A 54,300-nucleotide genomic window follows, 5' to 3' on the forward strand; every position below is an offset into this window, starting at 1 on the left:
ATCCAGGGTGATCAGCGAGACCTGCTGGTGCCCCTTTTGAAGGAAAAAGGTTGGACGGTGAAACGGTCCGGTGGCTGACATTGTATACCCACATGTATACTATGTAGCGTTCTGAACTTGTTCAACCGGAGAAAATGGATGCACGTACTGGTGCTGGGTGCAGGTGTTGTTGGTGTTACAAGCGCATGGTTCCTGAGGCAGCAGGGATATGACGTGACGGTAGTGGACCGGCAAAATCAGGCAGGCACCGAAACCAGTTATGCCAACGGCGGCCAGATATCGGTATCCCACGCCGAGCCCTGGGCCAATCCTTCTGCCCCCTTGAAGCTACTTAAATGGCTGGTCCGGTCCGATGCACCGCTGCTTTTTCGTCCCCGCCTGGACCCGGTCCAGTGGCGCTGGGCGATGGCTTTCCTGAAGCAGTGCACGGCTTCCCGGGCGGCTTACAACCTTCGGCAGATCGTGAATCTGGGGATCTACAGCCGCGCTCATTTACAAGCGTTGCGCCAGGATATCGGCATTGAATACGACCACCTCGAGAGAGGCATCCTGCATTTCTACACCAATCCTGAGGAGTTCGAATCGGCCCTGAGGCCAGCCCGCATGATGCGAGAACTGGGGTGTGATCGACAGGTGATTGACACCAACAAGGCCGTCGAACTGGAACCCGCCCTGGCTCCAGTTAAAGAACGGATTGCCGGCGCCACGTACACCGCGGAAGATGAATCCGGTGATGCCCGTCGATTCACTCAGTCCCTGGCGAAAAAGGCTGAGGAAGCCGGTGTGGAGTTCCTCTACAACAGCGAGATCCTGGGGTTCGAAAACACCCAGGATCGTGTTCTCGGAGTCAATGTTATACGTGAAGGTCGCCACCAGATCCTTCGTGCCGACAACTACGTGCTGTGCCTGGGTAGCTTCAGCGCTATCCTGGCTCGAAAACTGGGCCTGACTCTGAACATTTACCCAGCGAAAGGCTACTCCATTACGGTGCCGGTGAAGAGTGAGGCCGCTGCCTTCAACGTCAGCCTTACCGACGATGAATACAAGCTGGTGTACTCAAGACTGGGCGACCGCATACGGGTCGCAGGCACCGCGGAACTGAGCGGCTACAACCGGGCACTGAACCTGACCCGCTGCCGAACGATCGTCCGGCGCACCGCAGAGTTGATGCCCGATGCGGGGCACTGGGAAAGGGCCGAGTTCTGGGCCGGATTGCGCCCGGCGACCCCCTCCAATGTGCCCTACATCGGAAAGAGCCACTTCGGCAACCTCTACCTGAACACCGGCCACGGCACGTTGGGGTGGACACATTCCTGTGGTTCCGGGGCCGCTTTGGCGGACATTGTGGCTGGTCGCACCCCCGATGTGGATTTTGCGTTTACCGGGCTTTAGTGTTCCTGCAACTGATCCCGAATCAGTTTCTTGTTGATCTTGCCAACGCTGGTTTTCGGTATGTCGTCGACGAAATCAATCTGGTTCGGAATGGCCCACTTATTGATCTCACCGGAATCCACGAACTGCTTCAGGTGGTTCTGGATATCGTCCAATGACGCTTCCTCTCCCGGCTTCAGGGTAACCAGTGCGTGGGGCCGTTCGCCCCATTTCTCGTCGGGCACACCCACCACCGCTGCACCGGCGACGGCTGGATGCTGACTGATCAGGTTTTCCAGATCCAGGGAGGACAGCCATTCACCGCCGGTTTTGATGACATCTTTGATGCGGTCCTTGATCAACAGTGTGTTGTCTGTTTCCAGGCTTGCCACATCCCCCGTGTGCAGCCAGCCACCTTGCCAGAGCTCCTCGCCTTTCTCCGGCTCCTTGAAGTAACTCTGGGTCAGCCACGGTGCCCGGGCAACCACTTCGCCCTTGGCCTCGCCGTCGTGGGGGACCGGTTCGCCCTCCGGATTCACGATTTCCAGTTCCACCATGGGCACGGCAATACCGGTCTTGATGCGCTTGGAGGTCTGCTGCTCCAGGGGCAGTTCCAGATCCTCTGCTGTCAGGTGAGTGGTGCTGAGAAGCGGGCAGGTTTCCGACATGCCGTACCCCGTGTACATGGATACGCCCAGCTTCGCCCCGGCGTCACATAGGCCGCGCGTAAGGGCGCTGCCACCGATCAGTACGTGCCAGTTGCTGAGGTCGGCCGTCTTGATGGATTCGGTTGCCATCATCATCTGCATGACCGTCGGCACACAGTGGGAGAAGGTCACCTTGTGCTCCTTGAGGAGGTCGACCAGCAGTTCCGGTTCATAGCGTCCGGGGTAGACCTGTTTTATGCCCAACATGGTGGCCGCGTAGGGCACGCCCCAGGCGTGTACGTGGAACATGGGGGTCACGGGCATGTAAACGGACGAGGACCTCAGTAGCGGCATCTCATCATACGCAGACAAAGAGCCGGTCATGGCCAGCGTATGGAGAACGAGCTGGCGGTGACTGAAGAAAACACCCTTTGGATTCCCGGTGGTGCCGGTGGTGTAGAAGGTGGTGGCAACGCTGTTTTCGTCGAAGTCCGGGAAGTCGAACGTTGTACCGGCCTTGGCAAGCAGTTGTTCGTATTCGCCGAGTGATGGCAGTGATGTGGTTTTCGCTTGTGCCTCGTCACTCAGTTGGATGTAGTGTTTGACTGTTTTGATCTCGTCCTTCACACCTTCCAGGATGGGCAGGAAGTCATCGTGGACCATCACCAGGTCGTCTTCTGCATGGTTCATGGTGTAGACGATCTGCTCGGGCGACAGGCGTACGTTCACCGTATGCAGCACGGCGCCAATCATCGGGATGGCAAAGAAGCATTCCAGGTACCGGGGCGTATCCCAGTCCATCACAGCAACGGTATCGCCCGGTTTGACACCCGCGTCGGTGAGGGCGTTGGCCAGTCGGTTGATACGTTCAACCAGGTCGGTATAGGTGTACTTGCTGCGGTTGGCGTAAACGATTTCCTGTTCGGGAGAGTACCGGGGGCCGGAAAGAAGCAGTTGTTTGATCAGCAGTGGGTATTGGTGAGCGTTGTCTGCCGGCTTCAGGATGCGGGTCTGTGCCATGGTTCGGTGCCTCTCTCAATTGTTTAATTTATAACGAGAAGAGGGGTAAATCTGACACAGTTTCTGGCTTACGGAAACCTTTAGGCGAGAAAAAAGCGCAGATCCGGTGCAGCGGGATTCAAATGGCCCGCTGGTCCCGGTCTGCGCTCTCGATGGGGTGTTCGCGAGAGGTTATTCGCGAGAAACTATTCGTAAGTGCAGAGGTAGGCCGTGTCGATGTCAGTCCGGGCCTTGAAGCTGGCCTGTCCCGCCACTTCAAAAAACTCGCCGGAACCGTAGGTCATCCATTCTTCCATGCCAGGCAGGAGAACGGTCAATACGCCACTGATCACCGTCATGGTTTCTTTCTTGCTGGTACCAAACTCATACTCGCCCGGGCTGATCACCCCCACGGTAGCCGGAAGACTGGAGGTCTGGAAGGCGATGGATTTGGCCTTGCCGTCGAAATACTCGTTAACTTTCAGCATGGGATACGCTCCTCAAAATTGTGGGAGCCTACTATACGGGAATTTTGTGCAACTCCAATGACAAATTTGCCGTTACTGGTCCCAGGTATTTCCACGTGTGTTGTCGGTTGTGGATACGCCGATATGCATCGCCGCCTTTGCCAGAATGTTGGCGCTCACTGGAGCGGTCAGGAAAAGGAACACGGTGATGAGCACTTCGGCAATGCCTATACCTTCTCCTTTGCTGCTGAAGTAGATGACTGAGCCCAACACAATGGCGCCTACGCCCACGGTGGTGGCCTTCGTTGGGCCATGCAGGCGTGTGTAGAAGTCAGGTAGTCGAGCCAGGCCAATGGCGCCGACCAGGGTGAAAAAACCACCGACGATCAGTAACAGTGCAATGGCGTATTCGGCAATGGGACTCATAACGGGGAACCTCTGGTCACAGGATGCTTGCCTTGTAGGTTATTCAATCACGCTGCCGCGCTTCAGGTATTTGGCCATCGCCACGGTACCGACGAAGCCCATCACGGCGATCAGCAATGCGGCTTCAAGATACAGGCGTGTACCCAGCGTTATTCCGAGCAGGACAATCAGCGCGATAGCATTGATGTACAGGGTGTCCAGAGCCAGTACCCGATCCGGTGCATCTGGCCCTTTGATCAGTCGATAGACATTCAGTATCGCCGCCAGGACAACCATGGCAATGGTGACGTACAGCGCGATGGTAATCATTGAAACATCTCCTTCAGGCGTGCCTCGTAGCGGGTGCGGATCGCGTTGATCACCTCGTCGTCGCTCTCGGCGTCAAGAGCATGGATTAGCAGCAATGTTCTGTCGTCACTGACATCGGCGCTGACGGTTCCCGGTGTCAGGGAAATGGTGCTGGCCAGCATGGAAATGGCCAGGGGGTGCGTCAACTCCAGGGGATAGGAGACTAGTATCGGTTTGGGTTCGCGGCCGCTGAGTATCAGGCGGGCGACGGAAACGCTGGACACCAGGATATCGTAGAGGACAAGGACCAGATACGGCGGCAGCTTCCAGGGACGCGCGAAGAAGGGAGGGTCCGGCCAGAAGCCGCGGGTCAATTGTGGAATCATCCAGGCCAGGACCAGCCCCATGACAACACTGGCGCCAGAAACGCCGTCACTCAGGAACTGCCAGACGGTAAACAGGATGAGGCTGAGGTATGGCTGTGGAAAGCTCAGGCGGTCAAGCATTACTTTTCCTCCCCAACCATGGGTTTGCTCAGGATTTCTGTGTAGGCACTGGTGTCATGGAGCTGTGCCGCCGTATCTTCGGCGTAGCGGCTGATTGGCCCTGCCAGGATGACCATCACGATACTCAAAGAAATCAACGCGCTTGCCGATACAGACAGGGATGGTGTCAGCTTTTGAGGTTCTTCAATATGACCTTCCACGTTGCGCCAGAACACGATACTGCCTGCGCGGCTGTAGGCGATCAGCGTGAAAAAGCTGCCAATCAGCAACACGCTCCAAAGCCAGGCAACATCCGACTCGGTCACTGCCGACTTGAGAATCAGCAACTTGGCAAAAAATCCACTGAGGGGCGGCAGGCCCACGGCAGCCACCGCCCCCATCAGGAATAGCACACTCAGGAAGGTGCGGTTGGCGATCCGTGGCGCAGTGACAATTTTGTCCTGGGCGCTGCCACGTTGGCCATCAACGAGATCGGCCACCAGGAACAGGCCACCGGCCACCCAGGTGGTGTTGAGCAGGTAGAATAATGCAGCGGATGTGCCGGCCACCGTGCCAAACGAAATGGCGGCAAGCAGCGTCCCGACTGAGATAATCACCTGCCAGGCAATCAGTTTCCTCAGGCTCGCGGCACCCAGGGCCCCGATGACCCCCATGGTCAGAGTGATCAGCGCCAATGGGAAGAGCCAGTCCATACCCAGGCCCGACAGCTCACCTGCCTGGTTGCCAAAGATCAGGGTGAAGACGCGGATAATGGCGTAGATACCCACCTTGGTCATGACCGCAAACAAGGCTGCGACCGGCGCTGTGGCGTTGGAATAGGCGCCGGGTAACCAGAAGCAGAGCGGCAGGATGGCGGCTTTCAGGCCAAAAACCACCAGCAACATCATGCCGCCGGCTTTCACCAGGGGAAGGTTCTCTTCGGCCACCTGCGGAATCTTGACCGCCAGATCTGCCATGTTGAGTGTTCCCGTTACGCTGTAAATCATGCCAACGGCGATCAGGAAGACGGCAGAGCCCGCGAGATTCAGAACCACATAATGCAGGCCAGGAACGGTTCGGCTGGTGCCTTCGCCATGCATCAGCAAGCCATAGGAGGCAATCAGCAGAACCTCGAACGCAACGAAGAGATTGAACAGATCACCCGTGAGGAAGGCGATGTTCAGGCCAAGTAGCTGAAAAAGGAACAGCCCGTGGAACTGACGGCTGCTCTCGTCGGTACCACCGATGGCATAAATGTGACAAAACAGCGCCAGCACCGCGGTCATGACGAGCATCAGAGCCGCGAGCCGGTCCAGCACCAAAACGATACCGAATGGTGGTTGCCAGTTACCAAAGGCATAGAGGCGATAACTACCGTCGTCGGCGAGAACAAGAAGGACGATCGCAGCAACGAGCATCAGCACCGTGGTGGCAATGGCGAGCGTCCGCCTCAAGGCGATGGGCGCGTATCCCATAAAAGCCTGCAATATGCCGCCGATCAGCGGAATCAGTATGGGAGCAGTCAGCCAGTGGTTCATGTGTTGGCGCCCTCCTGCTCCTGCTTTTGCACAGTGCTGTCCTGTTCTGGAACGCGGCCGTTGACATGGTCGTCGTTGTTGTCGGCAAGGCTGCGCAACGACAGAACAACGACGAAGGCGGTCATGGCGAAACCGATCACAATGGCGGTCAGCACCAGTGCCTGGGGCAGGGGGTCGGAATAGGTTTCCGCGCTGCCGATGATGGGCTGGCCACCGGTCGCCAGTCGTCCCGACGAGAACAGGAACAGGTTAACGCCATAAGACAACATGGTCAGGCCCACCACAACGGGAAAGGTGCGGGCTCTGAGCATCAGGTAAACCCCGGAGGCAGTCAAAGCCCCGATGACCACCGCGAATGCAAGCTCCATTATGAGCCCTCCTTATAGTTGGTACTCTTGATGGCCGAATGGGGCGACAGGCGACCAACGCTGGTCAGTGCCAGCAGTGTGGCGCCGATGACGGTCAGATAGACGCCGAGATCGAAGATCAGCGCCGAGGCGACCTCGAACTTTCCAACCACAGGCCAGTAAACGTAGTCGAACGTGGATGTGAGGAACGGATAGCCGAATGCGAAACTGCCAGCCCCGGCGATCAGTGCAAACAGCAGCCCCAGGCCGATGACGTTGTGGTAGCGGATTGAAATACGGCCCTGGGTCCAGGACATCCCGCTGGCAATGTATTGCAGGATCAACGCCACCGCAGTGATCAATCCGGCGATAAAGCCGCCACCCGGCATGTTGTGGCCGCGCAGGAATATATAGGCGGAGATCATCAGGGCCAATGGCAGCATCGGCCTGGCAATCTGCTGCAGCATCATCGGGTACGCATCCCGCGTCCAGGGATGGCCCTGGCCGTCACCCGGAGGCGGGGTCAGGTCGACATTGCGCAGCATTGCGTAAATGCCCAGTGCCGCAATGCCCAGAACCGTGATCTCACCGAGGGTATCGAAGCCACGGAAGTCCACAAGAATGACGTTGACCACGTTGGTGCCACCGCCGCCGGGTTTGCTGTTCTCGAGGAAAAACTCCGAAATGGACGTAAACGGCTGTGTCAGCATGGCCAGAGTAATGAGTGTCATACCGATACCAGCCGCGCCAGCGATCAGAATATCCCTGATGCGGCGGCCTTTCGGCGTCTCGATTGGCGTCCAGGACGGCATGTAGTACAGCGCCAGCATCAGCAGGACAATCGTTACCACTTCAACCGACAACTGCGTCATCGCCAGATCCGGAGCTGAGAAGCGGGCAAAGCCGAGGGCAACAAGAAGCCCGACGACGCTGAGCAAAACCAGCGCAAAGAACCGGTCACGATGCACTGCCGCCGTACCCAGGGCCGCAACCACCAGGATGGCAACACCGATAAGCGTGGGCCAGTCCACCGGGCTGAGCCCATTGCTGCCAATGGCAATCCCCAGGTCCCAGAGCGGGAGCACGGCAACCGCAATCACACTGACGATCAGCAACATGGCGTAGCGCTGCAGTGAGCCGTTCTCGATGTAGGCAGTAACGGTATGGGCAGTGTCCGAAATTCGGCTAACGATGGCCTCGAAGACCGCTTTTTCATCAATTTCCTTGAAACGGGCGTGGAAATCGAAAAACCGCTGGCGCTGGGTATACATCAACAGGCCCCCGAAGAAGGCCACGAAACTCATCAGCAGCGGCAGGTTAAAGCCGTGAACAACCGTCAGGTGATACTCGGGAACGTCGCCACCCAGAGTGGCAGACGCTGCAGCATAGAGCAGTGGGCCGACGGAGAACGCCGGGAACATGCCAACCATCAGGCAGGCGAAGACCAGGATCTCAACCGGTATCTTCATGTACCTTGGCGGCTCATGGGGCGGAAAGATAGGCAGGTTGACGGGCCGACCGTTGAAAAACACGTCGTGGATGAACCGCGCCGAGTAGGCAACGGCAAATATGCCGGCCAGTGTTGCAATAAGCGGAGGCAGATAGGCCCATAGGCCGGGAAGATTCAGTTCCAGGGCTTCGGCGAAGAACATCTCCTTGCTCAGGAAACCATTGAGCAGCGGCACACCCGCCATCGACGCTGCTGCCACCATGGCCAGCGTGGCGGTATGAGGCATGTAGCGCCAGAGGCCATTGATCCTGCGCATGTCCCGGGTGCCGGTCTCATGGTCAATAATGCCGGCGGCCATAAACAGGGACGCCTTGAATATTGCGTGGTTGATCACGTGAAAGACCGCGGCGACGGCAGCCAGCTGGGTCCCCATACCGAACAGCAGGGTGATCAGGCCAAGATGACTGACCGTTGAATGAGCCAGGAGGCCTTTCAGATCATGCTTGAACATGGCGACATAGGCGCCAATCAGCAGCGTGGCCATGCCGGTAAAGCTCACCATGTAGAACCACTGTTCGGTGCCGGCGAGGGCCGGGTAAAGCCGGGCCATCAGGAAAATGCCGGCTTTCACCATGGTGGCTGAATGCAGATAGGCCGAAACAGGTGTCGGCGCCTGCATGGCGTGGGGTAGCCAGAAGTGGAACGGGAACTGTGCGGACTTGGTGAACGCGCCCAGCAGTACCAGCGTCAGTGCCACCGGGTACATGCTGTGGTTCTTGATCAGATCCCCGGCGGCGAGAACGTCCTCCAGCTCATAGCTGCCCACGATGTTGCCAATCAGCAGAATGCCTGCCAGCAGTGCCAGGCCGCCACCGCCGGTAACGGCCAGCGCCATCCTTGCCCCGCGGCGGGCGTCTTTCTTGTGAGTCCAGAAGCTGATTAACAGGAACGATGTCAGGCTGGTCAACTCCCAGAAAACCATCATCAGCAACAGGTTGCTCGACAACACGATACCAAGCATGGAGCCTTTGAAGCACAGCAGAAGCGCGTAGAACTTACCGACGTTCTCGTGGGGCTTCAGGTAGTAGCGGGCGTACAGGATGATCAATAGCCCGATAATCAGGATCAGCAGGGTAAAAAGCAGCGATAGGCCGTCCAGGCGAAAGCTGAAAGACAGCCCGATGGCTGGCAGCCACTCGGTGGTGTGCTGCACGATGCCGCCGTCGGCCAGAATTGCCCAATGGGGGTATAGTGCCGCCAATCCAATGATGGCAGGGACACAGGAAATGACAGCAATTGCCGTGCGTCCGCCCTGGGCGAACAGCGGAGCCGCCAGGGCTCCCAGAAACGGCAGTAAAACGACCAGCGGTAGCGACATCGCAACCTCTTGTTGGCTTTCTTCTTTATGGATGGAGAAGCAAATGTTGCCTGAGTTTAGCCCCCGGTGTCCGTGCTTGCACGGGCAACCATATGAATGGTGGCCAGGATATCAGCAGTGATGGGGTGGATCCGGGAAGTAGGGCAAGCTGCCGCGATGCTTCTTTGCATCAGCAGCGACCGGTGAAAAGCCGGGATGTGTATTAGCCAGGGACCTTGCGGTCGTCATGGTTGCTCCGATAATCAGTTACCCTGGCTGATGATACGTGGCCGTCTACGCAGGTCAAGTACGCTGACCATTTATCCGTGTTCAGAAATCACGGCGGTCCTGGTAGGGTTTGTCGGGAGAGCCGGAATTCCGGGCAACGGCAATGCGCTGGTTTGCCCGCCCGAGTACCTTCTTCTGCAGCTTTGTTTCCCAGTCGAGAGCGGTTCTGTCGGTGGCGTTCCAGCTGCGGTTGAACAACAGCTTGCTGGCGGCGACGGCGTCTGGCGAGCGCTCGGCCAGCTCGCGGGCGAAGTTCATTGCTTCTGCCATGGGATCGTCGCTAACGCGGCTGACCAGGCCCATGGCTTTTGCTTCCGTGCCGTCGAATCGTCGCGCGGTCATGGTCAGTTCCTTGGCCAGATCAATGGGCACCAGTTCCCGCAGGGTCACCGTCAGGCTCATGTCTGGGATCAGCCCCCACTTGCTCTCCATGATGGAGAATTCGCAGTCGCTGGTGGAAAACCGAAAGTCGGCACCCAGCGCAATCTGGAAACCACCACCGAAGCAGTAGCCATGGGTAACCGCAATCACCGGTGCCGGCACATCCCGCCATATATAACCGACATTCTGGGCAAGGTTGCTGATCCTGCGGCCAGGTTTGACCAGCAGCTTGAGGAAATTCACTGGATTCTTCGACACGGTCTTTACATCCAGCCCGGAGCAGAAAGCGTCTCCGGCACCGTTCAGTATGATGGCGCGCACACTGCGGTCTTTCTTCAGGGTTTTGGCCGCCCTGGTGATCGCCTCGAACATGGGCATGTCCAGACCGTTGTATTTATCCGGCCGGTTCAGGGTCACGATGGCGATACCATCCTCAATCGTGATCAGTACCCGTTCAGAATCGCGTGTGCTCATAGTGTGGGTTCCATGTCATACGTTAGTCGTAGGCCGCTATGCTACCATGTTGCCTCCTGATGAAAACGTCCGCATGAGACGAGACGACCAGACGACCAATCAAAGAGAAACAACATGACCGCAGCCTACCCGAACCTGCTGAAACCCCTCGACCTGGGTTTCACCGAGTTGAAAAACCGCGTGCTTATGGGCTCCATGCATACTGGCCTGGAAGACCGGTTCTGGAACATCCACAAGCTTGCCCGTTATTTTGCCGAGCGTGCGGAAGGCGGAGTGGGGTTGATGGTTACCGGGGGCTTTTCACCCAACTTTGTCGGCCAGCTTTCGCCCCTGGCGTCCACCATGAACCATCGTGGCACCGCCATGCTTCACCGTCATGTCACCAGTGAAGTTCATGACGCTGGCGGCAAGATCTGCCTGCAACTGCTTCATGCCGGTCGCTATGGCTACCAGCCGTTCAGCGTATCCGCCTCGGCCACCAAGGCGCCGATTACGCCGTTCAAAGCTCGCGCGCTCTCCACCAAGGGGGTCGATAAGCAGATTGATGACTTCGTCAGCGCCGCGAAACTGGCGAAACTGGCCCGTTATGACGGCGTTGAGGTTATGGGGTCGGAAGGGTATTTCATTAACCAGTTCCTGTGTGAGAGAACCAATAAGCGTACTGACAAATGGGGCGGACCGTTCGAGAACCGCATGCAGTTGCCGGTGGAGATCGTTCGCCGCATGCGGGAAGCGGTCGGCCCCGAGTTCATTATCATTTACCGCCTGTCGATGCTGGACCTTGTAGAAGGCGGGCAGACCTGGGACCAGGTGGTGCAATTGGGCAAGGCCATCGAAAAAGCCGGTGCCACCATTATCAATACCGGTATCGGCTGGCACGAAGCCCGAGTGCCAACGATCGTGACGTCGGTGCCACGGGGCGGTTTTGCGGATGTGACCGCCAAGTTTTACGGCGAAGTGGACATTCCCGTGTGCACCACCAACCGCATCAACACCCCGGAGAAAGGCGAGGAAATCCTCGCGGCGGGCAAGGCCGATATGGTGTCCATGGCGCGACCGTTGCTGGCGGATTCGGAATTTGTGCGCAAGGCCGAGCAGAACCGTAGCGACGAAATCAACACCTGTATTGCCTGCAACCAGGCCTGTCTGGATCACGTGTTCCAGCTCAAACGGGCGTCCTGCCTGGTGAACCCGCGCGCCTGTCACGAAACCGAACTGGTCCTGACGGTGGCTCCGGTCAGCCGCCGCGTGGCGGTGGTCGGAGCCGGTCCTGCCGGTTTGGCCGCCGCGACCACTGCCGCCAAGCGGGGTCACAAAGTGACGCTGTTTGAAGCGGATGACAAAGTTGGCGGCCAGTTCAACTACGCCAAGCGCATCCCCGGGAAGGAAGAGTTCTATGAAACGCTGCGTTACTACCAGCGCCAGATCGAAATCCTAGGTATTGAACTGAAGCTCAATACCCGCGTGGATGCCGATGTATTGGGAGAGCAGGGCTTTGACGACGTGATCATCGCCACGGGCGTGAAACCGCGTACGCCAAGAATTGATGGCATCGACCACCCGAAGGTGCTCGGTTACCTCGATGTTCTGCGCCACAACAAGCCCGTAGGCCAGTCAGTAGCGGTGATAGGTGCCGGTGGTATCGGCTTCGATGTCAGCGAGTTCCTCACTCACGAATTCGGTCATCACCCCGAGGGAGAGCAGGTCAGCATGGCAGACTGGCAGGCTGAGTGGGGCGTTGATCCGCAATTCGACGGGCCGGGCGGCCTGGCTGAGCGCAAGCCGACATCGTCACCCCGCAAGATCTACCTGATGCAGCGGAAAACCAGCAAAGTCGGCGGTGGTCTGGGCAAGACCTCTGGCTGGGTACATCGCAACAGCCTCAAGCACCGTGACGTTGAGATGCTGAGAGGGTGTAGTTACGAGAAAATTGATGATGACGGTCTGCATATCACGCTGTCCGACAAGGACGGTAAGGTCACCGAGAGTAAGGTTCTGGCGGTAGACAACGTCATCATATGCGCAGGTCAGGAACCGTTCAGGGCGTTGTTTGATGATTTGGTCAATCGGGGTATTCAGACCCACCTGATAGGTGGTGCGGACGTGGCCGAAGAGCTGGACGCCAAGCGTGCTATTCGGCAGGGGACGGAAGTGGCTGCCCGGATCTGACCGGGTGGACAATTTTGGTCATAAAGTGATCATCTTGATCATTTGTGACCCGTTTGGGCGTCAGTCATCGTTACGGTGACTGACCCGGGTTACCGAATGGCTTTCAGAGCCTCGCTGATGGCGTCTGCCTCGGCGGACAAAACCCGATAGCGAAGGCTATCGGCCTGCTGGCTGGCCTGAAGTAGCTGTTTCTGCTTCATGTCGTAAAGGCGACTGAGCAGTGCGCATTGCTGGTTTTTTTGCGGTGCGTTCATGGTATTACCCTCCACAGGGAGTAGCCTGTGTCAGTTATTTTTACGTTTTGCCTCGGCTTTTGGCCTTGTATTGAAAACTAAGCATAACCCGGGCCAAAAGCGCTCAGGCTCGGGTTACCTTCCGAATCTCGCCCGATAAATGCCGGGCGCCAGGCCGGTATGCTTCCTGAACAGACGGCTGAACGAACTGACATCTTCATAACCGACCAGCCGCGTGACTTCTTCAACCGCCACCCGCGAATTCTCCAGATGCTGCCGGGCCGCCTCTATTCTCAGAATCTGCAGGTAACTGGTGGGGGTGTCCCCGGTTGCCGCTTTGAACCGACGAATCAGCGAACGCTCCGTTAGATCGGCGAATGCGGCAAGGGCTTGCAGCGTCACCGGTCGGGTGTAGTTCACATCCAGCCAGTCCTGCAGTTTCAGAATCGCGGCATCGGAATGATAGCGCCGGGCCTGTAGCGCTCCATAAGGCGCCTGGCTGGTCCGCCCCGCATCAATAACAAACGCCTTCGCCAGTTCACGCGCCACCTTCGCCCCGGCGTAGCGTTCCACCAGATACACCCCCAGATCCCACCACGCCATACCACCGCCGGCACAGGCAATGTGCCCATCCACTGTAATCAGCTTTTCCGGCTGCAGGTCTACCCCGGGAAAGCGTTTTCTGAACTGGTTGCTGAACCCCCAGTGCGTCGTTGCCTGCCGCCCGTCCAGCAACCCGGCCTCCGCCAGCAGAAACGCCCCCGTGCAGTTACTGGCCAAGCGGACCTGTCCGGTTGGCGCCTCCCGAAAGCCGCCGAGCCAGTCAACCAACCCGGGATTGGCCTCCAGAACCTGCGCAATCGGCGCGCCAATCGTGGGTACAATGACCAGGTCTGCCTGCGAATTACCGGTGGGAATGTCCTGCCAGTCCCCATCGGCCATCAATGTTATCCCATTGATACACCGACAGGGCCGACCACCCTTGGTCAGCAATTGAGTGGTGAACTGCTGATCCGGAGGCGTATCGTTGATGCGTGCCCAGGTTACCCCCGCCAGTCGAAACAGGTCGATAACCCCCGTAATCGCACTGGCAAGCGCCCCATCAAACCCCATAACAGAAACCGTTCGCATACCACCTCCAAATCAGGGTGCCAGCCGGGAGGGTCTCCCGGTTGGTGCCCGTCTGCCGAGCACCACAAGCCGCGCATTCACAAAAGGAGACCTGGAATAAAAGTGGCAATTTTAACCATGATTATGTCATTAACGCCGGTTTCAACAAAAACAACCGTATGAGAGGCTATACGCCATAAACAGGAGACCCGAAATGACCGACACCCTGATTGACCGCCGCGACCTGGCGTTCCAACTCTACGAAGTACTCGACACCGAAAGCCTCAGCGAACGCGAGCGCTTTAGCGAACACAGCCGCGACACCTTCGACGCCGTCATCGAAACCGCCGACAAAATCGCCCGTGACAAATTCGCTACCCACAACAGCGCCGCCGACAAAGACGAGCCAAAATTCGTCGACGGCCAGGTGGAAATGCTGCCTCAGGTCAAAGAAGCCTTTGACGCCTACGCCGATGCCGGCTTCATTGCCGGGCGCTACGACTACGAACTGGGTGGCATGCAACTCCCCGAATCTGTCATGGCAGCGTGTAACGGCTTCTTCACCGCCGCTAACCCGGGCACTGCGGGTTACCCGTTCCTCACCACCGCTGCCGCCAACCTGATCCGCGTGTTCGGCAACGACCAGCAGAAAAGCACCTTCCTGCCACACATGCTCAGCGGCCGCTTCACCGGCACAATGGCCCTGACCGAGCCCCACGCCGGCTCGTCACTGGCTGATATCCGCACCTCGGCCACGCCGACTGACGACGGTCATTACCTGATCAAAGGCGCCAAGATCTACATCTCCGGCGGCGAACAGTCCCTCACCGAAAACATCGTTCACATGGTGCTGGCGAAGGTCAAAGGCGCCCCGGCAGGCGTAAAAGGCATCTCCCTGTTTATCGTGCCGAAATTCATCGTGGATGAAGAAGGCAACGCGACTGAACGTAACGGCGTGAACCTGGCCGGCCTGATTCACAAGCTGGGCTACCGCGGGACCACGTCAACGGCGCTCAGTTTTGGTGACGACGCACCCTGCCATGGCTATCTGGTGGGCGAGCCCCACCAGGGCCTGAAGTACATGTTCCAGATGATGAACGAAGCCCGTGTGGGCGTCGGCTTCGGCGCCGCCGTGATTGGTTATCGTGGCTACATGCACAGTCTGGAATACGCCAAGGACCGCCTGCAGGGCCGCAAGCCGTCAGAAAAGAACCCGGAGGCACCCCAGGTTCCCATCATTGAGCATGCCGATGTGCGACGCATGCTGCTGGCCCAGAAAGCCTACAGTGAAGGTGGCCTGGCGCTGTGCCTATACGGCGCACGCCTGATGGACGACCAGCACACCCATCCGGACGAGCAGAAGCGGATGGAAGCCGGCAAGTTGCTGGACCTGCTAACGCCAGTCATCAAGGCCTGGCCATCCGAATTCGGCCCGAAGGCCAACGACCTGGCAATCCAGGTCTATGGCGGTGCCGGTTACACCCGGGAATACCCGGTGGAGCAGTGCTGGCGGGATAATCGCCTGAACCCGATTCACGAAGGCACCAACGGCATCCAGGCGCTGGACCTGCTGGGTCGTAAGATCTGGCAGGATCAGAGCCACGGCCTGCAGTTGCTGATGCAGGAAATGCAGGTGGACCTGGAAGCCGCCACCACCGATCGGTGCCAGCAATGGGCGCTGTCCCTCAGTGAAACCCTGCAGCAAGCAGTGAAAGTGACCCAGAGTCTGGGTAAATCCCTGATGTCGGAGGATCCCGACCGGGTGTTGGCCAACGCGTCCTGCTACCTGCACTTGTTCGGACATATCATCGTATCCTGGATGTGGCTGCGTCAGGCCAACGCCGCCGCCAAGGCCCTCGGTTCTGCCAACAGCGACGAAGAAAGGAACTTCTACCAGGGCAAGCTGCAGGCCGCCCAGTACTTCTTCCATTGGGAGTTGCCTACTGTGGCACAGGATCTGGTGCTGCTCCGCAACCAGGACGACACCTGCATGAACATGAAGTCGGAGTGGTTCTGAAACTGGCGGACTGACACAATCTAAACCAGACTGTAGGCTGGCCCCGGAACGCAGGTTTCAGCGTACCGGGGCGCTTTCCTATCCTGCTGCATCCACAGGGAAGAAGCTGCCATGACGTCGGGACACGCCTCCAATGCCTATCGCCCGGTACGCTGTGAAATTCACAGTTTGCTCCGGGAGTATCTGACCTCTTCAAAACTGGCCGAGATTGTCTATCGCGACGATGCCGGTCAGATCTGTACGACCCACGATGTCATCCGCGATCTCTTCAGTCGCGCTGGCCAGGAGTTTGTTTTTCTTGGGCGGGGGCACATGGTTCGCCTTGATCACGTGCTGACACTGGACGGTAAGGTCGTAGCCGGAGCCAATTAATGGCTACAGGTTATTGCTTTCGCTAACTTATTGTCGCTGCTAACAAAAACGTAATTCCCAAGTAATTGTGCCCGCTCCGTCACGGCCGTAGACTTGTCGCTGTTGTTTTCACACGCCAAAGAAAGGACACAGTTATGAACAAGCTGACACTGAGCGCACTGGCACTGCTGATGACGCTGGGCCTTGCGGCCTGCAGCCAGGATGACAACGAAGGCGTCGATCTCGAGGAAGCCGGCGACAACGTTGAGGAAATGGCGGATGACGCTGGCGATGCGGTCGAAGAGACCTACGAAGATGCCACCGGCCAGAATGACAGCGCCTGGGACGAAACCAAGGACGCTGCTGGAGATGCCGCCGAAGAAACTGGCGAAGCAATGGAAGAGACCGGTGAGGAAATGGGCGAAGCCGCTGAGGAAGCCGGCGACTCCATGCAATAAGATTGCGTCTGTGGCCTGCCCTTTATGGGCAGGCTTTTTTGGTTGTAAGAAATTGTTAAAGAAACTGTCTTTTTACTGTCTGAAATCTGTCACCTAACCCACCGACACTGTTCTCTCGAAAACCAATAACCCACCCGAGAGAGAGCAGGACCATGGCAAAGCATGACCTGGATCCCAACTACCTGGATCCCAATTACGAGCCCGTCGTCAACCATTCAAGCAACACGCCCTTTCATCAGGTCCTCGCGGCCCGTATGCAGCGCCGTACCGTTATGAAAGGTTCCGTTGGCGCCGCGTTGGCCAGCGTTATGGGGCTGGGCCTGGCTGGCTGTGGCAGTGATGACGACGATGACAACGGTTCCTCCACAGGGGGAAGTTCCGCCAATACGGATCTTGGTTTCAAGGCGGTTGCCGTATCCAGCGACAATGAAGTCGTTGTTCCCGAGGGATACTCATCCGTGGCTTTTCTTCCCTGGGGCACCCCGATCACCGGATCCTATCCCGAGTATAAAGCCGATGGCACCAATACCGGTGCCGATCAGGAACAGCAGGTTGGAATGCACCACGATGGTCTCCATTTCTTCCCGATTGACCAGAAGGCCGGTGGCAACAGCTCAACGGAAGGCCTGTTGGTGATGAACCATGAGTACATCGAGCAGGACTTCATTCATGCCAATGGCCCGACCAATGCTGCTGATAACGGTGGCGTGCGACCCGCCGATGAGGTTCGCAAGGAAATTGCCGCTCACGGTGTGTCTGTCGTTCACATCAAGCGTGACACCGACGGTACCTGGGACGTCGTCTTCGGCAGCCCATTCAATCGTCGCATTACCGGCAACACCGAGATGGACATTCGTGGCCCGGTACGTGGTTACAGCAAGCTGGTCACAACCTACAGTCCCGACGCGACCGAAACTCGCGGCACCCTGAACAACTGTGCGATGGGCCCAACGCCCTGGGGCACCTATCTGGCCGCAGAAGAGAATTGGCACGGTTACTTTGCCAATAGCGATGCGACCCAGCCTCGCGAGCAGACCAGACATGGTGTTGGCAGCTCCAGCCGATACGACTGGGAGTTGGCAGACAGTGCGGCCGACCAATATGTGCGGTTCAATGTGAGCACGACCGGAGCGGCGGCTACAGATGATTATCGCAACGAAGCCAACACCTACGGCTTCATGGTTGAAATTGATCCGTTTACGCCGGAAAGCAAGCCCCAGAAACGCACTGCGTTGGGACGCTTTGGTCACGAGGGCGTCATCTTTGCGCCGGCGAAGGAAGGTGAGCCGGTGGTGTGTTACTCCGGTGACGATTCCCGTTTCGAGTACATCTACAAGTTTGTGTCGTCTCAGCCCTACTACGCCGCGACGGCCGGTGGCTACCTGTTGGATGAGGGTACCCTGTACGTTGCCCGCTTCAACGAGGATGGCTCTGGTGACTGGCTGGCGCTGGATCTGGACGACGCGGATTTCGCCGGCAAGGTTGCTGCGGCTGAAGGCGGCATGGTCGGCGATATCCAGTTCGACGGTTTTGAGAACCAGGCTGATGTTCTGCTGAATACCCGCCTCGCAGCCGATATTGCCGGTGCTACGACGATGGACCGCCCGGAGTGGGGTGCCGTTGATCCCAACTCTGGCGAGGTCTATTTCACCCTGACAAACAACTCGAACCGGGGCCAGCCAGGGTTCGACGACGTCAACGCCGCCAACCCGAACTCTCCCAATGCCACCGGCCACATCATTCGCTGGACTGAAGAAGGTAGCGATCACACGGCTACCAGCTTTGACTGGGATATCTTTGTCTTCGCCGGCGAGCAGGGTACGGAAACTGTTGTCGATGGTGAGGCCGTCGTCTCCCTGAACGATGATAATATTTTCAACAGCCCGGATGGCCTCTGGTTTGACTACAATGGCCGGCTGTGGATCCAGACCGATGGCTCTGATGCTGACCCGTACTTCAACAACATGATGCTGGCCGCCAATCCGGAGACACGTGAAATCAAGCGCTTCTTCGTCGGGCCCCAAGGTTGTGAAGTAACTGGCGTTGTCAGCACACCGGACGTTAAGACCATGTTCGTGAACATCCAGCACCCGGATGGTAACTGGCCGAACGCGGCCGAGTCCCGTCCCCGCGACGCCACTGTTATCGTAACGAAGGACGATGGCGGTGTGATCGGCGCCTGATCGCCTGATAGAGGCGCCACGGGCGCACACCGACAAGAGCCAGCCGTAACGCCGGATTCTTCCAACAGGACGTCTCCGGCGTTACGGCTTTTTTGTTTCAGTTTTTCATCGATCTGCCGTAAAACCAGTATTGGTCAACTAAAGTAGCAGTTATAAGTAAAGGTCAATTCTTTACTCTCACGAGTAATCGTCAAAAAAGATGCATTCACTAATAATGAAAATAAAGAGGTGGATATGGGTTTGCTCAGTCGGCCTGTTCTGGTTGTGGGGGTGTCAGTCGCCGTTGTCGTCGCCTTTGGGGCTTTCCTGGTGGCGCCGTTGATAGGGTTGGATAGCGCGTCGCTGGTGGCGGGCGTGGTTATTGGCCTGGCCGTCGCCACCGCGTATCTGGTGTTACGCGTTCTGGAACCGGTTGAACGTTCCATCAAGCAGCTCAACGCCGGTAAGCTGCCAGCGGATAGTCCGCTGGGCAAACAGTGTGCAAGCCTCCTTGCGGACGCCAAAGCAGGGCGGGCACTGGTGGAAACCCTGTCCGGCAGTGCCGATAAAAGTGCCATTTCTGCGGCCCAGGTGTCCCACGCGGCCGACCAACTAAAAAACCGCCTGGATCGACAGGTCAGTGAAACTGCACAGATGGCGGAGTACGCGGGTCAGATTACCGAGAGTGTGCGTGAATCCGCCCAGCAGGCCACCGATGCTGCGACCATGGCTCTGCAGAACCGTCAGGTGAGCGTTGAGGGCCGTGATGCGCTGACCTCTGCCATCAATAGCGTGCGAGCCGTGCACGAGCAGTCCAGCGAGAACCTCAGGTTAATTCAGGAACTGAACGAGAAATCCAACAAGATCCAGGGTGTCACCACCACCATTCAGAGCATCGCGGAACAAACCAACCTGCTGGCCTTGAACGCGGCAATTGAAGCCGCTCGTGCCGGCGACCAGGGGCGGGGCTTTGCGGTGGTTGCCGACGAGGTCAGACAATTGGCCGGGCGAACCGCGCAGGCAACAGGTGAGGTGGCCGAAACGCTGCAGGAAATACGTTCCGATACCTCCCTGATTGTTTCGCGGATCGAGGACCTGGCCAAGAGCGTTGAATCCGGCCTGGAGTCAGTTGAAAGCGTTGGCGAGCGCCTTGATCAGATTCGTGATCAGTCTGACCGTGTGCAGCAGCAGGTGGCGCGCATTGCCGAGATTGACCAGAACAACGAGCAGAGCCTGCAGCAGGTATCGTCGGCCATTGAAACGGTTCGGGATCAGATTACCGAGAGCGATACCAGCGTTGCGTCGCTTGCCCAGCAGGCAGCGACACTGATGGAACTGGCGGAAGAGGCCAACGCGGCATTTGCGTTGAACAGCGATGAAAGCTATCACCGCTTCTTCTACGACCAGGCCCGGCAGGGTGCGGACCGGATTGGAAAGCTCTTTGAAAAAGCGGTTCGCGATGGGCAACTGGCAGAAAGCGCCCTGTTTGATAAGCAAAGAACTCCCATTCCCAAGACCGATCCACAGAAGTATTCCAGCAGCTTTGATCGGTTCACCGATCAGCAACTGCCCACCGTTCAGGAAGCGGTGAAAGGGGCCCACCCGTCGATGGTCTTCGCGATTGCCGCCGCGCCGGATGGCTATGTGCCGACCCACAACCGTGATTTCGCCCATGCGCCAACGGGCGACCCGAAAGTGGATCTGGTAAAGAGTCGCAGCAAACGGCTGTTTAACGACCGCACCGGTGCTCGGTGTGGCAGCCATACCCAGAATATGCTGCTACAGACCTACCGCCGGGATACCGGAGAGGTTATGCATGACCTGTCAGTGCCGATCTACGTGAATGGCAAGCACTGGGGTGGCTTCCGCCTGGGTTACAAACCGGACAACCGCTAAGTTCTGGCGGTTTCCGGCTCCTGTTGCTGTGATACACTGCGGGTGTGGAGCCAGAGGAGAGTGACTTGTCCGAGCACGAATACATCCCCGCCAATGCAGACCCCATAGCACGACGTGAAGAGCCAGGCCGCAACCTGGCGGTGCTGGTTTATATCCTGCAGGCGCTGTCGTTCTTTGTCGGTGGCATTACCGGCCTGGTGGGTGTGATCATCAATTACGTCAAGCTCGATGACGTAAAGAGCACCTGGATAGAGCCTCATTTCCGTTGGCAGATACGAACCTTCTGGATCGGGCTGTTATGGACGGTGATTGGCATTGTGACGACGCCACTGATCGTTGGCTGGTTTGTGTTGCTGGGTATCTCCATCTGGATCATCTACCGCATTGTGAAAGGCGCCCTGGCTTTGAATGACGGGAAGCCACCGGAACCTCACTGATCCTCGGTCACTTCCCTTAACCGGGTGGCGCTGATGGCACCGGCCAGCCCCATGGCGCCCAGCGTCAGTATCACCGCTACATCCGATATCATCGATACCAGCGCTGTCAGCCCGCCAGTCGCCAGCAACAGCACCCCAATAACGGTATTGCTCACGGAGGTATAGTCGGTGCGTTTGTTGCCGCCGGCCATATCCACCAGATACGTTTTACGTCCCAGTCGAACCCCCGCATGCGCAATGCTCAGCACGAAGAACCCCGCGGGATAGAACCAGACGCTGGAGGTTGCTTCGCCCGCAAACAAAGCGGTCAGGCCCACCGTCAGGCAGGCGCCACTGGCGACAATGGCACCGCGAATCATTACCCGACGGCTGGACTCGTCCGCCATCCAACCCCACACACTGGCACTGATGGAACTGGCGAGGCTGCTTGCCAGCAGAAAGACGCCCAGAAGCCAGCCGGTGTCCGAGTTTTTCTGTGCGAGCACGACGAAGTAGGGTGACGCCAGCGCCGAGCACAACAGCAGGGCACGGGTAATCACGAAGTGCCGGAAGGGCGCGTCGTCCCTGAGAAGGGACAGGCTTTTGAGCGCGTCACCGAGGGCATTGCCACCACCGCCGGTTTCGCCCTCGTATTCGTCAACGGAGGCGAATAGAAAGCCGGCAATGATCCAGAGGCAGGCAGCCAACAAGAGCAGGAGGGTGTAGAAAAGTACGCCAGGGTCACCCCGGTCCCAGAACAGCAAGGCGGTCAGGATGACCGTTGCGGTCCCACCGATGGTGGAGGCCAGGCCAGACAGCCGCCCTCGGCGTTTCTTCGGGATGCATTTTCCCTGCACGTCCTTCATGGACACCGAGCAAAATCCCCGGGCCAGGGAAAACAGCACCAATGCACCCACCACGCCGGCGCCCGCGGCATAGCCCTCCAGGAACCAGACACTCGCTGCCATGCCCAGAACGCTGGCCGCCTGACCAAAGCTTCCCAGGGTCCAGAACCATTTACGCACAGGCTTGCGCCGGACCCAGGCACCGATCACCATTTGCGGAATCATAGAGCCGGACTCACGGATCGGGACCAGCCAGGCCACCAGGGCAGGTGCCCCAATCGCGCTTAAAAGCCAAGCCAGCACGGTCTTGGGGCTGATCAGCAAGTCACCCAGTTTGGTCAGCACGTTGCTGCCGAGGATCAGGAAGAAGTTGCGTGGCACCTCACGGCAGGCTTCATCGGGGATGTCCGTGCAAACCCGGGCGTCTTCTTCGTTGGCAATCAGGCTGTAAACCTGGTCGAGGGTGTCCTTGTTTCTGGCGGGCAAGTTGCCGTCCTCCTGAACAAATGGCTTATAAGGATACCAGCTAAGGCGAGTTGCCTTAAGGCAGGAGGGCAGCGTTGCCGGTGATTCAGACCAGGTGGTGGTCCCACTGGACCGGCAGATCGGCGATTTGTCGTGATTGAGTGTCCTGCCCCAGACGCACCAGTTTTCCGCGTCCGGAGGAGATCAGGAAATCGCCTCCTGCCAAGGCCTGGACGCCAGCGCAGTCGGGTATGGACGCCCTGGCCAGCAGTTCGCCGGTGATGCCATTGAACACCACGGCGGTGCCGCCCACCGGCGACGCGGCAGCGACAAGGTCGTTCTCGGGATGGGCAACAACGCTGGCGATGTAGTTGGCCAGTGCTGCTTGGGTATCCTCATCGAATCGGATTTCCTGAAGCTTACCGCCTTCCAGCCGGGCGATAAGGGCGGGGGACTCGTGAAGGGGCCCCTGGTACTGGTAGGCAACGTACACCCGGCCGTTCGAACCAGTACTGACATGACGGGCGCTTTGCTGGTGATGGGCAGGGTTGAACCGCCCAATAATCCGACCGCTGCGGCGGTTCATCAGGATCAGCGCGGGTTCCATGGTGTCGAGGTTCAGCTTGAGGCGATCGTAGTCCGGGTGGGTCAGTATACCGCCCAGGCCAATCACCAGGGTTTCCCCGTCTGGGTGCAGTGTCAGCTCATGGGGGCCAATGCCCTGAAGCTCAAAGGTATCGACCCGCTGATAATTCTGCTCCGCGTCATAGACGGCAATAATGCCTTGCCCCGGCTTGTAGCGGCTGGCGGTGACATAGAGCCAGCGGCCGTCGGGGGAGAACACTCCGTGACCGACAAAGTGTTCCCCGGAAGCGGCTTTGACGCGATGTGTCCTGTTACCGCTGAGGGCGTCGAACCCGTAAAACGCCCAGCCGGGCCGGCGTTCGAAGAAGATGACCTGTGAGCCATCCGGGCGTGCACAGCCGCTGTGGCAACGGGTGTCGACCGGTGACTCCCATATGAGGTGACCTTTGCGGTTGATGGCACTAATGCCGAACTTACCCCCGGGCAGTCCCACGGCGCCGACGTACTGATCTGGCGCGTAATCCGCTTTTCGAGGCAGCAGACTGCAGCCGGACAGGGTGGCTGCCAGCCCCCCGGCCATCCCCGCTTTCAGTAGTTGTCTGCGGTTGATGAGCGCACCTCCGGGTTGCCTGTTGCTGCTCATCAGTCGCCGTCGCTGGAATTGAAGCCGCGAATGACGCCGAGTTCAACCGCTGCCTGGTCATTGATCAGAGTGGTTAACTGGGAAACGTCAACGTAGAAGCCCTGGAGCAGGGAAAAGGCATCGTCATTGGAAAGCAGCTCAGTCATGGGGCGATGGAGTTCCGGGAAGTGCTCCAGAACGTCCTTGAACTGGTTTTCAATTCGTGGACCCAGTTGCGGTTGTTCGCTTTCCTTTAGCAGCTGTGTCAGGCCCGGCAGGAAAGACTGCTCCAGGCCATGGATGGTTGCTTCCATGGTCTTCAGGCTACGGCCGCTACGCCAGGCATCGGCGGCGTAGACAGAACGTTTGCCATTCCCACGGAGCCCCATTGGCTGGGCAAGCCGGCGATCCTCCAGAATCTCCAGGGCCGCCATGCCGGCCCGGATGGTGGTGTCGCGGTATTGTTCCGTGGCCAGGTAATCCTTGCGGAACGTCTGCCATTGATCACGGAGTTGCTGGCTATTGGTTTCGATGTGGCCGGCAACCGCTCTCAGCAGGCCGCAGGTCTTTTCCGCGGGTAGGGCATTGTCGCTGGCGTTCAATGGTTCGTCGTACAACAGGTACTCCAGCATGGGAAAACCCTGTACGGCCACGCCGGACTCGGCGATGACCTCACCCGATATCGGGTCTTCCGAGTTCAGCAGGTAGCTGGCTTTGCGGGCAATGAGGTTTTTCGGGTCGGGCCAGAACTGGAACTGCCAGGCAAGGTTGTCGTTCTCCACCGGGCCAAAATCCACATAACGGACACGCTGCCACGCCAGGAAGGTGTCCAGCCAGGCTTGCTCAAGGGTCTCGCGTGCCGCCTGTTCCGGCGCGCTGCAGTAGTCGACAGCCGCAACGGACAAGTCGCCCGCTTCGGCCGCCAGAGACTGGTAACCTGCGAGAATTCCCTGGTGCCATTGTTGTGTCGCGTTTCTGTTCGTTTCAGTCTGGTTGGCAGCCATCCCAGCAATTGGAACCAGTATCAGCGCGGCAATACCCACGGCTTTCGTTAATGGTCGCATGGCGTGTCCTCAGAGAGAGTTCAGGAAATCCAGGAGTGCCTCCCGGTCTTCGACGGGCATCTGACGGTAACGTTCAGCTGCCGGCCCGGCCTCGCCCCCGTGCCAGAGCACGGCTTCTTCGAGTGTTCGCGCCCGCCCGTCGTGGAGGAACCCGGACTGCGGATTGACCCGTTGAGCTAGGCCTATTCCCCAGAGCGGGGGTGTCCGCCATTCGTTGCCGTTGGCCAGGAATTCATCCCGACCATCGGCAAGCGCCGGACCCATGTCATGCAGGAGCAGATCGGTATAGGGCCATATGGTCTGGTTGCTGAGGTCCGGGCGGTCCGGGGCGATGCCGGTCGTGTGCCTTGGTGTATGACAGCCTGCGCAGCCGGTTTCATTGAACAGTTCCGCACCTTGTTGAACGGACACATTGTTCAGGTCACGGCGTGCCGGTACTGCCAGGCTTTTGGCATAGAAGGTCACGAAGTTGCTCACCTTGTCGCTCACTTCGGGGCTGCCGCCGTTGGCGAAGCGCCCACAGTTCTGTTCGGGCGTACAGTCGGTTGCCGGTTTGAGGGTGGACGTCAGCCCCATGTCTCCAGCAAACGCCCCCATACTTTGCTGATGAACGTTTGGTTCGGCGGCTTTCCAGCCAAATCGACCTGGCACGGTTTGCTGGCTGTCCAGGTCCCAGACTTGATTGAGTTTGCCGGAGAGGCCGTCGTTGTCCGTATCCTCCGGATCCGCCAGTGCTTGCAGGTCTTCAAGCGGTATGGCTTCCAGCAGACCCATGCCGATCATCTGCGGAGCCACCCGCGGAGACACCAACAGGTCTTCCGGGAGTGGGCCATAGTTAGGGTTCTCGATCCGGTAGACCGGTTTTCGTAGTTCTATTTCGGTGCCGTCCGACAGAGTCTCTGTCACCGATTCCCAGTCGATCACCAGATCGGCTTCAGGTTTGGCGGCCGGCAGGGCGGCGGTTTGCAACTGGCTGCCGTACACGGGGGCCGGTTTGAATCCGTGGGTCTTCAGGATATCCGCATCCTGCTCGGGATCGGCTGGCACGGCGAGGCGGAGGAACAGCGATATAGGTTTGTCGTCAGCGCCGGGAGGATGTCCACGGCCATCCTTTATGTGACAGCCCTGGCAGGAGTTGGTGTTGAACAGTGGCCCCAGTCCGTCGCGGGCATCCGTGCTGGCAGGGGCTTCGACCCAGGGGTTGCGGAAGAAACTGTTGCCGACACTGAAATCCAGGCGCCTGGTCATGGACAGGTTAGCCTGGGGCAGGGAATAGGCATTGTGATCGAACTGATCCACTGTGCCTTCGCCCCCCGTCTTGACCGTCGCCTGGATCGGATAAGGTTCCTGGGCGGCAGCCATGGCGAAGGCCGCTGCTACGGCCACTCCCGAAAACAAGGTCAGCAGTAGCAGGGGGCGTTGGCGCATGGTTTCTCTACAACGTGTCGTTACTTTTTAGTGGATAAGCTAGTTAGTGGATCAGCTAGAAGGTATGGCCGGCGTCATCAGGCTCGAGTGAGTCGATGCCCAGTTCGCGGGCGGCCTGTTCAATGGAACCGGTTTGTGCCACCAGCGCCATAATCGCGCCGTTTACGATCTCCGCGCCTTTCTCATTGCCTGGCGCGATCATCATATCGAATTTCATCGGCTCTGACTCGGCTTCGGCACTGGATTTCATGGTTTGCAGCGCCCCCATCGACTCTTCGAACTGCTGGCTCAGTGTCTCGTTCAGTTCCGGGTTGAGCTCGGCAACCAGATCGGACAGGGAAGGACCGGTCAGTTCAGAACCGTCAATCCGGGTGTAGCTGCCGGAGTAGATGTTGGCCACGCCCTGGCCGTTGTAGTAATGGGAGTTGTGGGTGTTGTCGCTGAAGCAGTCGTGCTCATCCTCGTAGGAATTGGCTTCCAGGGCGACTTTCATGCGCTCACCGGCAAGCTCACCCAGAGACAGGGAGCCCATGCCGAAGAACATTTTCTGGATGGCGGCGTCCGGTGCTTCGGCGAGCAGCTGGGAGCGGTAGTTGTCTTCCTGGCCGGGTGCCCATTGTGCAACCATCCATTCGAGATCGGTGATCAACAGATCGGTCGCGGCATCCAGGTAGGCGGCGCGGCGGTCGCAATTGCCATGGGTGCACTCCTCGCCCTGGGCGTAGTCCGTCGCAGGACGCTGTCCGGCGCCGCGATCGAAGCCGTGCAGGTCCTGGCCCCACAGCAGGAATTCAATAGCATGGTATCCGGTGGCCACGTTGGCCTCCGAGCCTCCGATTTCGTTCAGCTCCGCCAGCAGGTCTGGTGTCAGGCTGGAAGCGTCGACCGTCGTGCCACCAATATTGATTTCCGTGCTGGCAACAATGTTTGCCGTAGCGCCCTCGTTGCCCAATTCGTACTGGTAGCCGTCTTCCTTTACGTAATCGATCAGGCCTTCGTCCAGCGGCCAGGCATTCAGTTGCCCTTCCCAGTCATCAACCACGGCGTTACCAAAGCGGAACACCTCAGTCTGCTGATAGGGCACCCGGGAAGCCAGCCAGGCCTGTTTTGCCTTTTGCAGATTTTCTTCGGTCGGGCTTTCCAGGAAGGTGTCTACTGTGCTGTCGAGGGACTGTGCGGCGGTCAGTGCGTCTTCAAAGTTTGCATGGGCCAGGTCGGCGTAGTGTTCCACGACATCGGATTTGGTGATGGCTTCTGCTGCCGAGGATGCGGTTTCGTCGCCGCTACTGCAGGCTGTCAGCAGCGTCGCGGAGATAGCGAGTGCCAGGGGAATGCGTGGTGCGTTTGAGAGCAGAGCCATTTCGATGTCCTTTCGCCGTTAGTTAAATAAAACGTATTATTATTCGCATTATAGGGAGCGGGTGGGTGGTTGCAACGGGTGTGAGAATGATTTTCAATTTTGTTGGCCTGGATGTGGATTATTGGAAATGTTTGCCAACTCTGCTCCTGCTGTAGCCTAATGGTGCCCCTATCGTCAGGAGTCTGTAATGCTGAGTTACCTCCACGCGTTTCATGCCGGTAATTTTGCCGATGTTCACAAGCACGCTGCCTTAACGCTCGCGGTCAGGATGATGCAGGCCAAATCGTCTGCTATTGCCTGCTTCGATACTCATGCCGGCAGTGCCAGCTACGATCTTGCGGGAGAAAGGGCGCTTAAAACCGGTGAAGCCGCTGCAGGGATCCAGAAGGTCTGGCCACTTCGAGCCGAGCTGCATTCCGACGGCTGGCAGGCCGTCCTGGCCGGGTTGGCCGCGGGGGAGGGGAACGACGGGCAATTGGCGAGCTATCCGGGGTCGCCGCGCTGGTTCCTCCGTTACCTGCGGGAGCAGGACACTCTGACCGCCTTCGAGTTGCACCCCGCCGAAGGCGAAACCCTGGGGCAGTGGGCTGCCGGGCATTCCCGGGTCAAGGTCTTTCAGGAGGATGGATTAAAGGGGTTGCTTCGCCATCTGCCGCCCAGGCAACCAAGGTTGCTGGTGCTGACGGACCCTTCATACGAGATCAAAAGCGACTATGAAGAAGTGGCGAACACCTTGGTGCGAGCGTGGCAGAAATGCCGTCATGGCGTGTATCTGATCTGGTATCCGATTCTGGCGGGTTTCCCCCACAAGCGATTAAAGGATGCGGTGTCTGAGGGGCCCGTGCGCAAGGTGTTGTGCAGCGAAGTTGCACTTAACCGGGCCCCGCAACGTGGAATGTCCGGGTCCGGAGTGCTGGTGGTGAACCCGCCCTGGGGATTCGACACCCGGCTTGCGGAGATGATGGATGCGGTTTCCGGTGATCGCTGTCTGGGCCTGTCATCGAACAGCAGCTGGCTGGTGCCTGAATAGCGCTATTGGGCGGTCGTATCCGTTGCTGGTATTGCGGACTCTGTTGTGCTGACCATTGTCAGGAGTTGGTCCAGGATGGCTGCTCCACGCTCACCAGCCATACGTATATAGGCCTTGCGGGCCGGCCGGCTGGCCTCACGGAAGCGGTCCCGCTCCTCCTCGGTCAATTCAACCACACGGATGCTGCTGTTTTCCTTGATGGTATCGAGACGGCTTGCATTGAGTTCAGCCTGTACCTCGTAAGCCAGCGGTGCGATCTCATCCATAGCATCTTCCAGCCAGAGTTTCTGGTCTTCGGGAAGGGCGTCAAACCACGACGTATTGGAAACCACGGAGGTGACAAATTGGGCAGGTCTGGCAAACGTCATCACACCCTGGACTTCATAGAATCCCATCTCTTCAATGGCGAAAACAGGGTTGGCCTGCCCGTCAATGCGGCGTAACTGAAGGTCGCTGTAGACCTGCGAAAAAGGAACCTGGCTGGTTGTCGCGCCATAGGTTTTATAGGTCTCTTCAGCGATGTCCGACGTCATGGTGCGGATAGTGAGTCCGTCGAAGTCCGCGGGGCTCCGCAAGGGCTTGTTGGCGGTCCAGACCATCCAACCCTCAGGTACGAAACCATGAAGCTTGAGGCCCTGCTCCTCGTAAGGCTCGTGGAACAGTTGCTTCAAATCATCGCTGGCAAGGACGCCACGATTCACCTCTTCGTCATCAGACAACAGATAATGGAGGGTGAACACGCCCACCTCGGGAATAACGTTGGCTAGGTGGCCGGGGGAGGCGAAAGCGAGATGGACGGAGCCTTCCCGGGCCAGATCCGTCAGTTGGAGTGACGTGCCAATAGAGCCATAGGGAAAAACATCAACGAGGATGTTGCCATCAGAGATACGCTCGATACGGTCCTTGAATTCAAGGGCATAACGGTGTTGGACGCTGCCTTCAATTTCCTCAAGGGCAAAGCGCCAGGTAACGGGGTAGGATGGCTTCTCATCATTGTCACCGCTGGACACCGGTGCGGGGCTGTCTGAACATCCTGCCAGGACAAGCATAACCGTCAAGAGCAATGGGGTTAGCCCGCGGCAGAATCTTCGCATGGTTTGTCTCCATTGGTCTCTACAAAATCATGCCGACAAGATACCACAATCAACGTTGATTATGGCCATCGCGACCTCGTTTGCAGAATCAAAAAGGCCCTGCAATAGCAGGGCCTGAAGCAACCAATGTGGGGAAGCCGCTTACATCAGTGCATCAACGCGATTCCGAACCTGAGGTTCACTGTTGTAAGCGGTGGCGATGGAATTGTAGGTGGGGATATCCATGCCGGAATCCTCAATCACTGTGACCATTTCATCGTTGGCTTCCATCTGCAGTTCCTGGGCCTTTTTCTGGGAATCAGCCGCTTCGATTTTTTCCATGTATTCATCACGGATATTGTTGATACCTTCCTGGGCCTCAACGAACTGCTTCAGTTCCGCGTCGGTAAAGTTGGTTTTCTGGGTGCCGGCGGAGGCGGGATCACTGTATCCGCCGTTGGGATTGGTGGCTTCAGGACTTTGCTGGTTTTCCTGTGCCAGTACGGGGCCTGCTGCCAGCAGTGCCAGGGATGCGGTCAGTGAAATGAGAAGTTTATTCATGGCGTTCTCCTTTTGCGTTGAAGGGACTGCACGGTGTCATCGAATGCAGTCTGACGTTGAAAGGAATGCGATTCCTCGAACGTTGGTGTTGCTTAATCAAGCTCTGTGCCAGCTTTTTGTTTTTATGAAAAGCTAGGAAAAACAGTGATTTGGATATGTATGAGCGTTACCTTTGCGTAATGTGCGTTGTGGCTAAATGTCACATGTGGCATACCTGTGTGACACTTTGTCGGAGCACGTTATGAAAACGCCTGTATCAAGAGCGCGGGACATGTTTCGCTCGCTGCGCCTGACCTTGGTGCTGAGCATGGTTGTACCGTTGATGGTATTCAGCGGCGTCGCCATTTATGTGGGGCTCGGTGCGGTCGAGCGTAATCTGAATGACCGTTTGCGGGAAGATCTGGAGCTTGTGGCCCGGGCGGTCAGTGGTCCATTGTCCCAGGCCATGTCCGATGGCGATGAAATTGTTCTGGGGGAGTCGCTGAAATCCATCTTCCGCATCGGCCGGGTGTTTGGTGCCTCAGTGTTTGATGAAGACGGGCAGCAGATCGCCAGCCTCGGTGTGGCGGACAGTGATGTTACGCGGAGCGACAGTGCCGAACGCGCGATAGCCAGTGGCAAGCTGGACGGAGCGTTTCGTAGGGTCGACGGGGTGTCAGTCTTCTCACAATTCACGCCGCTGGTTGCCCCGGACGGTCGAATTCAGGGGTTGCTTCAGGTAACCCGAAAGCGTAGCGATTTCCATGAGTTGGTGGCATCAAGCCGAATCTGGGCCGTCAGTATCTGGTCGGTGGTGTCGTTGATGGTCATTCTGGTGGTTGTTCTGGGGCACTATGGTGCCGTCGGTCGCCATGTCAGCCGGCTGTTGGAATTGATGGAGCGGATGGCCCCCGGCCGCTGGCAGATTGATGGACCTCCCGCGGGGCCGAGGGAGCTGAGACAGATCCACGAGGGGTTGCAAGACATGGGCGCCCGTATGGCGGTTGCGGAAAATGAAATCCGGGAGAGCGTTGAACGCGAGCGGGAACTGTCAGAGAAGCTGAAGTATCAGGAAAAGGTCGCCATGATCGGGCGGGTTGCCGGTGGCGTTGCCCATGAGCTGGGTGCGCCGCTGAATGTCATCCAGGGTCGCGCCAATATCCTTGGGCGGGGCGATCTGGCAGATAGCGACCGACGACACCTGAAGGATATCGAACATCAGGTCGAGCGGATGACATTGATTATCCAGCAGTTGCTCGATTGTTTTCGCCATGTGCCGGACTCCCGCCGGGAAACCGACCTGGCGGCGACGGCTCGCGATCTGACCGCGCGGGTATGCGACGAGCCCAAGTGCCATGGCGTTGAGATCTGTACCGATATTCCGGAGGCCAGCGCCGGCGTTCTGGCCGAGCCAACCCGTCTCGAAATGGCCTGCCTGAACCTGGTCCGCAACGCGTGCCAAGCGGCTCGCTCGCGGGTGATCGTGTCTGTTATTCCCCTCGACGGATACTGGGAGTTGCGGGTGGATGATGATGGCCCGGGTATCGATGATTCGCTGCGGGAGCGGATTTTCGAGCCTTTTTTCAGTACTCGTGCGGCGGGTGAGGGAACCGGTCTGGGGCTTGCGGTGGTCGGCAGTGTAATCAAGGAACATGGTGGTCGGATTGAGGTTGGCACGAACGCGAACGGCGGGTGCCGGATGTCAACGTTCTGGCCAGTGTATGAGAAACGAGTGGACTCGACGGAGGCCCATCATGAAAGCTAGGCCCGCTTTGATCATGCTGGTGGAAGACGACGCCAGTTTGCGGACGCTTCTGTCAGAGGAGCTTGAGGTGGATGGTTATGCGGTACGCAGTGCTGCAACCGTTGAGGAAGGCTGCAATGGGTTGCGGGAATGGCGCCCGGACCTGATTGTGTCGGACCTTCGATTGCCAGACGGCGACGGCCTGGCAATACTACGGAAGCTGCAGGCGGAAGGCCATTCGGTTCCCTTTATCATCATCACAGCCTTCGGCACGGTTGACCAGGCGGTAGAGGCGCTTAAGGCCGGTGCCGATGACTTTCTCACCAAACCACTGTCCACCGACCATCTTCGCTTGAAGATCAAGCGCCTGCTGGCCCATGCGGCGGTGACCAGTGAACTCGCACGTTACAAATCCCAGAGTGAAAGTGACAGTGCGCTGGGGCTGGTGGGCGAGAGCCGGGCGATGGAGCGTTTGAGGAACGAAATACGACAGGTGGCCCGTAGCCAGGCGGCCGTCCTGGTCAGTGGCGAGAGCGGCACCGGCAAGGAACTGGTCGCCAGGGCCATTCACGACGAGAGCGAGCGCCGGCAAGGACCGTTTATACCAGTCAACTGCGCGGGCATACCCCATGAGCTGATGGAAAGCGAGTTTTTCGGCCACGAAGCCGGTGCTTTTACCGGCGCAAAATCCGCCCGCAGGGGGCTGTTTGCCGAAGCGGATGGAGGCACGCTGCTGCTGGACGAAATTGGCGAGATGCCGCTCGCTCTTCAGGCGAAATTGTTGCGTGTGCTGCAGGAAGGCACGATTAAGCCGGTGGGTTCTGACCACGAAGAGGCCGTCAATGTGCGTGTTATTGCGGCTACCCATCAGGACTTGGTCAGGGCCGTGGAACAGGGTGGCTTCCGCGAGGACCTTTACTATCGCCTGGAAACCCTGACCTTGATGGTGCCGCCATTAAGGGAACGGGATGACGATGTGGATCTGCTTGCCATGCATTTCCTGCGGGATTCCGCCCGGCGTCACCAGCGCGGATTCCTGCAGCTGGGCGAAGTGGCTGCGCGAATGTTGGCGGATTATCCGTTTCCCGGCAATGTCCGGGAACTGGCCAGCGCGATTGAACGGGCCGTGACCTTTTGCGACGGTGATGTGGTGTTGCCGGAACATCTGCCGGCCCGTATCCGCAAGCGCCAGACAGAGTCTGCTGAGGGCCGGCCGGTGCTGCCATCAGGAAACCTGGCGGATTGGCCCACGTTGGAGCAGGTCCAGCAGGACTATGTTGTGCGTGTTATTGATGCGGTGGAAGGCAATAAACGCCGTGCGGCCCAGATACTCGGGGTAAACCGGCGTACGCTCTATCGCTGGCTTGATGCGGAAAAGGACACTGCTCATGACTAACCAGAAACAGGCAATGCTTTACGGCCTTGGAACGGTATTGCTCTGGTCAACAGTGGCCACTGCGTTCAAGTTGTCATTGCGGGAATTGACCCCGGTCCAGATGCTGGTGGTCGCCTGTTCCGCGTCGGTAATAGTGATGGCGCTTATTCTGGTCGCACAACGACGGTGGCACCTGGTCTTTGAACTGTCGCGCCGCCAATATCTGCAGTCTTTCGGTATGGGGCTTATCAATCCCTGCCTGTACTACTTCCTGCTGTTTGGTGCGTTCGACCGGCTGCCTGCCCAGGAGGCGCAACCCCTGAACTACACCTGGGCGCTGGTGCTGGCCTACCTGTCGGTGCCCTTCCTGGGACAGCGACTGCGGCGTGCCGATATCATCGCCGGATTGATTTGCTACAGCGGGGTCGTCGTTATCGCAACCCGTGGCGATGTGTTGTCGTTAACGTTCTCCGACCCTCTTGGTGTGGGCCTGGCCATCGGCAGCACCCTGGTCTGGGCGTCCTACTGGATTATCGCGACTCGGGATACCCGGGATCCGGTGGTCGGTCTGTTCCTGAATTTTCTCTGCGGTCTTCCGGTGATCGTGGTGATTTGCGGGTTGACGGACGGTTTCGATTTCAACCCCACAACAGGCCTGTTGGCGGCCACCTACGTGGGTGTGTTCGAAATGGGAATTGCCTTTGTGCTCTGGTCCTACGCCATGAAGAAGGCGGAAAATACCGCCAGGGTGAGTAACCTCATCTTTATCTCACCGTTCCTGTCGCTGGTGTTCATCTATTTCATTCTTGGCGAGATCATTCTGCCATCCACATACGTTGGCCTGGTGTTGATCGTTGCGGGGCTGTGGATTCAGCAACGTAAAACCCGGGAGACAATGGCGAGGGCTTCATCGGTATGAGCCAGTGGTTCATCTACATGGTACGGACCGCCAAAGGGGCTCTTTACACGGGGATCACAACCGATGTGGCGCGGCGCTTTGCCGAACACCAGGCCGGTGCACCAAAAGGGGCCCGTAGCCTGAGGGGCAAAGGGCCCCTTGAGCTCGCATTTTCCGCCGAGACGACAGACAGGGCGACGGCGTCGAAACTTGAGTGGCAGATCAAACAATGGCCGCGCAGGCAGAAGGAAGCGCTGATTCGTGGGGAGGTTGTCCTCCCGGTCAACTCGACAGATGCTGGCGTATAAACGTGCCAGCGGTTTGCAGGGCCTCGGTGGCGCGGTCCAGTTGCCCCGCGTGGACCTGGAAAACGTGCCAGAGACCGTTATAGATTTCCAGGCGTGTATCGACACTGTCACGGCTGGCCGCGTTCGCCAGGCGCCGGGCATCATTCAGCAGGATTTCCTGGCTGCCCACCTGTATCAGCAACGGCGGAAGGCCGGAAAGGTCGCCAAATACGGGTGAAACGAGAGGCTCGGACGGTGGTGTGTTGCCGCAGTACAGGCGCGCGGACTTGTCGATCCACGGCTTCTGTAGAACCGGCTCGCATTCAGGCGCGTAAAGGTGTTGGTGGGAAAGATCAGTCCAGGGCGACAGCACCATCAGCGACGAGGGCAAGGGCAGGCCTTTGTCGCGTAGGCGCATGGCCAGGGCTACGGCGAGTCCGCCGCCGGCTGAGTCGCCCGCGAGGCATAGGGTTGCAGGCGGATGCCCTTCGTCCAGCAAGGCGCGGTAAACCATTTCAGCATCGTCCAGTGCCGCGGGGAAGGGGTTCTCCGGTGCCAATCGGTAGTCGGGAGTAACCACCATCGCGCCACTGAATTTCGACAGGTGGCCGGTAATTCCCTTGTGTGTTTTTGGCGAGCCTATGATGTAACCACCGCCATGGAAATACAGTATGACCCCGTGAGGGTTGTCGCTGTGACAGGCCCGGGTGATCGAAAGCCCTTCTGCCTGGATGTCTTCAAACCGGGTGCCACGTGGCGGAATCGATGTCAGGTAGGCCTTGCTGATCAACCGGCGTTGCAGGGCAACGGGAATCGCGGGGTGCAGCAGGGGACGAACGAGTCGGTTCATGGTCTGGCGCAGGCCGGCTTCCAGGGCGGTTTGTATCATCGGCAACTCCGGGGTTGTGGTGTGCTAATCTAAGCACCAAGCTTAATGCAGACACACGGCTATTTTCATACCCATTCATGACAGGCGTTTAACTCTACGTGTACTGGAAAACAGATACCATAGAAATTCCGAACTGGGACAGGGCGTCGTTACTTGAGCGAATGTCGCCCTTCGAGCCTGAAAGCCAGGAACAACTCAGCGAGGATATGGTGGCCTACTGCCGGTTCTACGGCCTCGATCTCTGGGTAGAGCACCCGGAGGTCAGCTATCGCCAGGGTTATGTGATGGCGGACCGGCACCAGGTGATGGTCCACTATTTTCGCCTTCCGGATCAGTGCAAGCCCCGGGGCACGGTGTTTATCCTGCATGGCTACTTTGACCATGTAGGGCTATACAGCCAGTTGATCGACCGTTGCCTGGGTGCGGGCTTTGATGTGCTCGCCTATGATCAGCCCGGGCACGGGCTGTCCAGTGGCACACCAGCGGCGATTGGTAGTTTTCTCGAGTATCAGGCCGTGCTGACGGATGTCATGGCCAGTGTAAGGCGTCACGTGCGGGCGCCCTGGTATGCGGTCGGGCAGAGTACGGGCGGGGCTATCCTGATTGACTACCTGCTGACCAACCATCACGACCGGGAAACCTCGGATTTTCGTAGGGTGGTACTGCTGGCACCGTTGATCAGGCCGATGGGGTGGCTGGGTGCCAAAGTTCTGCACAGCCTGGTAAAACCCTTTATATCGCGATGGCGACGGGCGTTTGGGGCCAACAGTGGAAACTCGCGTTTCCTGAAGTTCCTCAGGGACTACGATCCGCTCCAGGCCAGGGCCGTACATGTGGACTGGGTTTCTGCATTACGGCAGTGGGTACCGCATATTGAGTCCGCCCGCCCGGTCGATTTTCCGATTACCGTGGTGCAGGGGGAAAAGGACCTGACTGTAGACTGGCAGCACAATCTGCGGATTATCCGCAATAAATTTTCCTCGGTGGAGGAACTCCGGATACCGGATGGGCGTCATCATCTAGTAAACGAAGCCCAGGATTTACAGGCAACCGTATTCAATACCATTGTGGATACGTTTGAAAACGACCATGACGGGTCTCTGTCTGAGGCCAGTTAAGGAAAGCCAATGGCGGCACCATGCCGCGAACAGTCATACCTTGGAAAGACTTTGGAGAATGCCGTGAAGAAAACGATTGTAGCTTTTGCCGTCGCCACCGTGGGTCTTGGCGGCTGTATGACATACGATCCTTACACCGGTGAGGAAAAAACCTCTAGCGCCACGAAAGGCAGCATTATCGGGGCCATTGGTGGTGCCGCCGTCGGCGCTGCAACCTCCAGCAGCAGTGACCGTGGCAAAGGCGCACTGATTGGTGCCGCATCCGGTGCGGCCATTGGTGGTGGTATCGGTTATTACATGGATAAGCAGGAAGCGCAGTTGCGCCGCAAACTCGAGGGTTCCGGTGTTCGCGTTGTACGCAATGGTGACGAAATTGAACTGGTCATGCCGGGCAACATCACCTTCGACGTCAACCAGTCCTCCATCAAGCCGTCGTTCAGCAACACGCTGGAATCCGTGGCGCTGGTACTGAAGGAATTCGACAAGACCATCATTCAGATCGAAGGCCATACCGATAGCACTGGCTCGCGGGATTACAACCAGTTGTTGAGTGAGCGCCGCGCTGGGTCAGTCAGGGATTTCCTTTTGAATCAGGGTATCGCACCCAAGAGGACCCGTGCGACAGGTTATGGCCCGCGCTACCCGATTGCCTCCAACGACACTGAAAGCGGACGTGAACAGAATCGTCGCGTCGAGCTGACACTGGTTCCCATGCAGTAACATCAGCCCAGGCTGAATCAGCGACTCCGGATCATGCCCGCGTCCGGAGCCGCTTCCCTCCCTTTTTGCTCCTTCCCCATTCTGCCATCAGCTTCAATCGTCAACATCGGCCTTTGTGCATTAAAGGTTGTTTAAGAGAGCCGAATTGGCCTCATCTGACCTGAATCGCGCTTCAATGCATGGAACGGTGAAGGGGAATGTCCCGTGGTGGAACATAAGGCTCTATGTTGTCCGTTCCCGGTGAGCCTCAATCATGGAAAATGAGCAAATGGGAGATCTGCTTTGACAACAACGATCACAAAAACAATTGGTTTTACCCTCAGTGTTCTCTTGGCCGCCCCGGCCTTCGCAGAACTGTCGGATGGTGTCGGCCTGACGGGCACTTCGGAAGCCTCCGAATCCGCGCTTCAGCCGGGAGATCGCATACCGGGGCGCTATATCCTCACACTGGCCCCGTCGATTCCTGACATGCTGGGGCTTGCCGACCTGCAGGCAAGCGTCGAATCGCTTCTGGTGGCCGTAGGTGGTGGTGATATTCTGCATGTATACCGAACTGCGATGACCGGTGCGGCGGTCACGATGACAGAGCCGCAGGCAGCACTGTTGTCATCCCTGCCTGGCGTGCTGGCAGTTGAGCCCGACCAGGTTGTTGCCGCAAATGCGGTGACGCAGGGTGATGCCACCTGGGGGCTGGACAGGATCGATCAGCCGGTGCTCCCCCTGGATGAGCAATATAGCTACCCGTCCTCTGCCGGTAACGGAGTCAGTGTCTATATCATCGACACGGGTCTGCGGGATAGCCACGATGAGTTTGCCGGGCGGGTGATTGAAGGCCGTAATTTTGCGGTGAACGACACCGGCTTGCTGGGATTGGGTGGTTTGCCGTTGATTGGCCCGATCGTCAACATTGGGGGCGAGACTGACCCGGAAGACACCACAGACTGCAATGGTCACGGGACCCATGTCGCCAGTACCGCAACTGGCACCGTCTATGGCGTTGCCAAGAACGCATTCATCTCGGCCGTGCGGGTGTTGGATTGCTCCGGTGCCGGTTCTAACGCGGATGTGATCGCAGGTGTTGACTGGGTGGCTGAGAACCATCAGGCGCCGGCCGTTGCCAATATGTCCCTTGGTGGAGGGAGCTCAGACGCTCTGGACGATGCCGTGCGTGGTGCGATAGAGCAGGGAGTGACGTTCGTGGTGGCCGCCGGTAACAGCGATGCTGACGCCTGTTCCGGCTCTCCAAATCGGGTTGCACCAGCGGTAACCGTAGGAAGCACTACCCGCGAGGATCAACGATCGTCGTTTTCCAATCACGGAGAGTGCCTGGACCTGTTTGCCCCGGGGTCTGACATCACCGCGGCCTGGTATCAGGAGGACGATGAAGTAAACACCATCAGCGGGACCTCTATGGCATCGCCACACGTAGCGGGCAGCGTTGCCCTGATCCTGGGGGCTGAACCCGGTCTGTCACCGGCATCGGTCAGCACCAGGCTGGACGAGCTGGCGACCAGAAATGTACTTGGGAGTATTGAAGAGGGCTCTCCCAATCGTCTGCTAAGAGTGCCGCAGTAATGCTTGAGGGCCGGAACGATCCCGTTCCGGCCATTTATCGTTTCCTAGTTCTTCCCGCCGGGAAGCCACTCGTCAATCCTTGCCTTCAGGTCCCGCAACTGGTCTTCCCCTGAATCCCGGATTTCCGAAATCTTCTTGCGTGCTTCTTCGACGTGTTCTTCCAGCGCCTGAATGCGCTCGGAGAAATCTTTCTGGATTTCAGCCTCTGCCTGGTCGTCCTGGGCTTTTGCCATCCTTTCCTCAGCATCGGCCTGCAGGCTCTGGATCTGTTTGCTCCAGTACTCGGTCTGGGTTTCCAGTTTTTTCTGCAATGACTCCTTCAGTGACATGGAATGCTCCTTGGAGTGAATGTTGGATGCAATGTTAAAGCTTTCACTTCCATCATGGCTGCATCTGATGACATCTCAAGGTCAAGTGCCCTAAAAGAGGATTAATAAGAGGTCATGTGCGGGAGTTGGCCTGTTTGGCCATAAAAAAGCCGGGACCTGTTGGCCCCGGCTTCTTTGTGGTGCTGAAACACCGTCTGGATCAGAACAGCACGCGGCAGCGGATGGTGCCTTTGACTTTCAGCAGTTTCTCAAGTGCCAACTCGCCGTACTCCTTGTCGACGTCGATCACCACGTAACCAATGTCTTCCTTGGTTTGCAGGTACTGGCCACAGATGTTGATGCCGTTTTCCGAGAACACCTGGTTGATTTCCGACATCACGCCCGGCACGTTTTCGTGGATGTGCAGCAGGCGGTGCTGGTTCGGATGTGAGGGCAGGGCCACTTCCGGGAAGTTCACGGAAGAGACAGACGTGCCGTTGTCGCTGTACATGGCCAGCTTTTCTGCCACTTCGCGGCCAATGTTTTCCTGTGCCTCAATGGTGGAGCCACCGACGTGCGGAGTCAGGATCACGTTGTCGAACTCGCGCAGTGGAGAGATGAACTCTTCATTGTTGGACTTGGGTTCAACGGGGAAGACATCAATGGCGGCGCCCAGGAGCTTGCCACTGCCCAAGGCATCGGCCAGGGCGTCAATGTCTACCACGGTGCCCCTGGAGGCGTTCATCAGGATGCTGCCCGGTTTCATCTGGGCGAATTGCTCGGCCTTGAACATGTACTTGGTGGACGGCGTTTCGGGAACGTGCAAGCTGATCACATCGCAGGTGTTGAGCAGTTCCTGCAGGGTGCCTACCTGAGTGGCGTTGCCGATCGACAGCTTGGAGACTACGTCGTAGAAATACACGTCCATGCCCAGGCCCTCGGCCAACACGCTGAACTGTGTGCCGATGTTGCCGTAGCCGATGATGCCGAGCTTCTTGCCGCGGATTTCATAGCTGTCCTTGGCGGACTTCAGCCATTCGCCGCGATGGGCCTTGGCGCTCTTCTCGGGGACACCGCGTAGTAAAAGAATCGCCTGGGCCAGAACCAGTTCCGCCACACTGCGCGTATTGGAAAAGGGGGCGTTGAAAACAGCGATGCCGCGACGTGTGGCTGCCTGAAGGTCAACCTGGTTGGTGCCAATGCAGAAACAGCCCACCGCTACCAGTTTCTGGGCAGCGTCGAACACCTTCTCGGTCAGTTGGGTGCGTGAGCGGATACCCACGAAATGAGCGTCGGCGATTTTCTCCACCAGCTCATCTTCGGCCAGCGAATGAGTCAGGAATTCGATGTTGGTATAGCCTGCGGCGTTCAGAGTATCAATGGCGGACTGGTGCACGCCTTCCAGCAGCAGGATGCGGATTTTGCTCTTTTCAAGAGACGTATTTGACATGGGCTTGCTTCCGAACCTTTCGTCATATGAAATGACCCGTGAGTACCGCTGTTGGCGGGCGGGCTCACAGAACAGGGGCGGTATGATACCATAAACGCAGATTTTCACAGCGCGTCGGACCACCTGAATCAACTCTGCCTACCGACGCACTGATTAACCCTTTGCGAGACCGGACTATCCATGACTCCTGAACAGATCGTTGCCTCCCTCAAAGCCCTGATGGAAGGGGGCCAGAGCCCCGGGAAAGTGCTGACCGACGCGGCTGACCTGGAAAATTACGGCAAGGACTGGACGAAGATCTATCCACCCAAGCCTGTGGCCATCGTACTGCCAAAGACCACCGAACAGGTGCAGGCGCTGGTGAAGTTTGCCAATGAAAACCAGGTGGCTCTGGTGCCTTCCGGCGGTCGCACAGGTCTGAGTGCAGGGGCTGTGGCCGCCAACGGAGAGGTTGTGGTGGCGTTCGATAATATGAACCAGATTCTGGATTTCAGCGCCAGCGACCGCACCGTGAAGTGCCAGGCCGGCGTAGTGACGGAACAGTTGCAGAATTATGCCGAAGACAACGGGCTGTATTACCCGGTGGATTTTGCATCGGCTGGTTCCAGCCAGTTGGGGGGGAACCTCTCCACCAACGCTGGCGGCATCAAGGTAATCCGCTACGGCATGAGCCGCGACTGGGTCGCGGGCCTGAAGGTGGTGACCGGCAAGGGTGATATCCTGGACCTTAACAAGGATCTGGCGAAGAACAACACCGGGTACGATCTGCGCCATCTGTTTATTGGCGCGGAAGGGACCCTCGGGTTCATTACCGAAGCGACCATGAAATTGTCCCGAAAGCCGGATAACCTGACGGTGTTGGTGTTGGGCCTGAATGACCTGACCAACACCATGGACGTGCTGCAGACGTTCCAGAAGCAGATCGACCTGACCGCCTACGAGTTTTTCTCCCATCAGGCCATGGGTCACGTACTGGCCCATGGCCAGGTGCAGGCGCCGTTCGAAACCGAGGCGCCGTACTACGCGCTGCTGGAATTTGAGGCGGTGTCTGATCAGGTGATGGACGATGCCATGGCCCTGTTCGAGCAGTGTGTGGAAAACGGTTGGGTGCTGGATGGCGTGATCAGCCAGAGCGAAACCCAGGCCCAGAACCTATGGCAACTGCGGGAGCGCATTTCCGAGTCCATTGCACCGCGGACGCCGTATAAGAACGATATCTCTGTGGTGGTTTCCAAAGTGCCAGGGTTCCTGCAGGAAATCGATGCGGTGGTCACTGAGCACTATCCAGATTTCGAGATCATCTGGTTTGGGCACATCGGAGATGGCAACCTGCACCTGAACATCCTCAAACCGGAAGACATGGCCAAAGAGGATTTCTTCGAGAAATGCCAGCAGGTGAACAAATGGGTCTTCGAGATTGTTGAACGCTATCAGGGCAGCGTGTCTGCCGAGCATGGTGTCGGCATGACCAAGAAGCCGTATCTGGAGTACACGCGCAGCGCCTCTGAAATTGCCTATCTGAGGGGAATCAAGCAGGTCTTCGACCCCAACGGTGTGATGAACCCCGGTAAGATCTTTGACTGAAGGCGTGGAGGCAATGCGGGTGGCTCCCGGGAGCGACCTAGATGGTAGAGCAGCTTTCCCAGTGTGAAGGCGACTGTTTTCTCCTGACCCCCAACCGGTCCATGAACTGGCGTGGGAATATTCGCATTTGGCTCGCGGCTGTCCTCCTTTCCCTGCTGATTTCTGCCGGCATGCTCCTGGCGGGCGCATGGCCGGTGCTGCCGTTCGCTGGCCTTGAGTTGACGGCATTGGCGGCGGCGTTTTACTACACTTCCCGTCAGTGCCAGAAGCGCGAAGTGTTGACGTTTGCTCCGGAATTGATCCGTCTTGAAAAAGGCCTGACCCGCAAGGAACAGGAGTGGGAGCTGCCTCGCCGTTATACCCGCGTCTGGCAGGATATGCCACGGCACCCCTGGACACCGCCCAAACTGCATCTTCAGTGCCGGGGCGAGGAGATTACCCTCGCTCCCTTCCTCAATATCGATGATACCGAGGAGCTGGTTGCTATCCTGGAGAAGCACGGGCTGAGAGTGGAAAAACGGCGCAGGCCTGAGAAGCTCTGGTTCTGACGATACTCACCTGACAATCAAAGTGTTGCTGTATGAAAGATCACATCGTTGTGCTTACCGGCGCCGGTATCAGCGCCGAAAGCGGGCTTTCCACATTTCGCGATAATGGCGGCCTGTGGGAACAACACAGTGTTTATGACGTTGCGACGCCAGAAGCCTTTGCCCGCAACCAGGAACTGGTGTTGCGCTTCTATAACGAACGCCGCCGGCAGTTGAAGTCGGCACAACCAAATGACGCCCACCGCTTGCTGGCGGAACTGGAGCAGCATTACCGGGTAACGATCATTACCCAGAACGTGGACAACCTGCATGAGCGGGGCGGCTCCAGCAATGTTATACACCTGCACGGCGAACTCACCAAAGCCCGCAGTTCGACGCATCCGGAACTGATTTACGACATCGGATTCAACGACATACAGCCCGGAGACACCTGTGATCGCGGCTCCCAGCTTCGGCCGCACATCGTATGGTTCGGCGAGGAAGTGCCGATGATCGAGGCCGCAGCGGAGATCGTGCCCACCGCAGATCATCTGCTGATTGTGGGCACGTCCCTGCAAGTCTACCCCGCAGCCGGGCTGGTGGATCTGGTGAATTTCGATGTGCCGGTAACGGTCATCGATCCTGGTGAACCGGCGAGCCTTTCGAGGGCGAAGGTTATTCGCAAGGGCGCCGGTGAGGGCGTTGCGGAGTGGATGAAGGGGCTGGGGTTATAACGCCAGATACTCCTCGAGTTCTTCCCGAAATGCTGCTTGCACCCCCAAACGCTTCATCATCCAGTAATGGCCGGCAATCATTCGGTCAATGAAGATGCTCTCTACCGGCGGCTTGAAGTAGTCCAGGTACTTGAACACGGTGGTGGTTTTTGCAGCGACGTCCTTGTGCAACTCAGACTCGGCAAAGTCGTAGGGGGTGTCACTGTCAAAGGGCTGAATTAGAATGTCCCGCCACATGGCATAGTAGGCTTCGTCCACCGCCGGCTGTGATTCCACGCGAGCACCAAGGGCGATCAGGTGGCGATCCAGGGCGGCGTAATCCTCTTCCAGGGCGGAGACCAGGGCGTTGCGATAGGCCTCGACGATTTCCGGCTTCAGCTTTTTCACGCAACCAAAGTCATAAAGGATGATGGTGCCATCGGGCCGGTAGGCGAAATTGCCGGCGTGGGGGTCGCCATGGATGCACTGGTAGCGGAAAAGCTGGTCCGCCATCATGGTGAAGATGCGGTGCCCGATCAGGTTGATGGTGTCCTGATCGTATCTTGCGGGGGTTACCTCGCTGATATGGTCGCCTTCCACCAGCTCCATGGTCAGTACCCGCCGGGACGAGTGGCTGGCAAAGACGGTCGGGATCTCGATCCAGTCGTCACTGGCATGGAATGCCTGGAATTCCTTCAGGTTGCGGGCCTCGTTCTCGTAATCCAGTTCCTCTTTGAGCCGCACCCGGATTTCGCCGAACAGCTGGTCGACGTGCTCTTTCGGCATTTTCAGCAGGCCGCCCAGTTTCAGGGCCATTCGTAGCTGTTTCAGGTCGCTGTCGCAGGATTCGTCCACGCCGGGGTACTGAACCTTGACGATGACATCGGTGCCGTCGTGCAGGCGGGCCCGGTGAACCTGGCCGATGGACGCCGCCGCGTAGGGTTTTTCCTGCAGGTATTCGAACAGTTCTGACACCGGTTTGCCCAGTTCGCTCTCCACCTGACCGACAATCACCTCGAACGGCATGGGCGGGGCCTCTTTCTGAAGCCGCTCAAGGGCATCCGAGAATTCCCGGGGCAGAAAGTCCTGGGTCTGGGAGGCAATCTGCCCCACTTTCATGACCGCACCCTTGAGCTCGCCCAGGGTGTCGACAATCTGATCCGCCATGCGGGTATAGCTCTCGGAGCGGGCGCCCTCGTTGTCTTCCTCGCTGCGGAATATCCGGCGCGCACGCTGCCCGGCATACTGACCGGCCACGGACGCCGTCATGCCTGCCAGTCTGAAGAATCGTCCGCTGCGTGTGGTAACCGGTTTCTTTGCCATGCCTGTTATACGTCCTGAAGAGCCGATGGACCTGAGGAGGATCGCAATGTCCCATGCCCAGCCTAGAGCACGGTGGTCTCCACAAACAAGGCGTCTTCCAGTTCCAGAGACAATATCTGGCCGGATTCCAGGGGGCCAACGCCTTTTGGTGTACCGGTAAGAACCACATCGCCGGGCATCAGGGTGAATTGGGTGCTTATGTGGGCGATCAATGGCACGATCGGGTTCAGCATATCCCGGGTATCACCGGTTTGCTGGCGTTCGCGGTTGATGTCGAGGGTAAAGGTGAGATGGTCTCGGCGGAGACGGTCGATACACACGAAGGGCGACAGTGGGCAGGCACCATCAAAGGCCTTGGCGCATTCCCAGGGCTGGCCTTTCTCTTTGAGCCGGAATTGCACGTCTCGCAGCGTCAGGTCCAGCGCCAGGCCGTAGCCGAGAATAGCGGCTTCGGCGTCGCTGGCCGACGCATTGGTCAGTGGGCGGCCGATCAGCACGGCCAGCTCGGTTTCAAAATGAACCGCGCCCTGGTTGCGAGGGAAGTCCAGGGGGCGGGTGATGTGCACCGCGGAGGTTGCCGGTTTGATAAACAGCAGGGGCTCATCCGGAACCGGGTTGTTCAGCTCCCGGGCATGTTCCGCATAGTTACGACCGATGCAGACGATTTTGCCCAAGGGCAGGTTAACCGGTGTTCCGTCTTTCCAGTGGTGCTGATAGTCAGGCATGGCCGCTCCCGTCGTGCGTTATGGAAGGGAGCGAGACGCTCCCTAATCACCCTCAAAAGAGCAAACAGTATAAACCTTCAACTCCTCTTCCTGCAGCTTGCGTGAGCCCCCCAGGTCGGGGAGGTCAATCATGGCAGCCACTTCGACGATCTCGGCGCCAATTCTGCGAATGAGCCGTGAGGCGGCCAGCATGGTGCCGCCGGTGGCGATCAGGTCGTCCACCAGCACCACGTTGTCGCCGGGCTTGAAGGGGTCCTTGTGCAGTTCCACCGAGGCGGTGCCGTACTCCAGTTCGTAGTCTTCCACCAGGGTATCGAACGGCAGCTTGCCTTTCTTGCGGATCAGTACCAGCGAGGCGTTCAGCTCATAGGCCAGGGCGGAGCCGATGATAAAACCACGGGCATCTACGGCGGCAACGGCATCAATATCGTGGCCGTGGTAGCGGTGAACGAAGGCATCAATCAGCTTGCGGAACGCGGTGCGGTCCTGGAGCACGGTGGTGATGTCGCGGAAGGCGACGCCTGGCTTGGGCCAGTCTGGCACGGTGCGAATGGCTTTCTTGATGCTTTCTGAAAAATAGTCCATAGCGTGTCCAAGCGCTGAAAGCGCAGCTTAGGCTGCGTCCAGGAAGATGAATTTCAGGATAAAGACCACGGCGATGATGACCACGCTGGGGTTCAGGTCCGACCAGCGGCCGCTCAAGGCCTTGAGGATGGCATAGGTAACGAAGCCCAGGGCAATGCCGTTGGCGATCGAGAAGGTCAGCGGCATCATCAGGGCGGTTACCACTGCCGGTGCGGCTTCGGTGACGTCGTCCCATTCGATCAGCTTCAGGCCGCTGGCCATCAGCACCGCGACATAAAGAAGCGCCGGAGCGGTGGCGTAAGCCGGAATAATACTGGCAATGGGCGAGAGCAGCAGGCACGCCATGAACAGCGCCGCGACGACCACAGCGGTCAGGCCGGTGCGGCCACCGGCGGAGATGCCGGCGGTGGATTCGATGTAGCTGGTGGTGGTGGAGGTGCCGAGGGCAGCGCCGGACATGGTGGCTACGGAATCGGACATCAGCGCACGGCCCAGCCGTGGCAGTTTGCCGTCCTTGTCCAGCAGGCCACCGCGCTGGGCGGCGCCGATGAGGGTGCCGGAGGTGTCAAACAGGTCTACAAACAGAAAGGCAAAAATCACGCTGATCATGCCAATATTCAGCGCCCCTGCCAGGTCCAGCTGCATGAAGGTCGGCGCCAGGCTTGGGGGCGCGGACGCAAAACCGTTGTACTCCACCATGCCCAGCCCCATGGCTGCTGCTGTCACGGCAATGATCCCGATCATCACCGCACCGGTGATCTTGCGGAAGGACAGAGCACAGATCAGCACGAAACCGCCGAAGAACAACAAACTCTCGGCCACTTTTACGTCACCCAGACCAACCAGGGTGGCGGGGTTATCAACCACGATGCCGGCATTTTTCAGAGCGATCAGGGCCAGGAAGAAGCCAATGCCGGCGGAGATGCCGAAACGCAGGGACATGGGAATGCTGTTGATGATCCATTCCCGGACTTTGAAGATACTCAGCAGGAAGAAAATAAAGCCGGATATGAAGACAGCACCCAGCGCCACCTGCCAGCTATAGCCCATACCACCAACCACGGTGAACGAGAAGAACGCGTTCAGGCCCATGCCTGGCGCCAGCGCGATCGGGTAGTTGGCCCAAAGCCCCATGATCAGGGTGCCAATGGCAGCCGCCAGGCAAGTTGCCACGAATACCGCGCCGAAATCCATTCCGGTATCGGAAAGAATGCTGGGATTGACCACGATGATGTAAGCCATGGTCAGGAAGGTGGTAAAGCCCGCAAGTACCTCTTTGCGAACTGTGGTGCCATTAGCCTGGAGCTTGAATAGTCGTTCTAGCATGACGTATGCCTGCCTTACAGGGTGCTGAATGGGGGGGTGAATGAACCGGTTTCAGGAATTGGGTGAAAAAACGGCAATGTTACCGGCTGGAGGCGAGAACGCCAAGGGACGATTGATCATCGGTAGCCTCATTGCACTGTTCGCCTGTCCCGCTGGAGGCGGATGTCGAAGCGCACAGCCAGCAGTCGGGTGATGAAAATAAACAAGAGGCCAATGGTCATGGCCAGGGATTCGCTCTCTAGCAGCCACTGGCAAACAAAGTATAGCCAACAGCCGGCGAAGGATATGGACGCATAGATCTGGTCTTTGCGGAAAATCAACGGCACCTCATTGCAAAAGGTGTCACGCAGGGCACCACCAAAAGTACCGGTCATCACGCCCAGGAGTGACGCCACAAACCAGGAGTGGTCCAGGTCCAGAGCCAACTGCGCGCCGAGGATTGTGAAAACACCCAGGCCGAGGGCATCAGGAAGCAGGATGCGCGATTCGCGGATACGCTCGACACGGTGCCAGTAGCTGAACACAACGGCCATGCAGAGGATCAGGATAGGTTGCTCCTGATGCTTGATCCAGTACAACGGGTGATTATCCATCATCAGGTCCCGAAGGGTTCCTCCCCCCAGGGCGGTCACGAATCCGATGGTGAAAACGCCCACCGGGTCCATGTTCTTGGATCGGGCGATCAACATGCCGGAGATCGCAAAGGCAATCACACCGGTCATTTCCAGCACGTAAATTATGTCAAACATCTCTGGCCCTAAGCCGCGTATTGCGAACGCTGTGATCCGTTCCCGCTTTTTGAAGCGTGTTTGAGGCCTATCTTGAAGCTGTTACGCGTATTGAGCAATGACTATGTCTCTGATTCGTCTGGCCTATGCCAGTGAGTCATTTTTCCGATCAGAATAAGTCCAGCTAATCCGGAGAGATTAGATTTCTTTATTTGCTTCATGATCCGACTCTGTTTAGGTTGATAACCATCCATTGATGTTGTCCTCTATCGACCGTCCAAATATCGACTGTCCTACAACGGAGTCACGAATATGAGAGCGATCCTCTGCAAGGAATACGGCCCGGCGGAGACGCTGGTGATTGAAGACGTCACCAGCCCCGTCGTGAAAGGTCACGGGGTCAAGGTGCGCGTTAAGGCTGCCGGCCTGAACTTCCCGGATACCCTGATCATTGAAGGCAAGTACCAGCTCAAGCCCACCATGCCGTTTTCTCCCGGTGGAGAGATGTCTGGCGAGGTAATTGAAATCGGCGAGAAAGTCACTCGCTTCAAGCCGGGTGACCGGGTTGCCGGCCTCACCGGCTACGGTGCCTTTGCCGAAGAGGTGGTCGTCCCGGAGCAGAACATCCTGCCCATTCCCGAGTCCATGTCCGACGAAAAAGCGGCTGCTTTTTCCATGGTCTATGGCACCTCGTATTACGCTCTCAAGCAACGCGCCAATATCCAGCCGGGGGAAACTCTGTTGGTGTTGGGTGCCAGCGGCGGTGTTGGCCTGGCAACGGTGGAACTGGGTAAAGCCATGGGCGCCCATGTGATTGCGGCAGCCAGTACGGCAGAGAAGCTGGCGGTGGCGAAAGAGGCCGGTGCCGACGAGCTGATCAACTACACCGAAGAGCCGTTGAAAGACGCGGTTAAACGCCTGACCAACAGTAAGGGCGTGGATGTGATCTACGATCCGGTCGGCGGTGATTTTACGGAGCAGGCGTTGCGCGCCATGGCCTGGAACGGCCGTCACCTGATCATCGGCTTCGCGGCTGGCGATATCCCCAAGATTCCGGCGAACCTGACGCTGCTGAAAGGCTGTTCCGTTGTTGGTGTCTTCTGGGGCAGCTTCACCCAGCGTGAGCCTCAGAACAGCGCCCAGAACATGATGGAGCTGCTGAAGCTGTTCTCCGAAGGAAAGATCAATCCGCGAATCAGTGAAGTCTATGACTTCGAGGACTATGAGAAGGCTCTCGGGGCGCTGACCGGTCGGACTGCTACGGGGAAGGTTGTCCTTAAGGTCGGTTCTTAAGGCCGGCCCCTAGCCTGTTTGTTTCGGTGGATGCATCGGTGGGGAGCCCCTCCCAAAAAACGCTTCAAGCACATCCATGTGCGCTTGGGCTCCGCCATCCACGGCTCCGCACATTTTTGGGAGGGGCTCCCCACCGATGCAGGCAAGGCATGGGAGGTATGCCTTAGATCCAGAAAATCTCAGAACCGAACTTTTCCGGCATCAATCTCGGTAACCAGCTCGGAGGTCAACCGGGTATAACCATCTGTACCGGGTAACCAGGCGTAAACCTCCTCCCCCGGTTTGTCGATGGAATAACCGGCTTTCTGGATGTCCACCTTGCGGTACTTGAAAGTCCCCGTTTTCTCGATGGCACTGGTTACCCGAACAAACACCGGAATCGCATAGGGCGGCAGGTTGTCGCTCAGGTACCGGAACAGTCGGTTCACATCAAATGCCTGGCCATTGGCGTGGGGAACCAGCGTTACCATGCCGGCCTTGCCGTTGGTGCCCGGAATCTCCACCCCATAGACAATGGCTTCCTCCACCATATTGGAACCGTCGATGATGTTCTCCACCTCGGTGGTGGATACGTTTTCCCCTTTCCAACGAAAAGTGTCGCCCATACGGTCCACGAACTGCAGGTGTCCGCAGCCGATTTCTTTTAGCACGTCACCGGTGTTGAACCACTGGTCGCCTTTCTTGAAGGCGTCCCGCAGGATCGATTTTTCCGTGGCTTCTTTCTGGGTATAACCCTCGAAGGACCACTTCTTGGTGATCTCGCCGATCAGCAGGCCCGGCTCGCCCTTTTCGACTTCCTGCATGAATCCGCTGTCGTTCCGAACCGGGTCGCGGGTGCCGTCGTGGAATTTGACCAGTTTGTAGGGGGCGGTGGAAAAGCCAACGGTGTTGTCCAGGTTGAAGAAATTGCTGAAGCCGATGTTGCCCTCGCTGGAGGCATAGAGTTCCGCCACGGTTTCGATGCCAAAGCGTCCCTTGAACTCCTTCCAGATGGACGGGCGCAGGCCGTTGCCGATCATCTTGGTGAGGTTGTGATTGCGGTCCTGTTCGCTGGGGGGCTGATTCAGCAGGTAACGGCAGAGTTCGCCCACGTAGCCAAAGGTGGTTGCCTGGAAATACCGCACGTCGTCCCAGAACGCGCTGGCGGAGAATTTTCGGCGCAGGGCAATGGCAGAGCCACCGGCCATCACGGATCCCCAGCACACCAGCAGGGCGGTGCCGTGGTACAGCGGAAGGGTGCAGTAAAGGACATCGTCCGGTTTCATGTCCAGGGACATCATGCCGAACCCGCCGTAGGCTTTCATGAACTTGCGGTGGCTGCCCGGCGCCGCCTTGGGTAAGCCAGTGGTGCCGGAGGTGAACAGGTAGATGGCGGTGTCACCCATGGTGGGCGGATCGGCCGGCTTGGGGGCCGTATTCCGATGGGCGCTGACCTTTGCCGCCATGTTCACATAGCCCTCCGGTGCATCGCCGAAGATGTTCATGGTGTTGGTATCGGCCAGGAACAGGAATGGGTTGGGGTGGCTGGTCCTGATGTCGGCTTTCACGCCGTCAAAGGCCTCCACCAGTTCCTCCCCCACAACGACCATTTTAGGACTGACCAGATTGATGCTGTGTTCCAGTACGCGCCCCTTCTGGGAGGTGTTGAGCATGGCACAGGCCACGCCCACCTTGGCGGCGCCGGCGACCACGGCGAGCAGCTCCGGGCGGTTTTCCAGGAATACGGCGATGGTATCGCCCCGGATAAGGCCCTCTGTCTTCAGGAAACCGGCAATGCGGTTGGCCCAACCGTTGAATTCCCGCCAGGTAATGCTGCGGTCTTCGAACAGGATGGCCGGGCGGTGTCCGTATTTTTCGGCGTTGCGGTCCACCAGGGTGCCAAGGGTCAGGTCCTTGTTCTCGTTCTTGACCGAGTAGTAGTAATAGCCCTTGGCAATGGCGGGAAATCGCCGGAGTATGCCCGGCAGGCTGCGAGCAATGTCACGTGGGGATACGTTGTCCTGGGTCATAGGGTCATCCGTCAGGGTCCGTGTGAAACGTTGTTGTTTATTTTGCCCCGGACAACGAATGGCTCCGGGGTTAATCCAGAAACAGATCCGGCAGCAGGGGCTTGTCGCCTGGCTGGTACCGATAATGTTCAAAATCCGTCACGCCGTCCGCCCTGAGCACGTCCTCATCAATCAGAGTCTGCCCGGTCATTGCCCCGGCAGGACGGCTGAGGATGCTCAGTGCGGCATCCGCCATGATGTCTGGCTTGCGGCCCTGGGCCATCATTTGCGGGCCGCCCACTTCAAACTCAATGGCGGCCGTGGCGATTAACGTTTTAGGCCACAGGGTGTTCACTGAAACCCCGTAACGCCGAAACTCCTCGGCCATACCCATGCTCAGCATGGTCATGGCGTACTTGGTGGTGGTGTAGGGCCCATACTGGGCGAACCACCGGGTATCCAAATTCAAAGGCGGCGACAGGCTCAGGATATGGGCCTGGTCGGACTCCTTCAGCCAGGGCAATGCCGCCTGACTGCAGAGGAATACGGCGCGAGCGTTGACCTGATGCATCAGGTCGTACCGGCTGACCTTCAGGTTCTCGACGCCGGTCAGTTTGATGGCGCCCGCGTTGTTTACCAGCGCATCAATGCCGCCAAAATGGTTCGCAGCTTCATCTATCCGCTGGCGCACCAGTTTTTCGTCTCGCACATCCAGCACCAGTGGCAGGGCCTGGCCACCTGCCTGTCGAATTTCCTCCGCCACGCTGTGTATCGTGCCTGGCAGCTTTGGATGCGGTTCGTCGGATTTTGCGCCGATCACCACATTGGCACCTTCTCGGGCACAGGCAAGGGCGATGGCTCGCCCGATGCCCCGGCTGCCTCCGGTTATAAAAACGGTTCTGTTCTTCATTGTGCTCATTGTCCGGCCTCCTCTGAGGTGGCGTCTGTGGCAGTGATCTCTACCAGTAACTGGCTGCGTTTTACCTGGTCGCCTTTGGTGGCCAGTATCTCGCCGACCGTGCCATCGCGGTCGGCTTTTACCGGATGCTCCATCTTCATGGCCTCCAGGATGACCAGGGTGTCGCCCTGTTTCACCGCCTGGCCGGCCTGAACCAGAACATCAATAATGGCGCCGTCCATGGTGGCCTTGATACGGCCACTGCCGCTGGCGGCGGCACCGCTGGCCGGCTGGTGGGTCACGTCACGCACTGCCAGTGCCTGCCCGAACGCCTGCAAATATAGGTGATCGCCCTGGCGGTGATATTGGCATCGCTGACGAACGCCGTTGTCGATAATGCATAACAGGCCATCGCCCATGCTTTCAAGGTCGAGCTCGTATTGCTCTTCGCCCAGGGTCACGGTGACATGATTGCCGGCGCGGCGGACCAGCAGTTCCAGGGTTTTATCGCCGGTATCCAGTTTCATCGGACTGACGGTCGAGGGTGCGTTGCTCCAGGCATTATTGAGGTTGGCCCGAACGTCAGGACGGCCTGAATTGCCATGGCTGAACACGCAGGCTGCCAACGCGAGCTCGCGGATGCTGATGTCTTTTGGTGCCAGGGATGGATCATCTCTGAACGCCTGTTGCAGGAAGGCGGTGGTGGCCTCGCCTTCGCCGAAGGTGTCGTCCGCGATGATGCGGCTCAGGAAATAACGGTTGGTGGTCACACCGAATACAGTGGTGTCTTCCAGCGCCCTGAGCAGTCGACGACGGGCTTCGTTGCGATTGGCCCCCCAGGCGATCACCTTGGCCAGCATGGGATCATAGTGAGGCGTAATCGAGTCCCCGGAGCGCACGCCGGTATCAAACCGCAAACCTTCGCCTTCCGCAGGCTGGAACTGGTGCAGCTGCCCGGTTTGCGGTGTGAAGCCGTTGGCTGGGTCTTCTGCGTAAAGGCGCACTTCAATGGCATGGCCGTTCAGCTGGATCTGGTCCTGTGTTAGTGGCAGCGCCAGGCCCTCGGCCACGGAAAGCTGCCAGGCCACCAGATCCTGACCGGTGATCAGTTCGGTCACAGGGTGCTCCACCTGCAGGCGGGTGTTCATTTCCAGGAAGTAGAAGTTGCGGTCCTTGTCGGCGAGGAACTCGACCGTACCAGCACCTTCATAGTCACAGGCCAGCGCCGCCTTCACGGCAGCTTCGCCCATGGCCTGGCGCAGTTCGGGTGTTACAAACGGAGAGGGTGCCTCTTCGATGACTTTCTGATGGCGCCGCTGAACTGAACAGTCCCGTTCACCGAGATACACCGCGTTACCGTGTTGGTCTGCAAATATCTGGATTTCGATATGGCGGGGTTCAATAACCGCCTTCTCCAGAATCAGCTCACCATCGCCAAAGGCCTGCTTGGCTTCGGAGCGAGCCCGCTGAATGTTATCGGCCAGTTCCGCTGCCTTTTCCACCAGACGCATACCACGGCCACCCCCGCCGGCAGAGGCCTTGATCATCAATGGGTAGCCGATATTTTCGGCGGCGTTGATGAGTTCTTCGTCGCTGGCATTGTCGCCCTCGAACCCCGGCACCACCGGCACACCGGCTTCCTGCATGGCAATCTTCGATCGCCGCTTACTGCCCATCAGCTCAATAGCCGCCTCCGGTGGCCCGACAAACACCAGGCCGGCGTCTTTGCAGGCCCTGGCAAACCCGGAATTCTCCGACAGGAACCCATACCCCGGATGCACACAATCCGCCCCGGTTTTCCGCGCCGCCTCAATAATCGCCTCTGCGTTCAAATACGACGCCGATACCTGAGCCGGTCCGATACACACCGCCTCGTCGGCCAATTCCACGTGCAGGGCCTTGGC

General features: G+C 58.2%; 50 protein-coding genes (1 of these 50 only partly in view). 21 read left to right on the forward strand and 29 right to left on the reverse strand.

Features of this window, described 5'->3' with window-relative positions:
• A protein-coding gene (locus AXW11_RS02100) for a translation initiation factor Sui1 (RefSeq protein ID WP_036209515.1) crosses the window boundary here: on the forward strand, nucleotides 1-78 show its 3' end. 276 nt of this gene lie to the left of the window's left edge; 78 of the gene's 354 nt are visible here — the last part of the coding sequence; its start codon lies off the left edge, out of view; the stop codon is at nucleotides 76-78.
• Between the two features lie 60 nt (nucleotides 79-138).
• Nucleotides 139-1,392 carry a D-amino acid dehydrogenase gene (locus AXW11_RS02105; protein WP_091640885.1) on the forward strand — a complete coding sequence of 418 codons (1,254 nt, stop codon included), beginning with the start codon at nucleotides 139-141 and terminating at the stop codon, nucleotides 1,390-1,392.
• On the opposite strand, the gene AXW11_RS02110 is transcribed toward AXW11_RS02105, so the two are convergent.
• The 9 genes from AXW11_RS02110 to AXW11_RS02150 all read right to left on the reverse strand — a co-directional run bounded on the left by AXW11_RS02110 (nucleotide 1,389) and on the right by AXW11_RS02150 (nucleotide 10,518).
• Nucleotides 1,389-3,038: a fatty acid--CoA ligase gene (locus AXW11_RS02110; RefSeq protein ID WP_091640888.1), complete on the reverse strand. Its 1,650-nt coding sequence runs from the start codon at nucleotides 3,036-3,038 to the stop codon at nucleotides 1,389-1,391. The genes AXW11_RS02105 and AXW11_RS02110 overlap by 4 nt on opposite strands.
• Nucleotides 3,039-3,223: 185 nt before the next feature.
• Entirely contained in the window at nucleotides 3,224-3,505 is a 282-nt protein-coding gene (gene ppnP / locus AXW11_RS02115) for a pyrimidine/purine nucleoside phosphorylase (RefSeq protein ID WP_007154483.1), read from the reverse strand.
• A 72-nt stretch (nucleotides 3,506-3,577) separates the two neighbouring features.
• Nucleotides 3,578-3,910, reverse strand: coding sequence for a Na+/H+ antiporter subunit G (locus tag AXW11_RS02120; RefSeq protein WP_075197050.1), 333 nt, complete (start codon nucleotides 3,908-3,910; stop codon nucleotides 3,578-3,580).
• Between the two features lie 39 nt (nucleotides 3,911-3,949).
• Nucleotides 3,950-4,219, reverse strand: coding sequence for a K+/H+ antiporter subunit F (locus tag AXW11_RS02125; RefSeq protein ID WP_085679689.1), 270 nt, complete (start codon nucleotides 4,217-4,219; stop codon nucleotides 3,950-3,952).
• On the reverse strand, nucleotides 4,216-4,704 hold the full coding sequence (locus tag AXW11_RS02130) for a Na+/H+ antiporter subunit E (protein ID WP_075197052.1): 489 nt from the start codon (nucleotides 4,702-4,704) through the stop codon (nucleotides 4,216-4,218). The genes AXW11_RS02125 and AXW11_RS02130 overlap by 4 nt, the downstream gene beginning before the upstream one ends.
• On the reverse strand, nucleotides 4,704-6,221 hold the full coding sequence (locus AXW11_RS02135) for a monovalent cation/H+ antiporter subunit D (RefSeq protein WP_075197053.1): 1,518 nt from the start codon (nucleotides 6,219-6,221) through the stop codon (nucleotides 4,704-4,706). Before AXW11_RS02135 ends, AXW11_RS02130 begins: the two co-directional genes overlap by 1 nt.
• The gene (locus tag AXW11_RS02140; RefSeq protein ID WP_075197054.1) at nucleotides 6,218-6,589 is read right to left on the reverse strand and encodes a Na+/H+ antiporter subunit C; all 372 of its coding nucleotides are present in this window, start codon (nucleotides 6,587-6,589) and stop codon (nucleotides 6,218-6,220) included. Before AXW11_RS02140 ends, AXW11_RS02135 begins: the two co-directional genes overlap by 4 nt.
• Nucleotides 6,589-9,396 (reverse strand): monovalent cation/H+ antiporter subunit A, encoded by a 2,808-nt coding sequence (locus AXW11_RS02145; protein ID WP_085679695.1) that lies wholly within the window; start codon nucleotides 9,394-9,396, stop codon nucleotides 6,589-6,591. The genes AXW11_RS02140 and AXW11_RS02145 overlap by 1 nt, the downstream gene beginning before the upstream one ends.
• Before the next feature lie 309 nt (nucleotides 9,397-9,705).
• A complete protein-coding gene (locus AXW11_RS02150) occupies nucleotides 9,706-10,518 on the reverse strand; it encodes a crotonase/enoyl-CoA hydratase family protein (protein ID WP_091640891.1) in 813 nt (270 codons plus the stop codon).
• 114 nt (nucleotides 10,519-10,632) lie between these two features.
• Between AXW11_RS02150 and AXW11_RS02155 the strand changes: the two genes are divergently transcribed.
• Nucleotides 10,633-12,687 carry an NADPH-dependent 2,4-dienoyl-CoA reductase gene (locus tag AXW11_RS02155; protein ID WP_041332370.1) on the forward strand — a complete coding sequence of 685 codons (2,055 nt, stop codon included), beginning with the start codon at nucleotides 10,633-10,635 and terminating at the stop codon, nucleotides 12,685-12,687.
• Nucleotides 12,688-12,776: 89 nt separating this feature from the next.
• On the opposite strand, the gene AXW11_RS02160 is transcribed toward AXW11_RS02155, so the two are convergent.
• The gene (locus AXW11_RS02160; RefSeq protein WP_007154474.1) at nucleotides 12,777-12,941 is read right to left on the reverse strand and encodes a hypothetical protein; all 165 of its coding nucleotides are present in this window, start codon (nucleotides 12,939-12,941) and stop codon (nucleotides 12,777-12,779) included.
• Between the two features lie 114 nt (nucleotides 12,942-13,055).
• On the reverse strand, nucleotides 13,056-14,051 hold the full coding sequence (locus AXW11_RS02165) for a GlxA family transcriptional regulator (RefSeq protein ID WP_041332373.1): 996 nt from the start codon (nucleotides 14,049-14,051) through the stop codon (nucleotides 13,056-13,058).
• Nucleotides 14,052-14,244: 193 nt separating this feature from the next.
• Here AXW11_RS02165 and AXW11_RS02170 point away from each other — a divergent pair, with 193 nt between their 5' ends.
• From AXW11_RS02170 to AXW11_RS02195, 6 genes are all read left to right on the forward strand, one after another.
• Entirely contained in the window at nucleotides 14,245-16,047 is a 1,803-nt protein-coding gene (locus AXW11_RS02170; RefSeq protein ID WP_036209548.1) for an acyl-CoA dehydrogenase, read from the forward strand.
• Nucleotides 16,048-16,158: 111 nt separating this feature from the next.
• On the forward strand, nucleotides 16,159-16,419 hold the full coding sequence (locus AXW11_RS02175) for a hypothetical protein (RefSeq protein ID WP_041332374.1): 261 nt from the start codon (nucleotides 16,159-16,161) through the stop codon (nucleotides 16,417-16,419).
• A 134-nt stretch (nucleotides 16,420-16,553) separates the two neighbouring features.
• Nucleotides 16,554-16,856, forward strand: a complete 303-nt coding sequence (locus tag AXW11_RS02180) for a hypothetical protein (protein ID WP_007154470.1) — start codon at nucleotides 16,554-16,556, stop codon at nucleotides 16,854-16,856.
• 152 nt (nucleotides 16,857-17,008) lie between these two features.
• Complete coding sequence (locus tag AXW11_RS02185) at nucleotides 17,009-19,039, forward strand: PhoX family protein (RefSeq protein ID WP_041332376.1); 2,031 nt, start codon at nucleotides 17,009-17,011, stop codon at nucleotides 19,037-19,039.
• A gap of 234 nt (nucleotides 19,040-19,273) precedes the next feature.
• A complete protein-coding gene (locus tag AXW11_RS02190) occupies nucleotides 19,274-20,914 on the forward strand; it encodes a methyl-accepting chemotaxis protein (protein WP_091640893.1) in 1,641 nt (546 codons plus the stop codon).
• A gap of 65 nt (nucleotides 20,915-20,979) precedes the next feature.
• Entirely contained in the window at nucleotides 20,980-21,351 is a 372-nt protein-coding gene (locus tag AXW11_RS02195) for a DUF4870 family protein (RefSeq protein WP_036209562.1), read from the forward strand.
• Here the strand turns inward: AXW11_RS02195 and AXW11_RS02200 are convergent.
• From AXW11_RS02200 to AXW11_RS02220, 5 genes are all read right to left on the reverse strand, one after another.
• Nucleotides 21,345-22,661 carry an MFS transporter gene (locus tag AXW11_RS02200; protein ID WP_036209565.1) on the reverse strand — a complete coding sequence of 439 codons (1,317 nt, stop codon included), beginning with the start codon at nucleotides 22,659-22,661 and terminating at the stop codon, nucleotides 21,345-21,347. The two genes, AXW11_RS02195 and AXW11_RS02200, sit on opposite strands and share 7 nt — an antisense overlap.
• Nucleotides 22,662-22,746: 85 nt before the next feature.
• Entirely contained in the window at nucleotides 22,747-23,868 is a 1,122-nt protein-coding gene (locus tag AXW11_RS02205; protein WP_036209568.1) for a DUF1513 domain-containing protein, read from the reverse strand.
• The gene (locus AXW11_RS02210) at nucleotides 23,868-24,911 is read right to left on the reverse strand and encodes an imelysin family protein (protein ID WP_091640895.1); all 1,044 of its coding nucleotides are present in this window, start codon (nucleotides 24,909-24,911) and stop codon (nucleotides 23,868-23,870) included. The genes AXW11_RS02205 and AXW11_RS02210 overlap by 1 nt, the downstream gene beginning before the upstream one ends.
• A gap of 9 nt (nucleotides 24,912-24,920) precedes the next feature.
• On the reverse strand, nucleotides 24,921-26,339 hold the full coding sequence (locus AXW11_RS02215; RefSeq protein WP_041332378.1) for a di-heme oxidoreductase family protein: 1,419 nt from the start codon (nucleotides 26,337-26,339) through the stop codon (nucleotides 24,921-24,923).
• 55 nt (nucleotides 26,340-26,394) lie between these two features.
• Nucleotides 26,395-27,699 carry an imelysin family protein gene (locus AXW11_RS02220; RefSeq protein WP_091640898.1) on the reverse strand — a complete coding sequence of 435 codons (1,305 nt, stop codon included), beginning with the start codon at nucleotides 27,697-27,699 and terminating at the stop codon, nucleotides 26,395-26,397.
• 187 nt (nucleotides 27,700-27,886) lie between these two features.
• Here AXW11_RS02220 and AXW11_RS02225 point away from each other — a divergent pair, with 187 nt between their 5' ends.
• Complete coding sequence (locus tag AXW11_RS02225; RefSeq protein ID WP_091640901.1) at nucleotides 27,887-28,729, forward strand: 23S rRNA (adenine(2030)-N(6))-methyltransferase RlmJ; 843 nt, start codon at nucleotides 27,887-27,889, stop codon at nucleotides 28,727-28,729.
• A gap of 2 nt (nucleotides 28,730-28,731) precedes the next feature.
• Here AXW11_RS02225 and AXW11_RS02230 read toward each other — a convergent pair whose 3' ends face one another.
• Together AXW11_RS02230 and AXW11_RS02235 are read right to left on the reverse strand one after the other, a co-directional pair.
• Nucleotides 28,732-29,823, reverse strand: coding sequence for a TRAP transporter substrate-binding protein (locus tag AXW11_RS02230; RefSeq protein WP_075197067.1), 1,092 nt, complete (start codon nucleotides 29,821-29,823; stop codon nucleotides 28,732-28,734).
• 141 nt (nucleotides 29,824-29,964) lie between these two features.
• A complete protein-coding gene (locus AXW11_RS02235) occupies nucleotides 29,965-30,363 on the reverse strand; it encodes a DUF4168 domain-containing protein (RefSeq protein WP_036209594.1) in 399 nt (132 codons plus the stop codon).
• A 241-nt stretch (nucleotides 30,364-30,604) separates the two neighbouring features.
• Here AXW11_RS02235 and AXW11_RS02240 point away from each other — a divergent pair, with 241 nt between their 5' ends.
• From AXW11_RS02240 to AXW11_RS02255, 4 genes are read left to right on the forward strand one after another with little or no spacing between them, the layout of a single operon-like run.
• The gene (locus AXW11_RS02240) at nucleotides 30,605-32,107 is read left to right on the forward strand and encodes an ATP-binding protein (RefSeq protein ID WP_226909943.1); all 1,503 of its coding nucleotides are present in this window, start codon (nucleotides 30,605-30,607) and stop codon (nucleotides 32,105-32,107) included.
• On the forward strand, nucleotides 32,097-33,482 hold the full coding sequence (locus AXW11_RS02245) for a sigma-54-dependent transcriptional regulator (RefSeq protein WP_091640904.1): 1,386 nt from the start codon (nucleotides 32,097-32,099) through the stop codon (nucleotides 33,480-33,482). The genes AXW11_RS02240 and AXW11_RS02245 overlap by 11 nt, the downstream gene beginning before the upstream one ends.
• A complete protein-coding gene (locus AXW11_RS02250) occupies nucleotides 33,475-34,380 on the forward strand; it encodes a DMT family transporter (RefSeq protein WP_041332382.1) in 906 nt (301 codons plus the stop codon). Before AXW11_RS02245 ends, AXW11_RS02250 begins: the two co-directional genes overlap by 8 nt.
• Entirely contained in the window at nucleotides 34,377-34,667 is a 291-nt protein-coding gene (locus AXW11_RS02255) for a GIY-YIG nuclease family protein (protein WP_085679728.1), read from the forward strand. The genes AXW11_RS02250 and AXW11_RS02255 overlap by 4 nt, the downstream gene beginning before the upstream one ends.
• Here AXW11_RS02255 and AXW11_RS02260 read toward each other — a convergent pair.
• Nucleotides 34,642-35,535, reverse strand: coding sequence for an alpha/beta hydrolase (locus AXW11_RS02260; RefSeq protein ID WP_091640907.1), 894 nt, complete (start codon nucleotides 35,533-35,535; stop codon nucleotides 34,642-34,644). The two genes, AXW11_RS02255 and AXW11_RS02260, sit on opposite strands and share 26 nt — an antisense overlap.
• A gap of 98 nt (nucleotides 35,536-35,633) precedes the next feature.
• Between AXW11_RS02260 and AXW11_RS02265 the strand changes: the two genes are divergently transcribed.
• From AXW11_RS02265 to AXW11_RS02275, 3 genes are all read left to right on the forward strand, one after another.
• On the forward strand, nucleotides 35,634-36,653 hold the full coding sequence (locus tag AXW11_RS02265; protein ID WP_036209603.1) for an alpha/beta hydrolase: 1,020 nt from the start codon (nucleotides 35,634-35,636) through the stop codon (nucleotides 36,651-36,653).
• A 63-nt stretch (nucleotides 36,654-36,716) separates the two neighbouring features.
• Nucleotides 36,717-37,373, forward strand: a complete 657-nt coding sequence (locus tag AXW11_RS02270; RefSeq protein ID WP_036210301.1) for a YiaD family glycine zipper/OmpA-like lipoprotein — start codon at nucleotides 36,717-36,719, stop codon at nucleotides 37,371-37,373.
• A 282-nt stretch (nucleotides 37,374-37,655) separates the two neighbouring features.
• On the forward strand, nucleotides 37,656-38,948 hold the full coding sequence (locus tag AXW11_RS02275) for a S8 family peptidase (protein WP_220387364.1): 1,293 nt from the start codon (nucleotides 37,656-37,658) through the stop codon (nucleotides 38,946-38,948).
• A gap of 44 nt (nucleotides 38,949-38,992) precedes the next feature.
• On the opposite strand, the gene AXW11_RS02280 is transcribed toward AXW11_RS02275, so the two are convergent.
• Complete coding sequence (locus tag AXW11_RS02280; protein WP_007154450.1) at nucleotides 38,993-39,277, reverse strand: hypothetical protein; 285 nt, start codon at nucleotides 39,275-39,277, stop codon at nucleotides 38,993-38,995.
• Nucleotides 39,278-39,476: 199 nt separating this feature from the next.
• Nucleotides 39,477-40,706: a phosphoglycerate dehydrogenase gene (gene serA / locus AXW11_RS02285; RefSeq protein WP_091640909.1), complete on the reverse strand. Its 1,230-nt coding sequence runs from the start codon at nucleotides 40,704-40,706 to the stop codon at nucleotides 39,477-39,479.
• A 180-nt stretch (nucleotides 40,707-40,886) separates the two neighbouring features.
• Between serA and AXW11_RS02290 the strand changes: the two genes are divergently transcribed.
• From AXW11_RS02290 to AXW11_RS02300, 3 genes are read left to right on the forward strand one after another with little or no spacing between them, the layout of a single operon-like run.
• Nucleotides 40,887-42,290 (forward strand): D-2-hydroxyglutarate dehydrogenase, encoded by a 1,404-nt coding sequence (locus AXW11_RS02290; RefSeq protein ID WP_091640911.1) that lies wholly within the window; start codon nucleotides 40,887-40,889, stop codon nucleotides 42,288-42,290.
• A 41-nt stretch (nucleotides 42,291-42,331) separates the two neighbouring features.
• The gene (locus tag AXW11_RS02295) at nucleotides 42,332-42,838 is read left to right on the forward strand and encodes a DUF2244 domain-containing protein (RefSeq protein ID WP_091640914.1); all 507 of its coding nucleotides are present in this window, start codon (nucleotides 42,332-42,334) and stop codon (nucleotides 42,836-42,838) included.
• Nucleotides 42,839-42,870: 32 nt separating this feature from the next.
• A complete protein-coding gene (locus AXW11_RS02300) occupies nucleotides 42,871-43,551 on the forward strand; it encodes an SIR2 family NAD-dependent protein deacylase (protein WP_091640917.1) in 681 nt (226 codons plus the stop codon).
• Here the strand turns inward: AXW11_RS02300 and AXW11_RS02305 are convergent.
• The 5 genes from AXW11_RS02305 to AXW11_RS02325 form a co-directional block, all read right to left on the reverse strand.
• The gene (locus AXW11_RS02305; RefSeq protein ID WP_091640919.1) at nucleotides 43,546-44,853 is read right to left on the reverse strand and encodes an ABC1 kinase family protein; all 1,308 of its coding nucleotides are present in this window, start codon (nucleotides 44,851-44,853) and stop codon (nucleotides 43,546-43,548) included. The genes AXW11_RS02300 and AXW11_RS02305 overlap by 6 nt on opposite strands.
• Nucleotides 44,854-44,915: 62 nt before the next feature.
• Entirely contained in the window at nucleotides 44,916-45,578 is a 663-nt protein-coding gene (locus AXW11_RS02310) for a fumarylacetoacetate hydrolase family protein (protein WP_091640922.1), read from the reverse strand.
• A gap of 42 nt (nucleotides 45,579-45,620) precedes the next feature.
• Nucleotides 45,621-46,163 (reverse strand): adenine phosphoribosyltransferase, encoded by a 543-nt coding sequence (locus AXW11_RS02315; protein ID WP_091640925.1) that lies wholly within the window; start codon nucleotides 46,161-46,163, stop codon nucleotides 45,621-45,623.
• 27 nt (nucleotides 46,164-46,190) lie between these two features.
• Nucleotides 46,191-47,489, reverse strand: a complete 1,299-nt coding sequence (locus AXW11_RS02320) for an NCS2 family permease (RefSeq protein WP_091640927.1) — start codon at nucleotides 47,487-47,489, stop codon at nucleotides 46,191-46,193.
• Nucleotides 47,490-47,617: 128 nt separating this feature from the next.
• Nucleotides 47,618-48,238 carry a trimeric intracellular cation channel family protein gene (locus AXW11_RS02325; RefSeq protein WP_091640929.1) on the reverse strand — a complete coding sequence of 207 codons (621 nt, stop codon included), beginning with the start codon at nucleotides 48,236-48,238 and terminating at the stop codon, nucleotides 47,618-47,620.
• Nucleotides 48,239-48,529: 291 nt separating this feature from the next.
• Here AXW11_RS02325 and AXW11_RS02330 point away from each other — a divergent pair, with 291 nt between their 5' ends.
• Nucleotides 48,530-49,510: an NADPH:quinone oxidoreductase family protein gene (locus AXW11_RS02330; protein ID WP_075196558.1), complete on the forward strand. Its 981-nt coding sequence runs from the start codon at nucleotides 48,530-48,532 to the stop codon at nucleotides 49,508-49,510.
• Nucleotides 49,511-49,689: 179 nt separating this feature from the next.
• On the opposite strand, the gene AXW11_RS02335 is transcribed toward AXW11_RS02330, so the two are convergent.
• The 3 genes from AXW11_RS02335 to AXW11_RS02345 all read right to left on the reverse strand — a co-directional run.
• Nucleotides 49,690-51,519 carry a long-chain-acyl-CoA synthetase gene (locus AXW11_RS02335; RefSeq protein WP_091640931.1) on the reverse strand — a complete coding sequence of 610 codons (1,830 nt, stop codon included), beginning with the start codon at nucleotides 51,517-51,519 and terminating at the stop codon, nucleotides 49,690-49,692.
• Between the two features lie 70 nt (nucleotides 51,520-51,589).
• Nucleotides 51,590-52,417, reverse strand: a complete 828-nt coding sequence (locus AXW11_RS02340) for an SDR family oxidoreductase (RefSeq protein ID WP_091640932.1) — start codon at nucleotides 52,415-52,417, stop codon at nucleotides 51,590-51,592.
• Nucleotides 52,414-54,300: acetyl/propionyl/methylcrotonyl-CoA carboxylase subunit alpha (locus AXW11_RS02345; RefSeq protein WP_286791725.1), on the reverse strand; the 1,887-nt coding region annotated here is incomplete at its 5' end. The genes AXW11_RS02345 and AXW11_RS02340, both read right to left, overlap by 4 nt.

The sequence above is a fragment of the Marinobacter sp. Hex_13 genome (assembly GCF_001566815.1).
GTDB classification, from domain to species: domain Bacteria; phylum Pseudomonadota; class Gammaproteobacteria; order Pseudomonadales; family Oleiphilaceae; genus Marinobacter; species Marinobacter salarius.

Bases quoted from the DNA above. Each gene is read 5' to 3' on its own strand.
- AXW11_RS02105 (WP_091640885.1), top strand. From the start codon at position 139: ATGCACGTACTGGTGCTGGGTGCAGGTGTTGTTGGTGTTACAAGCGCA.
- AXW11_RS02110 (WP_091640888.1), bottom strand. From the start codon at position 3,038: ATGGCACAGACCCGCATCCTGAAGCCGGCAGACAACGCTCACCAATAC.
- ppnP (WP_007154483.1), bottom strand. From the start codon at position 3,505: ATGCTGAAAGTTAACGAGTATTTCGACGGCAAGGCCAAATCCATCGCC.
- AXW11_RS02120 (WP_075197050.1), bottom strand. From the start codon at position 3,910: ATGAGTCCCATTGCCGAATACGCCATTGCACTGTTACTGATCGTCGGT.
- AXW11_RS02125 (WP_085679689.1), bottom strand. From the start codon at position 4,219: ATGATTACCATCGCGCTGTACGTCACCATTGCCATGGTTGTCCTGGCG.
- AXW11_RS02130 (WP_075197052.1), bottom strand. From the start codon at position 4,704: ATGCTTGACCGCCTGAGCTTTCCACAGCCATACCTCAGCCTCATCCTG.
- AXW11_RS02135 (WP_075197053.1), bottom strand. From the start codon at position 6,221: ATGAACCACTGGCTGACTGCTCCCATACTGATTCCGCTGATCGGCGGC.
- AXW11_RS02140 (WP_075197054.1), bottom strand. From the start codon at position 6,589: ATGGAGCTTGCATTCGCGGTGGTCATCGGGGCTTTGACTGCCTCCGGG.
- AXW11_RS02145 (WP_085679695.1), bottom strand. From the start codon at position 9,396: ATGTCGCTACCGCTGGTCGTTTTACTGCCGTTTCTGGGAGCCCTGGCG.
- AXW11_RS02150 (WP_091640891.1), bottom strand. From the start codon at position 10,518: ATGAGCACACGCGATTCTGAACGGGTACTGATCACGATTGAGGATGGT.
- AXW11_RS02155 (WP_041332370.1), top strand. From the start codon at position 10,633: ATGACCGCAGCCTACCCGAACCTGCTGAAACCCCTCGACCTGGGTTTC.
- AXW11_RS02160 (WP_007154474.1), bottom strand. From the start codon at position 12,941: ATGAACGCACCGCAAAAAAACCAGCAATGCGCACTGCTCAGTCGCCTT.
- AXW11_RS02165 (WP_041332373.1), bottom strand. From the start codon at position 14,051: ATGCGAACGGTTTCTGTTATGGGGTTTGATGGGGCGCTTGCCAGTGCG.
- AXW11_RS02170 (WP_036209548.1), top strand. From the start codon at position 14,245: ATGACCGACACCCTGATTGACCGCCGCGACCTGGCGTTCCAACTCTAC.
- AXW11_RS02175 (WP_041332374.1), top strand. From the start codon at position 16,159: ATGACGTCGGGACACGCCTCCAATGCCTATCGCCCGGTACGCTGTGAA.
- AXW11_RS02180 (WP_007154470.1), top strand. From the start codon at position 16,554: ATGAACAAGCTGACACTGAGCGCACTGGCACTGCTGATGACGCTGGGC.
- AXW11_RS02185 (WP_041332376.1), top strand. From the start codon at position 17,009: ATGGCAAAGCATGACCTGGATCCCAACTACCTGGATCCCAATTACGAG.
- AXW11_RS02190 (WP_091640893.1), top strand. From the start codon at position 19,274: ATGGGTTTGCTCAGTCGGCCTGTTCTGGTTGTGGGGGTGTCAGTCGCC.
- AXW11_RS02205 (WP_036209568.1), bottom strand. From the start codon at position 23,868: ATGAGCAGCAACAGGCAACCCGGAGGTGCGCTCATCAACCGCAGACAA.
- AXW11_RS02210 (WP_091640895.1), bottom strand. From the start codon at position 24,911: ATGCGACCATTAACGAAAGCCGTGGGTATTGCCGCGCTGATACTGGTT.
- AXW11_RS02215 (WP_041332378.1), bottom strand. From the start codon at position 26,339: ATGCGCCAACGCCCCCTGCTACTGCTGACCTTGTTTTCGGGAGTGGCC.
- AXW11_RS02220 (WP_091640898.1), bottom strand. From the start codon at position 27,699: ATGGCTCTGCTCTCAAACGCACCACGCATTCCCCTGGCACTCGCTATC.
- AXW11_RS02225 (WP_091640901.1), top strand. From the start codon at position 27,887: ATGCTGAGTTACCTCCACGCGTTTCATGCCGGTAATTTTGCCGATGTT.
- AXW11_RS02230 (WP_075197067.1), bottom strand. From the start codon at position 29,823: ATGCGAAGATTCTGCCGCGGGCTAACCCCATTGCTCTTGACGGTTATG.
- AXW11_RS02235 (WP_036209594.1), bottom strand. From the start codon at position 30,363: ATGAATAAACTTCTCATTTCACTGACCGCATCCCTGGCACTGCTGGCA.
- AXW11_RS02240 (WP_226909943.1), top strand. From the start codon at position 30,605: ATGAAAACGCCTGTATCAAGAGCGCGGGACATGTTTCGCTCGCTGCGC.
- AXW11_RS02245 (WP_091640904.1), top strand. From the start codon at position 32,097: ATGAAAGCTAGGCCCGCTTTGATCATGCTGGTGGAAGACGACGCCAGT.
- AXW11_RS02250 (WP_041332382.1), top strand. From the start codon at position 33,475: ATGACTAACCAGAAACAGGCAATGCTTTACGGCCTTGGAACGGTATTG.
- AXW11_RS02255 (WP_085679728.1), top strand. From the start codon at position 34,377: ATGAGCCAGTGGTTCATCTACATGGTACGGACCGCCAAAGGGGCTCTT.
- AXW11_RS02260 (WP_091640907.1), bottom strand. From the start codon at position 35,535: ATGATACAAACCGCCCTGGAAGCCGGCCTGCGCCAGACCATGAACCGA.
- AXW11_RS02280 (WP_007154450.1), bottom strand. From the start codon at position 39,277: ATGTCACTGAAGGAGTCATTGCAGAAAAAACTGGAAACCCAGACCGAG.
- serA (WP_091640909.1), bottom strand. From the start codon at position 40,706: ATGTCAAATACGTCTCTTGAAAAGAGCAAAATCCGCATCCTGCTGCTG.
- AXW11_RS02290 (WP_091640911.1), top strand. From the start codon at position 40,887: ATGACTCCTGAACAGATCGTTGCCTCCCTCAAAGCCCTGATGGAAGGG.
- AXW11_RS02295 (WP_091640914.1), top strand. From the start codon at position 42,332: ATGGTAGAGCAGCTTTCCCAGTGTGAAGGCGACTGTTTTCTCCTGACC.
- AXW11_RS02300 (WP_091640917.1), top strand. From the start codon at position 42,871: ATGAAAGATCACATCGTTGTGCTTACCGGCGCCGGTATCAGCGCCGAA.
- AXW11_RS02305 (WP_091640919.1), bottom strand. From the start codon at position 44,853: ATGGCAAAGAAACCGGTTACCACACGCAGCGGACGATTCTTCAGACTG.
- AXW11_RS02310 (WP_091640922.1), bottom strand. From the start codon at position 45,578: ATGCCTGACTATCAGCACCACTGGAAAGACGGAACACCGGTTAACCTG.
- AXW11_RS02315 (WP_091640925.1), bottom strand. From the start codon at position 46,163: ATGGACTATTTTTCAGAAAGCATCAAGAAAGCCATTCGCACCGTGCCA.
- AXW11_RS02320 (WP_091640927.1), bottom strand. From the start codon at position 47,489: ATGCTAGAACGACTATTCAAGCTCCAGGCTAATGGCACCACAGTTCGC.
- AXW11_RS02325 (WP_091640929.1), bottom strand. From the start codon at position 48,238: ATGTTTGACATAATTTACGTGCTGGAAATGACCGGTGTGATTGCCTTT.
- AXW11_RS02330 (WP_075196558.1), top strand. From the start codon at position 48,530: ATGAGAGCGATCCTCTGCAAGGAATACGGCCCGGCGGAGACGCTGGTG.
- AXW11_RS02335 (WP_091640931.1), bottom strand. From the start codon at position 51,519: ATGACCCAGGACAACGTATCCCCACGTGACATTGCTCGCAGCCTGCCG.
- AXW11_RS02340 (WP_091640932.1), bottom strand. From the start codon at position 52,417: ATGAGCACAATGAAGAACAGAACCGTTTTTATAACCGGAGGCAGCCGG.